This is a genomic window from Streptomyces sp. NPDC006510 (genome assembly GCF_040611955.1).
Lineage (GTDB): Bacteria > Actinomycetota > Actinomycetes > Streptomycetales > Streptomycetaceae > Streptomyces.
On record NZ_JBEXPH010000045.1, the window covers coordinates 1 to 49,246 of the forward strand.

Consider the following 49,246-nt stretch of genomic DNA (forward strand, 5'->3'; position numbering starts at 1 on the left):
CCGCCGCAGGCCCTCCAGCGGCGAGCGCGGTCGGGGAGTCTGCGTACCGGGCAGTTCCAGGAAGTACAGGATGGAGACCGACGCCGAGAAGAGCCCGGCCGCGACGTACGAGCCGAGGGCCGCCTGGTGGATGGAGAACCACTCCAGGCCCGAGCCCAGCAGGTTGCCGACGAGGGTGGCGATCAGCAGGACGGCCGCCGCGGCCGGGATCGCGGCGAAGTCGGTACGGATGGAGAGCCGGCGCAGTGCGTCGAGGTGGTCGGGCAGCGGGCGTACCGCGGCGCCCTCGGGGGGCGGGGCGGGCAGCAGCGCGGGGGCGGCGCCGTCCTTGGCGACCGTCCACAGGCGTTCGGCCGCGCCGACGACGAAGACGGTGATGAGGATCATCATGAGTGCCTTGTCGGGCATCCAGTCGATCCACAGCGGCGCGACGACCAGCAGCGCGAGCCGCAGCCCGTCCGTCCCGATCATCAGCCACCGCCGGTCCAGCGGTCCTCCGGGCGCGGTGAGCGTCGTCAACGGCCCGAGAAGTACGGCTCCGAAGAGCAGGGTGGCAAGGATCCGGGCACCGAACACCGCGGCCACGGCAAATGCCGCACCTCGGTACCCGGCTCCGAATGAGCCCTCAAGGACCGCCGCTTGCAGCGACATCAGCACCAGCACGAGAAGGGCGAGTGCATCGCCGGTACTGCCGACGAGCTGCGCGCTCCACAACCGCTTCAGCGGAGGAACACGCAACAGGGCTCGTACGGCGCGCTCGCGTGAGTCTGCGGCAAGTGTGTCGGAGGTGGGGCTCACGACCGTTGGCTGCTCGGCTCGCGTCATCCGCCCAGCCTATCCGGAGCGGTGGGGTCCCCGGGGGCCCCGTCCGAACATATGGGCGCCAGGCACCCCCGGCCCCTCCGGGAGAACCCCCGGCCCCCGGCACGCGAACGCCGGAGGGGCCGGGAAATCCAGCCCCTCCGGCGTACCGGACGCGTTACCGCTCAGTCCTCCACGGACGCCGCAGCCGTCTTCTTCGCCGCGGTCGCCTTCTTGGCGGTCGTCTTCTTCGCGGCCGTCGTCTTCTTCGCCGCGGTCTTCTTGGCCGCCGCCGTGGTCTTCTTGGCAGCGGTCTTCTTCGCGGTGGCCGCGGACTTCTTGGCCGGGGCCTTCTTGGCCGTCTTCTTCTTGGCGGGCCCCTTGGCACGCTTCTCGGCGAGCAGCTCGTAGCCGCGCTCCGGCGTGATGTCCTCGACGCTGTCGCCGGTCCGCAGCGTCGCGTTGGTCTCGCCGTCGGTGACGTACGGGCCGAAGCGGCCGTCCTTCACCACGACCGGAGCCCCGCTCACCGGGTCCGTGCCCAGTTCCTTCAGCGGCGGCTTGGCGGCGGCCCGGCCGCGCTGCTTGGGCTGGGCGTAGATCGCGAGGGCCTCTTCGAGCGTGATGTCGAAGAGCTGGTCCTCGGAAGTGAGCGAACGCGAGTCCGTGCCCTTCTTCAGGTACGGGCCGTAGCGGCCGTTCTGCGCGGTGATCTCGACACCCTCGGCGTCCTCACCGACGACCCGCGGCAGCGACATCAGCCTGAGCGCGTCGGCCAGCGTCACCGTGTCCAGGGACATGGACTTGAAGAGCGAGGCGGTCCGCGGCTTCACGGCGTTCTTGCCGGTCTTCGGGGTGCCCTCGGGCAGCACCTCGGTGACGTACGGGCCGTAGCGCCCGTCCTTGGCGATGATCTGGTGGCCGGTGACCGGGTCCGCGCCGAGCTCGAAGTCGCCGCTCGGCTTGGCCAGCAGCTCCTCCGCGTACTCCACGGACAGCTCGTCGGGCGCCAGATCCTCCGGCACGTCCGCGCGCTGGTGGCCCTCGGCGTCCTTCTCACCGCGCTCGATGTAGGGGCCGTAGCGGCCGACCCGGAGCTTGATGTCGTTGCCGACGGGGAAGGAGGAGATCTCCCGGGCGTCGATCGCACCGAGGTCGGTGACGAGATCCTTCAGACCGCCGAGGTGGTCGCCGTCGCCGTTGCCGGCGTCGGAGGCCGCACCCGCACCGGCCGTGTCGTCGCCCGCACCGAAGTAGAAGCGCTTGAGCCACGGCACGGACTGGGCCTCACCGCGCGCGATGCGGTCGAGGTCGTCCTCCATCTTCGCGGTGAAGTCGTAGTCGACGAGCCGGCCGAAGTGCTTCTCCAGCAGGTTGACCACGGCGAAGGAGAGGAACGACGGGACGAGAGCCGTGCCCTTCTTGAAGACGTAGCCGCGGTCCAGGATCGTGCCGATGATCGACGCGTACGTCGACGGGCGGCCGATCTCGCGCTCTTCGAGCTCCTTGACCAGCGAGGCCTCGGTGTAGCGGGCCGGCGGCTTGGTGGCGTGGCCGTCGACCGAGATCTCCTCGGCGGACAGCGCGTCGCCCTCGGCGACCTGCGGGAGGCGCCGCTCGCGGTCGTCGAGCTCGGCGTTCGGGTCGTCGGCGCCCTCGACGTACGCCTTCATGAAGCCGTGGAAGGTGATCGTCTTGCCGGACGCGGAGAACTCGGCGTCCCGGCCGTCGCTCGCCCGGCCACCGATCTTGACGGTGACGGAGTTGCCGACCGCGTCCTTCATCTGGGAGGCGACGGTCCGCTTCCAGATCAGCTCGTAGAGCCGGAACTGGTCGCCGCTCAGGCCGGTCTCGGCGGGGGTGCGGAAACGGTCGCCGGAGGGACGGATCGCCTCGTGCGCCTCCTGCGCGTTCTTGACCTTCCCGGCGTACGTGCGCGGCTTGTCCGGCAGGTAGTCGGCGCCGTACAGCTGCGTGACCTGCGCCCGGGCCGCGGAGACCGCAGTGTCCGAGAGGGTCGTGGAGTCGGTGCGCATATAGGTGATGAAGCCGTTCTCGTACAGCTTCTGCGCGACCTGCATGGTGGCCTTGGCCCCGAAGCCCAGCTTCCGGCTCGCCTCCTGCTGGAGGGTCGTCGTACGGAACGGGGCGTACGGGGAGCGGCGGTACGGCTTCGACTCGACGGACCGGACGGCGAACGTGGCGTCGGCGAGCGCGGCGGCCAGGGCGCGGGCGTTCGTCTCGTCCAGGTGCAGCACCTGGCCGGAGCCGGACTTCAGCTGCCCGTCCGGGCCGAAGTCGCGGCCCTGGGCGATACGGCGGCCGTCGAGGGCGCTGAGGCGGGCGGCGAGGGTCGACGGGTCGGAGGCGTCACCGGTACGGCCGGTGGCGAAGGTGCCGGTGAGGTCCCAGTACTCGGCGGAACGGAAGGCGATGCGCTCGCGCTCCCGCTCGACGACGAGCCGGGTCGCCACGGACTGGACACGGCCGGCCGACAGGCGCGGCATGACCTTCTTCCACAGGACCGGCGAGACCTCGTAGCCGTAGAGGCGGTCGAGGATACGGCGGGTCTCCTGGGCGTCGACCATGCGCTGGTTGAGCTCGCGCGGGTTGGCGACGGCGGCCCGGATCGCGTCCTTGGTGATCTCGTGGAAGACCATCCGATGGACCGGGACCTTGGGCTTCAGGACTTCCTGCAGGTGCCACGCGATGGCTTCGCCCTCGCGGTCCTCATCGGTGGCGAGGAAGAGTTCGTCGGACTCGGCGAGGAGCTGCTTGAGCTTCCTGACCTGTGCCTTCTTGTCCGCGTTGACGACGTAGACGGGCTGGAAGTCATGCTCGACGTCGACGCCGAGCCGACGGACCTCGCCGGTGTACTCGTCCGGAACCTCTGCGGCGCCGTTCGGCAGGTCGCGGATGTGCCCGACGCTCGCCTCGACGACGTATCCGGGGCCGAGGTAGCCCTTGATCGTCTTCGCCTTGGCAGGCGACTCGACGATGACGAGTCGGCGGCCGCCCTGTGCGGTCTCGCTGGTCGGGGACAACTTCGCTCTTCTCTCCGGTCGACGCTCGGTGGGCATCCGGGCAGCGCGATGACGCTGCCGACGGTGCTGTCGCTGCGGAGTGTGACGGTACAACCCGCCCCCGTGTCAAACGGCAAAAGCCCGCAACGGCCACTCGAACGGTAACCCGACTTCCGCCATTCCTGCCGCCCGGATCGTCCGGTACGCCGTGTGCGCGGTCACTGCCTGCGGGTTTCCGGGTGCTGTGGCGGCACTGCGGGCGCCGGCGGCGGGCCGCGTACGGTCCGGGCGTGTTCCCCGCCACTGCCTGCCGTGTCCCGCGGGTTCCCGGCCCGGCCGGTGGCCGGTGGATCAGATGCGGGTGAAGCACCACACACCGAGGACGAGAAAAAGTACGCCGAACACAGTGGCGAGAGCTGCGGAGACGACGGGGCTCACACCGTGCGCCACCGACGCGCGGTGCAGCACGCGCACCCCCGTCCACAGCAGCAGCGCGGTGCCGAACAGCGTGAACGCCGCTCCGGCGAAGACCGCAGGTCCGCTCTCCATGCCCGTGCGCCTCCCTGTCCGGGCCCGGCCGGGGCGGGTGCCGTCCGGCCAGGGGGAGACTGCCACCCCAGGGCGTCGCCGATGCGAACCCCGGGTGAATGGTCGGATTCATCCGCCTCCGCCCCGGTCGCCCCCCGCTGCCTCTGGCTCGGCCTCCCCGCCGCCTCGCGAACACGGGACGGACACCCCGGAGGACGCCGGTACGCACACCGCCCGGAGAGCCGTTCCGAACCCCATCCGGAATCCGCCCCCTCCGCAACGCTCCGGCGGCGGCAAGCCCGAAACCGCTGATCGCGGGGCCCTTGCTCACGTACGGCGGTGCGCGCCCGAACGGGAGCGGAGCCCGGGCGGACCGGCAGCGCCACCGGACCGGCCGGGCCGGGCCGGGGCGATCAGCCCGCCGAGGGAACCGGCTCCAGAAAGCCCTCCTCGACCAGCAGCCGGATCGCCTGCGGGGTCCGGTCGCGCAACAGCACCGGGTCCTCGTTCATCAACTGGGCGATCGCGTCCAGGATCCGGCCGGCGGGCAGCGTCCCGTCGCACACGCCCGCGAAGCCGGCACCGACGGCGTCGACCTTCGTCGCCCGCCGCATGCCCCGGTTCTGACGGAGCACCACATGCTCCGGGTCCTCCGCTCCCGGCAGGCCGACCTGCTCCTGCACGACCTCGGCGGCCAGGGTGAAGTGCCCGGCCAGGAGCGCCGCGTCGTCCTGCTCGCGGAGGTAGTCCTGACGGGCGAAGTGGGCTTCGACGGCCGGTCCGAGCGGCTGCTCCACCGCGTGCGGCCACTCCTCGATCACGACGGAGGGATTACCGGCGGCGGCCGCGGCGGACTTGCGCAGGGTGATCCAGCCGAAGCCGACGCCCTTGGTCTTGCGGGCCTCGAACTCGTCCAGCCAGGCGTCGTACCGCGCGGCGTACTCGGCGGGGTCCGTACGGTGGTCGCCGCTGTCGCGCAGCCACAGCTCCGCGTACTGCGTGACGTCCTGGACCTCGCGCTGCACGATCCAGGCGTCGCAGCCGTGCGGAACCCAGGAACTCAGCCGGCTCTGCCACTCCTCGCCCTCGACGTGCTGCCAGTTGGCGAGGAAGTGGGCGTATCCGCCCTCGTTCAGCCGGTCGCCCGTCTGCTGCACCAGGGTCCGGCACAGGTCGTCACCGCCCATGCCGCCGTCGCGGTAGGTGAGGCGGGCGCCGGGCGAGATGACGAACGGGGGATTGGAGACGATCAGGTCGTACGTCTCGGTGCCGACCGGTTCGTACAGAGAGCCCTGACGCAGCTCGGCCGGGGCGACTCCGGACAGCGCGAGCGTCAGCCGGGTGAAGTCCAGCGCACGCGGGTTGAGGTCGGTGGCCGTGACCCGGGTGGCGTGCTGCGAGGCGTGCAGCGCCTGGATGCCGGAGCCCGTACCGACATCGAGCGCGGAGGCGACGGGCGTACGGACGGTGATCCCGGCGAGCGTGGTGGACGCCCCGCCGACGCCCAGGACCACGCCCTCCTCACGCGAACCGATGCCGCCCGCGCCGCCGACCGCACAGCCCAGGTCGGAGACGATGTACCAGTCCTGCCCCTCGGGCCCGCTGTACGGCCGTACGTCGACCGTGGCCCGCACCTCGTCGCCGTCGTGGCTCACCCAGCCGTCCTCGACGCACTCGGCCAGCGGGAGCGCGGCGCGGGCCCGCTCGTACGGCACGGGGTGCTGGAGCAGGAAGAGCCGCACCAGCGTGTCGAGCGGGGAGTCGCCCCGGGTGGCGCGCAGCGCCGGGACCGTCTCGCTGCGGGCGAGCGCGGCGTAGGCGGGCGCGCCGAGCAGGTCGAGGAGCCCGTCGGCGGTGAAGGCGGCGGCGAGCAGGGCTTCGCGGAGCCGGGGCGAACGGTCGGGCACGGGGAGACTGGTCGTACTCACCCACCCATTGTGGCCGCTCCCACTGACAACGGCAGCGGCCCGGCGCCCATCGGGGCAGCCGGGCCGTCCGTAACGACGCACCATCCGGCGCGACCGGCCGCACGCGACAGCAACCGTTCGTGGCCGGTCACGCGTCACGGCACCGTTCACGGCCGGCCGCGCGTCACAACAACCGCGGTCGCCGCCCGGTCACGACTTCTTGCTGGGCGAGGCGGACGGCGCCGTGGACGCGGACGGCGCCGTGGAGCCCTTCGGCGGCACCGAGGCCGTCGGCTTCTGGCAGCCCTTCTGCTTCGCCATCGCGGTGCCGACCTCGCCGGACTGAAGCTTCTTCAACGCCTCGTCACCACTGGTGCTGATCTTGTTCAGCTCGTCCGCGATGCCCTTGAGCCCGTCGGCGAACTTCGCCTGGTCCTTCGTCTCCAGGGCGTCGACCTTCTTCTGCAGGTTCGCGTACGCCGCGGAGGAGGCGTTCAGCTCCTTCACGGCCTCCTTCTGCGTGGTCTCACCGCCGTCGACCGGCGGCGGGCCCGCGGAGTCGACCGCCGCACCCAGGGCCTTGTACGCCTGCGAGATCTGCTGGAAGGCGGCCGAGTCGGTCTTCTGGACATCGGCGGGCTTGCTGTTGTCCGCGGTCTGCTGCTGGATGGCGGCGTTGGCGTTCGCGATCTTCTGGAGCTGGGGCTGGACCTGGTCGCAGACCGTCTTGGCCCAGGCGTTCACCTTGTCGCTGTTGTCGTCGCTGCTGCAGCCCGACAGCGTAAGTACCAGTACCGCACCGCCGGACAGCGCGGCCGCAAGCTTCTTGTTCACCGGATCGGTCCCTTCCAAGGCTCTCGGCCCCGGAACTTACACGGCGAGCGCCCTCCATCCGGATGCCGGGCGTCCGATGAGTACTCTTTTGTAGCCATTTGCACCAAGGGAAATGAGGGAGATACAACTCACCCACACAGCCCTCGCCACTCGGGAACGCATGTACGGACAAGCGCCCGAACGGCGGACGGATCTGCGGCGGGCCGACGTCCGGGCCGAAATGCGACCGGGCGGACGACCCATCAGAATGTGTCGCCCGCCCGGCCACTGCTCGGGGATCGGCTAGGCTCCGCCGCCCCGGCCCGGCCGCTGTCTCACGAAACGGCCGCCTGGTCGGGCGACTTGGCCGGCCGGTCTCCTCCTCCGCCCCCGTCACCGGGGTCCTCTCCGTCGCCCACGGCGATTCCGCGCCGCTTGGAGACATAGACCGCGCCGACGATGACCGTGACGGCGAGCACCGCCACCACCGCCCGCACGCCGGCGCTCGCGTCCTGCCCGTAGCTGAACTGCACCACCGCCGGGGCGATGAGCAGGGCGACCAGGTTCATCACCTTGAGCAGGGGGTTGATCGCCGGCCCTGCCGTGTCCTTGAACGGGTCGCCGACCGTGTCACCGATGACGGTGGCGGCATGGGCCTCGCTGCCCTTGCCGCCGTGGTGACCGTCCTCGACGAGTTTCTTGGCGTTGTCCCACGCGCCACCGGAGTTGGCGAGGAAGACGGCCATCAGGGTGCCGGTCCCGATCGCGCCCGCGAGATACGAGCCGAGCGCGCCGACCCCGAGCGTGAAGCCGACGGCGATGGGCGCCAGCACGGCCAGCAGGCCCGGTGTGGCGAGCTCGCGCAGGGCGTCCTTGGTGCAGATGTCGACGACGCGCCCGTACTCCGGCTTCTCGCTGTGGTCCATGATCCCGGGATGCTCGCGGAACTGCCGCCGCACCTCGTAGACCACGGACCCGGCGGACCGCGACACCGCGTTGATCGCGAGACCGGAGAAGAGGAAGACGACCGCGGCACCGAGGATCAGGCCCACCAGGTTGTTGGGCTGCGAGATGTCCAGGCTGAGCGTCATCTCACCGGCCTTGGCCCCCACGTCGTCGACCGCCGTGGCGACCGCGTCGCGGTACGAACCGAAGAGCGCCGACGCCGCCAGGACGGCGGTGGCGATGGCGATGCCCTTGGTGATGGCCTTGGTGGTGTTTCCGACGGCGTCCAGGTCAGTGAGAACCTGCGCACCGGCGCCCGTGACATCACCGGACATCTCGGCGATGCCCTGCGCGTTGTCCGAGACCGGGCCGAAGGTGTCCATGGCGACGATGACACCGACGGTGGTGAGCAGCCCGGTCCCCGCCAGGGCCACCGCGAAGAGCGCCAGCGTGATCGACGTACCGCCGAGCAGGAACGCCCCGTAGACGCCCAGGCCGATCAGCAGCGCCGTGTAGACGGCGGACTCCAGGCCGATGGAGATACCGGCGAGTACAACGGTGGCCGGTCCGGTCAGCGAGGACTTGCCGATGTCCCTGACCGGGCGCCGGCCGGTCTCGGTGAAGTAGCCGGTCAGCTGCTGGATCAGGGCGGCCAGCACGATGCCGATGGCAACGGCGACCAGGGCGAAGATCCGCGGGTCGCCACCGTGCGAGGTGATGGCGCCGTCGGTCACACCGCCCAGATCCGCGTACGAGGACGGCAGGTAGACAAAGACGCCCACGGCCACCAGTACCAGTGAGATCACCGCGGAGATGAAGAATCCGCGGTTGATGGCGGTCATTCCGCTGCGGTCGGCGCGCCGCGGGGCGACCGCGAAGATCCCGATCATCGCGGTGACCACGCCGATCGCCGGGACGATCAGCGGGAAGGCCAGTCCGGCGTCGCCGAAGGCGGCCTCGCCGAGGATGAGCGCGGCGACGAGCGTCACGGCGTACGACTCGAAGAGGTCGGCCGCCATTCCGGCGCAGTCACCGACGTTGTCGCCCACGTTGTCCGCGATGGTGGCCGCGTTGCGCGGATCGTCCTCCGGGATGCCCTGCTCGACCTTGCCGACGAGGTCGGCGCCGACGTCCGCGGCCTTGGTGAAGATGCCGCCACCGACCCTCATGAACATGGCGATCAGCGCGGCACCGAGGCCGAAGCCCTCCAGCACCTTCGGGGCGTCGGCGGCGTAGACGAGCACCACACAGGACGCGCCGAGCAGGCCGAGACCCACGGTGATCATGCCGACCACGCCACCGGTACGAAAAGCGATCTTCATCGCCTTGTGCGAAACGGCGGTGAGATCTTTTTCCGGCTCGCCTTCCACGGGAGTCGCCTCACGCGCAGCAGCGGCCACACGGACATTGCTGCGTACGGCAAGCCGCATCCCGATGTATCCGGTGGTCGCCGAGAAAAGCGCACCCACCAGGAAGAACAACGAACGGCCCGCGCGCTGCGACCAGTTGTCGGCCGGTAGCAGCAGAAGCAGGAAGAAGACCACGACGGCAAAGATGCCGACGGTGCGCAACTGCCGGGCCAGATAGGCATTCGCGCCTTCCTGGACGGCGGCCGCGATCTCCTTCATGCGGTCGGTGCCCTCGCCGGCTGCCAGCACCTGGCGCACCAGCAGTCTGGCGACGACCAGGGCGGCGACGGCGACGACCGCGACAACGATCACGATGACGCGATTGTCATCGGTGAGAACCGCGGCCGCCAGAGAAGCGGATCGGCCGGAAGGTGCGGAAAATGCGGAATCTTGCGCCGGTCCTGCCAGTGGGGTGTTGAAGAACTCCGCCATACGTCCTCCTTGACGCTCAGCGCTCAAGACGTGGACGGATTGTAGGGAGCGGGAGCTGATCAAAACAGTGCGCCGTAAATGTAATTGACCTTCATCGGCCGATCGATAAATGATCGCACCCTCGGATCGAGCCGAATGCAGTAATGGGGCAGGCACATTTTCCGCAGATAATTGATCACACATAAATGAAAAAGGCCCTGCTCAGCAGGGCCCCAAAAGAAGGATCAAGAAATGGATTGCGGAAGAGGCTCGTCCGGACCGGGCCGGGCAAGCCATGCCGGACCGGGGCGGGTGGACCGCCCATGACACCTGTGGCGCCTCAGGGGAGCCTCGTCAGGGCAGTACGGCCACGGGCGTCTTCGGCCAGCTCATACGGATCACTCCGCCGTTGGCTCCCGATCTGACTTCCACATCATCGACAAGGCCGCTGATGACTGCGAGACCCATCTCGTCCTCGCCGTCTGCGTCGCTCTCGCGATCCGGCTCATCCAGCCCCGCGCCGGGCGTGGCGCCGCGTGTCGCGGAGGCTCCGGCGGGTCCGCCGAGAGCGGGGTCGGCCCCGGGGCCGGGCACCTCGTCGGCGACCTCGACGGAGAAGGACTTCTCCTCCTCGATCAGGGCCACGGCGACGGGAGCGGTGATGCCATGGCTGCGGTGCAGCCCGACTGCGCGGCTGCAGGCTTCACCGACGGCGAGTCTGACCTCGTCGAGCACGGCTTCATCGACCCCTGCCCGGCGCGCCACGGCGGCTGCCACGAGGCGGGCCGTCCTGACGTGTTCGGGCTGGGCGCTGAAGCGGAGTTCAACGGTGGCCATGCGATCCCCCTCAGACGTACGGGCGTGCATCCCAGAGGCCCGGGCGCGCTGCCCGGCGTCCCTGCTCTTCTTCCGACCTGCTCATCTTCCGGCCTACTTTTCTTCCGGATCCGACGTACAGCTGTCGACCGACGGACGGACAGACGTTCATCCGGCAGTCCGGCAGCCCGGCCACTCGCAAGCGACCGATCACCGAACGGCCTGGCCGACGGACTGCCCAACGACAGACCACCGGCCGGCCGCCGAACGGCTCGCGCCGACCGGCCGGCCCACTGACCAGCCGACCAGCCGGCTCGCTGATCGGTCGGCTCGACCGTTGGCCGACCGTATCCCGTCGAACGCCGACCGGCCCGATCCGGCCCGGCCGTCCGGTCGAGGCGCCGGTCACCCGGCTCCCCGATGTCCGATCGACCGTCCGGCCAACTGCCCGACCGGCCGATCGGTCTGCCTCACGGCAGTCGGCCGCCGGGCACACTCGCGTCGCACCGGCCGCCTGGCGGGCCACCGGTGCGCCGATCGCGGGCCGACCGTCAGTCGGTGGCCGCAACGGCCTCATCGACCGTGGTGTGAATCGGGAACACCTTGGTCAGACCCGTGATCCGGAAGATCTTGAGAATGCGCTCCTGGTTGCAGACCAGGCGCAGCGAGCCCTCATGGGCCCGGACACGCTTCAGGCCACCCACGAGCACGCCGAGTCCGGTGGAGTCGAGGAAGTCGACGCCTTCCATGTCGACAACCAGGTGGTAGCTGCCGTCATTCACCAACTCGACCAACTGCTCGCGCAGCTTGGGCGCGGTATACACATCAATCTCGCCACCGACCTCGACGACCGTACGGTCGCCACCAGGGCCGGACACATTGCGAGTCGACAAGGACAGGTCCACGGATCCTCCAGCACCTTGCTATCGAGCGGTCGCCCCTCGGTCTCCCCGGCGGAGCCAGGGAACGGATCGCCAGCCGCGATGGCATTCAATCACTTACCAGCAGCCATGCACGACGGCTTGGGGCCATTGTCCGTCACGCCAGTGACACACTCGGTGCCGATGGCCAAGAATCACCGCCCCAGTCGACCACCCGGGAACAGCGACACCAGTCACTCTCCCGCCATGGTCCTCGACCGGCTCGCCGCAGTGGCGGGCCGGTCCGCGCGCATCACTCATACGGAGCACTTGCCCCCGCGTGCGGGAACCCATGCCATCTGGCCCGATCGCATCCGGCCGGAAGTTGTCGCTGCGATCCGGCGGGCCGGAATCGAACATCCGTGGGTGCACCAGGCAGCCGCCGCCGAGCACGCCCTGGACGGCGAATCCGTGGTCATCGCCACCGGCACGGCGTCCGGCAAGTCGCTCGCCTACCTCGCCCCTGTCCTCAGCGCCCTGCTCGACGGCTCCGAGGCTCCGAACGGCCGGGGCGCCACCGCCCTGTATCTGGCCCCCACCAAGGCCCTGGCCGCCGATCAGAGGCGTACCGTGAAGCAGCTCGCGGCACCGCTCGGCAATGCCGTCAGGCCCGCGGTCTACGACGGCGACACCCCGGTCGAGGAACGCGAGTGGGTGCGTCAGTACGCCAACTACGTCCTGACCAACCCCGACATGCTGCACCGCGGGGTACTCCCGTCCCACCCCCGCTGGTCCTCCTTCCTGCGCGCCCTGCGCTTCGTCGTCATCGACGAGTGCCACACCTACCGCGGTGTCTTCGGCTCCCACGTCGCCCAGGTGGTGCGACGGCTCCGCCGTCTGTGCGCCCGTTACGGCGCCGATCCGGTCTTCCTCCTCGCCTCCGCCACCGCGGCGGAACCCTCCGTCGCGGCCGGCCGCCTCACCGGTCTCCCGGTCAAGGAGGTCGCCGACGACTCCTCGCCCCGCGGCGAGCTGGTCTTCGCACTGTGGGAGCCGCCCCTGACCGATCTGCACGGCGAGAAGGGCGCCCCTGTCCGACGTACCGCCACCGCCGAGACCGCCGACCTCCTCACCGATCTCACCGTCCAGGGCGTCCGCTCGGTCGCCTTCGTACGCTCCCGGCGCGGCGCCGAGCTGATCTCCGTCATCGCGAAGGAGCGCCTCGCCGAGGTGGACCGCTCCCTGCCGGCCCGGGTCGCCGCCTATCGCGGGGGATATCTCCCCGAGGAACGCCGCGCCCTGGAGCGCGCCCTGCACTCCGGGGAACTGCTCGGTCTGGCCGCCACCACCGCCCTCGAACTCGGCATCGACGTCTCCGGCCTGGATGCCGTCGTCATCGCCGGCTATCCCGGCACCAGGGCGTCGCTGTGGCAGCAGGCAGGCCGCGCCGGACGCTCCGGGCAGGGCGCCCTGGCCGTCCTGGTGGCCCGCGACGACCCGCTGGACACCTTCCTCGTCCACCATCCCGAGGCGCTGTTCCAGCAGCCCGTGGAGTCGACCGTCCTCGACCCGGACAATCCGTACGTCCTGGCCCCCCACCTGTGCGCCGCCGCCGCGGAGCTTCCCCTCACCGAGCCCGACCTGGAGCTCTTCGGTCCGGCAGTGGCCGAACTGCTGCCGCAGCTGGAAGCCGCGAAACTGCTGCGCAAGCGGGCATCGGGCTGGCACTGGACCCGCCGCGAGCGCGCCGCCGATCTCACCGACATCCGTGGCGAGGGCGGCCGCCCCGTCCAGATCGTCGAGGAGGGCACCGGCCGGCTGCTGGGCACCGTCGACGAATCGGCCGCGCACACCGCCGTCCACGAGGGCGCCGTCCACCTCCATCAGGGCCGCACGTACCTGGTCCGGAAGCTGGATCTGGAGGACTCGGTGGCCCTGGTCGAGGAGGCCGTCCCGCCGTACTCGACCACCGCACGCGACACCACCTCCATCGCCGTCCTGGAGACCGACACCGAGATCCCGTGGGGCGACGGGCGGCTCTGCTACGGCTCCGTGGAGGTCACCAGCCAGGTCGTCTCCTTCCTGCGTCGGAGGCTGATCACCGGCGAGGTCCTCGGCGAGACCAAACTGGACCTGCCACCCCGCACTCTGCGCACCCGCGCCGTCTGGTGGACGGTCACCGAGGACCAGCTCGACGCCGCCCGTATCAACCCGGAGATCCTGGGCGGCGCCCTGCACGCCGCGGAGCACGCGTCGATCGGGATGCTGCCGCTCTTCGCCACCTGCGACCGGTGGGACATCGGTGGCGTGTCCGTGCCCCTGCACCCGGACACCCTGCTGCCCACCGTCTTCGTGTACGACGGCCATCCGGGCGGTGCCGGATTCGCCGAGCGGGCCTTCCACACCGCCAGCACGTGGCTGACCGCGACCCGCCAGGCGATCGCGTCCTGTGAATGCGAGGCGGGCTGCCCGTCCTGCGTCCAGTCCCCCAAGTGCGGCAACGGCAACGAACCACTGCACAAACGCGGTGCCCTGCGCCTCCTCACCGAACTCCTGCGATGCGCACCCCCGGCCCCCGGGCAACCGAGCCCTGCGAAACCGTCGGATCCGGAGCGGGAGTCCGAGGCGGAGGCACCGGCTCCGGAGAGCCGGGAGCAGCCGCCGGAGGACCGGCCCTGGACCTGACCGCCGGTTCGTACGGCCCGAAACTCACCCGGGCCGTCACATCGGCGATCTCCCCGCGCACCGCGCACCGGACCACCACGGCTCCCTGCGCCGCTGCCACCTTCTCGGCGGCCCCGCATGCCGCCCCAGGGCCTTGCAGGGCCCGGTCGGCCGCGGCCAGGGCCGCCAGGTCCGCCGCACCGCCCGCCCGGTGCCGAACGGTCACCACCTGCCCGAGGGCCAGCACGACCGCGAACACCGCGCACAACGTGGCCGTGGTCATCGCCACCCACACCGTGGCCAGGCCCCTGTCCCCGTCCGCCGAGCCCACGCGTCCGCGTGCCGGGCGCAGCCATGCACGGGCGGCTGTACGCAGCCCTGCGAGGGCGGCCGTGCGCCCCCTCTCGCCCGTCCCGTTCATCGCGTCGCCCCGACCGTGTCCTCGGCCAGTGCCGCCGCCTCCGCGTGAAGCGTCAGGGCCAGCGGGCCCGGCCCCGACATCGGCGCCGCCACCCGTACCCGCCACAGCTCCCCGGTCCGTTCCATCGCGATTTCGGCCCCGCCGGGTGCCGCCGAACGGGTGACCTCCAGCACCTGCGCCTCCGGCTCGGAACGGGCCGCCGCCCTCGCCCCGGCCCTCGCCGCGTCCACGCACCGGATCTGGGCGGAGGCGGCCATCAGCGCCCAGACCAGCGCCAGGCCGAACACCACCAGCACCGGAATCGCCATGGCCGCTTCCGCCGTCACCGCACCCCGATCCCTGCGGGCTCCGGCTCCCCCGCCCTCGATACGGGAACGGCCTCCGCCGCACGCCCCGGAACCGCTCTCAGAACTTCGCATCGAGCGCGTCCTTCAGCAGTGACTGCAGTGCGGACATGACCGGCTGGCTGGTGACCACCTTGTAGAGCACCGCCGCGAACGCACAGGCCGCGATCGTCCCCACCGCATATTCGGATGTCGTCATTCCGTTGTCCGACCGGACTCGGCGTGCCATGCCGCGCACCCAGTCCCTGATTCGCCGCGCCATTCCAACCCCCATGGAATTCTTAATTCATATTGAATGGATATTTACTTCTACTTTTCCGTCATCCGGTGTGCAGCAGTCCGGTCGCCAGACCGATCACCACCGGCGCCACCCCGACCGACAGGAAAGCGGGCAGAAAGCAGAGCCCTACGGGAGCGCTGATCCGCACGCCTGCCCGCTGGGCGCGCGCCACCGCCGCACTCGCACGTTCGGCCCGCATCGCCTCGGCCAGCCGTGCCACCGGCTCCGCCGCCGGCGCTCCGGTCGACCCCGCCCGGTCCAGGCAGCGGGCCAGCGCGCTTGCACCCGGTATCTCCCCGAACCGCCCCCAGGCCGCCGCAGGTTCACCACCGAGACGGATCTCCGCGGCCACCCGCGCCAGGCACATGCCGACCGGCCCGCCCAGCGACTCCCCCACCGCCTCCGCCGCCTCCCGGGGCCCGGCCCCGGCGGAGATGCAGGCTGCCAACAGGTCGGCTGCCAGCGGGAGCTGGCGTGCGGCCTCCGCCATCTCCGCGAGCCCGGCCCCCGGTTCGGGGCTGGGTCGGGCCCGCTGCCACCGCCAGGCGCCGTACGCCCCCAGCAGCCCTGCCACGCCCCCTGAGAGGCCGCCGACCAGCACCCAGCCCGCCGCCACAGCGCCCAGTGGCGCGATCCACTCCTTCGTCCGGGCACCAAGTCCCGTATGCCCGCGCCTGCGCTCGCGCCGACGCTCTGGCCGACCGATCGCCAGCAGTGCCGCGCCCCGCCGGCGCACCGTCCGCCTCTGCCGAAACCCCGCCAGAGCAAGGGCCGGGCAGGCGATCGCACTCAGCACCGCGCACACCACCGCCATCAGGTGGACGGCTTCGCCGGTGACCCCGCTCATGCCGCCTCCCCCGCCCGTACGATCCGGGCGGCCCAGTAGAGCCCGGCCGCCTCCAGCAGCCCGCCCGTCGCCAGACAGACCAGCCCGGCCGGGGTATGCAGCAGCACCCTCAACGGATCGGCCCCGAGCGCCGCCCCCAGTCCCAGCCCCAGCACCGGGAGCAACGCCAGCACGGCCACCGTCGACCAGGCCCCCGCCAGTTGGGCACGTAACTCCTCCCGTCTGCGCTGCTCGGCCCGCAACGCGCCCTCCAGGCGGTCCAGACCCGCCGCGAGCCCGGCCCCACCGTCGGCCGCCACCCGCCAGCAGGCCGCCACCCCGGCCAGCCCGTCCAGACCCGGCTCCCGTGCCGCCTGCCCGAGCGCCCCCGGCACATCGCCACCGAATCGCGCCGCAGCCGACACACCGGCCTCAGCAGCCCCCAACACCCCGGTGCCGCGGACGGCGACGAGCAACGCCTGCCCCGGTTCGTGTCCGGCCCGCAACTCACCTACGACCGCGGCGCACAGCGCCACCACCCCGGCCGCCCGGCGTTCCCGCTCCTTGCCCAGGGCCCGTCTCCGCAGCCACCGCCGCACCAGCGGCACCGCCACCGCCCCGGCCAGCAGCGGGAGCACGGACTCCCCCAGCACGGCGACGACCAGCGCCACCGGGAGGCAGAGCCACTCCCGCCGCTCCCTCAACCCCGCCCGCAGCCACGTCCCGGCCCACTCCCAGCGTGCTCGCAACGGCGGCTGCCGAACCGCCTCGTCGACGAACAGCACCCGAGCCCTCCGTCGCCCATGGTCCTGCGCCACCACCAGCCAGACCGCCACCCCGACGCACAGGGCCACCGCACAGCCCGCGCTCGCCGACAGCCCCGTCGGCACACCCCCGGTCACAGCGCACCCCCGACCAGCAACCGCAGCTGCTCCCAGCCCCGCTCCCGCACGAATCCATCGGCACCCCAGCGCAGCGCGGGCACGGTCACCACCAGCCCCGTCGCGTCCCGCTCCAGCACCTGCACCTCGGCGATCCGGCGCAGTCCGGCCCGGTCCCGCACAAGATGAACCACCACCGACAGCGCGGCCGCCAACTGGCTGTGGAGCGCTGTCCGATCCAGCCCCGCCGCCGTCCCAAGGGCCTCAAGACGGGCCGGTACGTGCTCGGCCGCATTGGCGTGAACCGTCCCGCAGCCGCCTTCGTGGCCGGTGTTCAAAGCGGCCAGGAGTTCGGTGACCTCGGCGCCCCGTACCTCTCCGACCACCAGCCGGTCGGGCCGCATCCGCAGCGCCTGCCGCACCAGGTCCCGGAGAGTCACCCGGCCCGCCCCCTCCTGGTTGGCGGGGCGCGACTCCAGGCGCACCACATGCGGATGGTCCGGCCGCAACTCCGCCGAGTCCTCGGCAAGTACGATCCGCTCCCGCTCCCCGACCACACCCAGCAGGCTCGACAGCAGGGTCGTCTTCCCGGCGCCCGTCCCCCCACTGATCAGATACGAGACCCGGGCCTCCACCAAGGCCCGCAGCACCCGGTCACCGCCCGGCGGCACCGTCCCCGCCGCAACCAGCTCCGTCAGCGAGAAGGCCCTGGGCCGCACCACCCGGAGCGACAGGCACGTCGAGCCGACGGACACCGGCGGCAGCACGGCATGCATACGGGTGCCGTCCGGCAGCCTCGCGTCCACCCAGGGGCGGGCGTCGTCCAGCCGGCGCCCCGCCACGGCGGCCAGCCGCTGTGCCAGCCTGCGCACCGCGGCGGCGTCCGTGAAGGTCACCCCGGTGAGTTCTAGACCGCCACCCCGGTCCACCCACACCCGGTCCGGCGCGGAGACCAGCACATCCGTCACCACCGGATCGGCGAGCAGCGGCTCCAGCACTCCGGTCCCGACCAGCTCGCCACGCAACTCATCGGCCGCACCGAGCACTTCGGCGTCCCCGAGCAGCCGTCCCTGGGCCCGCAGCGCGGCCGCGACCCCGGCGGGCGTCGGCGCCGTGCCGCTCTGCGCGAGCCGCTGCCGTACGGCATCGAGCAGCATCTCCGTCATGACTCGCCTCCACCGGCGCGTCCCCCCGCGCCCTCCGATGCGAGCGCCCGTTCCCAGAACGCCGCGCAGAACCTGGCCAGCGGACCGCGCGCACTGCCGCCCGGCGGCGCACCGCCGTCCTGGGCAGCCAGCAGCCCGGCGTCGAGCGGGAGTTCACCGGCGAGCGGCAACCCCAGCGCCTGCGCCACCCACCGCTCGTCGAGGCCCGCCGCGTACGGCCCGCGAGAGACCACCCGCAGGTCGCCCAGGATCATCCCGGCCATCGACGCCACACGCTTCGCCGCCGCTACCGCGCGAAGCTCCCCCGGAACCACCAACAGCCCGAGGTCCAGCTGCGCGAGCGCCTCGGCCACCGATTCGTCGACCCGGCGCGGCAGATCGACGACCACCACCCCGCCGAGCCTGCGTGCCGCGGCCAGCACGGCCTGTATGGCCTGTGGCGGGATGACCACCCAGTCGTCGCGGCCCCAACTGAGCACCCGCAGCCCATGCAGCGCCGGCAGTGATTCCTCCAGTGCGCCCCCGCCGACTCGCCCCTTGGAATGGGCGAAATCCGGCCATCGCATCCCCTCGGCCCGTTCGCCACCGAGCAGCACGTCGATGCCACCGCCGAGCGGGTCGCCGTCGATCAGCATGGTCCGCCGGCCGGCCCTGGCCGCGGTCACCGCGAGAGCACAGGCCAGTGTGGACGCACCCGAGCCGCCCCGTCCGCCGATCACCCCCACGGTGAGCGCCGGCCGGCCCACGCCTTCTGCCGCATTGGCGATCTGGTCGACGAGCCAGCTCTCCGAATCGGGCAGCCTCAGCACGTACTCGGCCCCGATCTCCACAGCGCGGCGCCAGACATCCGGGGCGTCCTGATCCCGGCCAACGAGCATCACGCCCCGCCTGCGCACCGCCCCTCGGCACCGCTGGGCGGCATCGTCGCCCACGAGAACCATCGGAGCCTGTTCCCAGCTGCCTCTGTTTTCGGGCAGTGAGTGATGAACTTCCGGATCCGCTCCGGCTGCCGCACACAGCCGCAGCAGATCGTCGAGCAGTTCCACATCCTCGGTCACGATCAGCGGTCCGCCCCGCCGTGCTCCGGCGGCCGACAGAGGATCCCGTGCGATGGACTCGGCCACGATCTCCGCCCCCTCTCACTGCAGCTTCATCGCGGTTCGCGGTGATCTCGGAGCGTTCCGGGATCGGCGATTCCACAACCCGCGGACTTCGCGGTGGAATCACCGTGCAGCGCTTCGGAAAATCGTGTGGATCTTGCTCGAAAACTGTGGACAACTCCACCGTTGTGAATATCTCTGTCGCTCATACCGGCGACTTCCGGAGCGCAGCACTTCCGCTACGCACCGTGACGAGTCATGATGGTGGAGGACAGCACGAGAAGCGGGCCGTCGCGGCCGAAATGGAGGCAGAATGCTTGATTCCGAACGGCAGAAACGCGTCCGGACATGCGACGACCCCCGCCGGGGGGGAGAGCGGGGGTCGTCCCCACGGCCGACTCGGGGGGGGAGGAGCCGGACCGGGTTAGCACGGTCGCGAACGATCCGTGACTTCCATGGTGTACCCGAGAGCCTTCTCAGGCAAACCCACGCGCCGGAGTTTACGCCGAATGATGTCCCCCTATGCTCTGCCTTGTGGAAAACCGCTTCTTGCCGCGCACAGCCGCCTTCTTTGACCTGGACAAGACGGTCATTGCGAAGTCTTCGACGCTGACCTTCAGCAAGTCCTTCTACCAAGGCGGACTGATCAACCGCCGCGCTGTACTGCGCACTGCGTACGCACAGTTCGTGTTCCTTGCCGGGGGTGCAGATCACGACCAGATGGAGCGGATGCGGGAATATCTCTCCGCACTCTGCAAGGGCTGGAACGTCCAGCAAGTGAAGGAAATCGTCGCCGAGACCCTGCACGATCTGATCGACCCCATCATCTACGACGAAGCAGCGACGCTCATCGAGGAGCACCACACCGCCGGACGCGATGTGGTGATCGTTTCGACCTCGGGCGCCGAGGTCGTCGAGCCGATCGGCGAGCTGCTCGGTGCCGACCGGGTCGTCGCCACCCGAATGGTCGTCGGCGACGACGGCTGCTTCACCGGAGAAGTCGAGTACTACGCATACGGACCGACAAAGGCCGAGGCGATCAGGGCCCTCGCGGTGTCGGAGGGATACGACCTCTCGCGCTGCTACGCCTACAGCGACTCCGCCACGGATGTACCGATGCTGGAGTCGGTCGGCCATCCGCACGCGGTCAATCCGGATCGCGCGCTGCGGCGCGAGGCGACCCTCCGCGAGTGGCCGATTCTCGTCTTCGACCGGCCGGTCCGTCTCAAGCAGCGACTGCCCGCGTTCTCGCTGCCGCCACGGCCGGCACTGGTCGCGGTGGCAGCGGTGGGCGCAGCCGCCGTCACGGCAGGACTGGTCTGGTACACCTCCCGCCGCCGCGCCGCCACGGCCTCCGTCTGACGCACCCCTGGACGGCGGCCAGGCATACGTCGCCCCGGTCAGCGCGAATTATCCAACTCGCCCGTAATTGAACCTAAAAGTAAAGAAGTGGGGCCAGCACTACCGCTCACCCCGGCTCTGGAGTACAAATGACTCAACGGCCCGCGAGACCAAGGACATCCGAGAGGATTACCTGTAACGCAGATACGGCCCCACGGACCGAGCATGAAAGCCGAGCACCCACGCGACGTCGACCCGTCGATTACGGGCCAGCCGCACCAGGGAAACGGGCAAAGCATCCCGACCTGATGGGCATATTTCGAGGACGCATGGTAACTGGGTAGACATGCCAGCGGCGGTACCGAGGACGGTACCGCCGCAACCCTTTTGTCGGGTAGTGAAGTCGACTCGGTGAAGAAAATTCGCTGAAGTTACCGCGATGAAGTTACTTCGGTGGATTTATCGCGCCGCGCACCGCAACTCACACTGTGCCGCACACCGCGACTCACAGGCCCGGCCCGGGATCCAGCCGTTCCACTGATACGTGTTACGCGGCACCGCGCTGCAGCGCCTCGCACACCGCCGTCGACTCCCTGACGCCCAGTTCCACGGAGCGTCCGCAGTGCGCGATCCAGGCCGCCATCCCCTCCGGCGTTCCCGAGAGATAGCCCTCAAACGCCCCGATGTAAGCCGCCCGCCCCTGCTCGGCATGGCCCACCTCGGCGGGACAGATCGACTTGGGGTCGAGCCCGCTCCCGATCAGCACGATCCGCTCGGCGGTCCGCGCGACGAGGCCGTTGTACGAGCCGAAGGGGCGCAGGGCCAGCAGTTCACCGTGCACGACCGCCGCCGTCACCAGCGCAGGTGCCGAAGTGCCGGAGAGAATCAGCCCGGAGAGCCCCTCCAACCGCCCGGCCACTTCGTCGGCGTCCGGCAGTGGCGCCTCGACCAGCGGCTCGTCCACAGGCTCGCCGGCCAGTCTCGGCCGGCCGACGGCATCGTCGGGTGCCGCCCCGCCGGCCGCGACCAGATGCAGCCGGGCCAGCACCCGTAGCGGCGACTGCCGCCAGATGGAGAGCAGTTGACCCGCTTCGGCGGTCAGCCTCAGGGCCGCTCCGATCACATGCGCCTCACCGTCACCGCTGAAGTCGGTGCGTCGGCGCACCTCCTCCAGGTTCCAGTCGGCACCGGACAGCGCCGCCGAGCCACGGGCGCCGCGCAGCGCCGCTTCCGCGGTGACCTCATTGCTGCGGCGCCGCATGACGCGGTGACCGTAGACCCGGTCGACGGCCTTGCGTACGGAGTCCACCGCGTCGGCGACCCCCGGCAGGGCGCCCAGGGCGGCGAGCGGATCAGAGGCAGTCGTACTCATAGGTAACGAGGCTACGCGCACCCTGCGCCGATACCGCCCGGGAGTGGCCTTCTTCACGAAGTGCGACAGCAGACCGCGATCACACCGCTACCCTAGGTGAACATGAAGATCGCTTTCGTAGGGAAGGGCGGCAGCGGCAAGACGACGCTGTCCTCGCTCTTCATCCGCCACCTCGCCGCCAATGAAGCCCATGTCGTCGCGGTGGACGCCGACATCAACCAGCACCTCGGGGCCGCGCTCGGCCTCGATGACCAGGAGGCCGCCGCGCTGCCCGCCATGGGGGCGCACCTGCCTCTGATCAAGGAGTATCTGCGCGGCAGCAATCCCCGCATCTCCTCCAGCGAGACGATGATCAAGACGACTCCGCCCGGCGAGGGCTCACGGCTGCTGCGGGTCCGCGAGGACAACCCGATCTATGACGCGTGTGCCCGTGCGGTCCGGCTCGACGACGGGGACATCCGGCTGATGGCCACCGGGCCGTTCACCGAGTCGGATCTGGGCGTGGCCTGCTACCACTCCAAGGTCGGAGCGGTCGAGCTCTGCCTCAACCATCTCGTCGACGGCCCCGACGACTATGTCGTCGTCGACATGACCGCGGGTTCGGACTCCTTCGCTTCGGGGATGTTCACCCGCTTCGACATGACGTTCCTGGTCGCGGAACCGACTCGTAAGGGCGTCTCTGTCTATCGCCAGTACAAGGAGTACGCGCGGGACTTCGGGGTCGCGTTGATGGTCATCGGCAACAAGGTGCAGGGCGAGGACGATCTGGAGTTCCTGCGCGCCGAGGTGGGCGACGACCTGCTGGTCAGCGTCGGGCACTCCGACTGGGTACGGGCGATGGAAAAGGGCCGCCCCGCTCGCTTCGAGCTGCTGGAGGCGGACAACCGGATGGCTCTGCAGGCGCTGCAGAATGCCGCCGAGGACTCGTACGAGCAGCGGGACTGGAAGCGCTACACGCGGCAGATGGTCCATTTCCATCTGAGGAACGCGGAGAGCTGGGGCAACGAGAAGACGGGCGCCGATCTGGCTGCCCAGGTCGACCCCGCCTTCGTTCTCGACGAGCGATACGCGCAGGACGGCGCCGCTCAGCCCGCCTGAGTCCGCCTCGGCACCCCCGCCGGACGGGTTCGCTCCTCCCGACGAGAGCCGGTACATCCTTGAGCGCCGGACGGGATCGGTTCTCCGACCCGTCCGGCGCTTGACGCGCAGCGCTACTGCCCGCCCGTCCTGCTCATGACGCGTCGGCCACGGCCGAAGGCCGCGCAGCTCAGCGGCCGCGCTCGCCGGTTCCCCCTTTGTGTTTTTTCGCGATCCTGCAAGAGGGCCGCTGACCTCCGGGCCCGGCATGACTGTGTCCCCCTGTCATCGGGCCTCGACGCCGAGCGCAGATTTCGAGTCCAGCTGCACAGATGCACGACATCGAGATGCCCAGATGTCCAGCTGCTGAGCTGCCGAGCCGTCCAGCGGTCGAGCTAGCGACCGGCCTTGTCCGCGCCGGGCCCCGCGTGAGCCTTGTCGGCCCCCGCTGCCCGGCCGGATCCGGCGGTCGCCGCTCCGTCGAGGAACGCGGTCCATCCCTTCTCAGGCGCCTGGCCGACATCAAGCGTGCCGAGTTTCGCCAGCGTCGCGGGGTCCTGCGCGTCCAGCCAGTCGGCCAGCTGCCGGAAGGACACGCAGCGGACACCCTCCTTGGTACAGACCGACGCGATGGTCTCCTCGACAGCGCGCATGTACGTGCCGCCGTTCCAGGACTCGAAGTGGTTGCCGATGATCAGCGGGGCGCGGTTTCCGTCGTACGAGCGGTCGAAGGCCTGGAGCAGGCCGTCGCGCATCTGATTGCCCCAGTACTCGTGCATGTTCGGGTCGCCCTGCGTCGTCGTACCGGACTGGTTGAACATGAAGTTGTAGTCCATCGAGAGGGTCTCGAACTCGCGGCCCGGCACGGGGACGAGCTGCATCGAGAGGTCCCAGATGCCGTCCTTCTTCTTCGGCCAGACCTGGTTGTTGACCCCGCTGGAGTCGTAGCGGAAGCCCATCGTCCGTGCTGCGGCCAGCAGGTTCTTCTGCCCCTCCAGGCAGGGGGTGCGGCCGCCGATGAGCTCCTTGTCGTAGTCGAAGGGCAGCGGCTTCTCCCCATCGAGGCCGGGGGCGTTGGTCTTCCAGCTCTTCACGAAGGACTTGGCCTGGCTGATCTCGCTCTTCCACTGGTCGACGGACCAGGTTCCGACGCCGCCCTCGGGACCGCAGAAGTGGCCGTTGAAGTGGGTACCGATCTCATCACCGTCCTCCCAGGCCGCGCGCACCTGGGTGATGGTGTTCCGGATTCCCTCGGTGTCGTTGAAACCGATGTCGGAGCTGCCGACGTTGTGCTTCGGCGGGTCGTAGAGCTCTCGCTTGTCCTCCGGCAGCATGTACACGCCGCTGAGGAAGTACGTCATGTTCGCGTGGTACTTCTTGCCCACCTCACGGAAGTGCGAGAACAGCTTCTGGCTGTCCTCGCCTGCGCCGTCCCACGAGAACACCACGAACTGCGGCGGCTTCTGACCGGACGCCAGCCGCTTCGCCACAGGCTGCTTCGGCTGACTGCCGGTGAATGCGGTGGAACCGTCACCGATGAGCCGGACGACGCTCTCGGGCGCGGCCACGGCTTCGGGGGCCTTCTTCTTCGCTCCGGCGGCCTTCTTCGCCGCCCCCGGGCCGGCGGCTCCCCTACCGGTATCGGAATCGGAACCGGAGGAGCACCCGGCCACTCCCGCAGTCAGCGCGACGGCCACGACGCCCAGGGCGACCCGCCCGACGGCGGCCCTCTTCGCAGTGGCCCTCTTCGTAACGGCTCTCTTCGCGACAACTGTCGTCGTGGCGGCCATCATCCGCCCACCCTCTTCCTCGCAGGTAATTTGCGTCGAAGTGCCGACACGGCGCGGTCAAGTTCGCACACCGTTCGGTTTGGATCAGCACGACAGGCCGAATGAAAAGATGACTACTCACCTCAATGAGTGATGGAGTGGCCCATTTGATCTCAACTATGGACACAGATCTTTACTCTCCATTACGATCTGTTTACTGAGAGTTGAGAAATCCCGCCGCTGCACGCCGTGACCCACGGCCGCGTCCCCCACATTCCGCGACCGCGCTGCCCGGAGGAGACGGGAACATGCCTGCTTGCGCCCCCACTCGTCACAACCGCACATCCCGTAGTTCGCGCCCACCACGCGCTTCGGGAATCAAGCGACCACACAGCCCGCCGCCACGCGGTGGACGATTCCGCATCGCGGGCGCCGATCTGTCCGCATCGATCACGGTGTTCCTGCTGGCCGTCCCCATGTCGCTCGGCCTCGCCGTCGCCATGGACGCCCCGCTGGAAGCCGGCCTCGTCTCCGCCGCGATCGGCGGCATCGTCGCCGGGCTGCTCGGCGGCACTCCCCTCCAGGTCAGCGGCCCGTCCGCCGGACTGACCGTGGTCACAGCCGAGTTGATCCAGATCTACGGCTGGCGCACCACCTGCGCGATCACCATCGGGGCCGGGCTTCTGCAGATCCTGCTCGGCTCACTGCGCGCGGCGCGCAGCGCCCTCGCCGTCAGCCCCGCCATCGTCCACGGCACCCTCGCCGGAATCGGCGTGGCCATCGCGCTCGCCCAGCTGCACATCGTGCTCGGCGGTTCGCCGCAGAGTTCAGCCGTCGCCAACGCCCTTGCGCTCCCCCACCAGTTGAGCCGGGTGAGCCCGGCCGCCCCGGTCATCGGCGTGCTGACCATCACCGTCCTGGTCCTGTGGCCTCGTATTCCCGGCCGTCTCGGCAGCGCCGTACGACGGGTCCCGGCCGCCCTCGTCGCGGTGGTGACCGCAACGGCGGTGGCCGCACTCGTCGCACCCGGGATCGCCCGGGTCGATCTTCCGTCCTGGCGCTCGCACGCCCTGCCGGAGTTGCCGCACGGCCCCGTACTCGCCCTGGCCACCGCCGTGTTCACGGTAATGCTGGTGGCCAGCCTGGAGTCGCTGCTCGCCGCGGTGGCTGTGGACAAGCTGTCGGCCGACCGCGCCACCGAGCAGACGGCCGCCCGGTCCGGGGCCGGCTCGATGCCGACACCCGCATCGGCCGCGCCTGCCCTCTCGCCTTCGCCCTCACCCTCGGCATCAGCTCCGGCCGCTTCCCCCACCCCGCCCGCCAGGCGCTCCGATCTCGACCGTGAGCTACGCGCCCAGGGCATCGCCAACGCACTGTCCGGGCTGGTGGGCGGGCTGGCCGTGTCCGGCGGCGCGGTGCGCAGTTCGGCGAACGTACGCGCCGGGGCGACGGGACGTGCCTCCACCGTGCTGCACGGCGTCTGGGTGCTGCTCGCCACCGGGCTGCTGGTCACCGTGCTGGAGTGGATCCCGTTGGCCGCGCTCGCCGCGCTGGTGATGATGGTCGGTATCCAGATGGTGAGCTTCGCCCACATCCGCAACGTTCATAAGCACCGCGAATTCCTGGTGTACGGGGCGACGATCACCGGCGTGGTCCTCTTCGGCGTACTCAAGGGCGTGGCTATCGGCATCGCGGTGGCGGTGGCGGTCGCCCTGCACCGGCTCGCCCGGACCAGGATCACGGTCACCGATCAGGGCGGACAGCATCTGGTCGTCGTACGTGGACAGTTGACGTTCCTCGCGGTGCCCCGGCTCAGTCGTACGCTCGGCCAGCTGCCCCAGGGCGGAGATGCCGTCGTCGAACTGGACGGCTTCTTCATGGACCATGCGGCGTACGAGGCGATCCAGGGCTGGAGCATCGCCCAGACCGCCCACGGCGGCAGGGTCGAGTTCACCGGCAGGTCCGGCGGCCGGATCGCCGAGCCCACCTCGGCGGCGCACTCCTGTTGCCGCCCCTGGACACCGTGGCGCAACCATCACTGCCACGACGGGCCCGACCGTACGCCCGAACCCGGTCACGGCCTCGACGGCCCCTCCATCGGCACCCGCCCCGGCACGCCCCACAACGCCCCCGCCCTCGCCCCTGCCCCAGGCCCGGCCCCCGCAGCCCCCCGCAGGACCGGCGGCAATCGGCTGATCAGCGGCCTGAGTTCGTTCCAGCGCAACACCGCTCCGCTGGTGCGCGATGAGCTGGCTCGTCTGGCCGTCGAGGGGCAGCGCCCGTCCCAGCTCTTCATCACCTGCGCGGACTCCCGGCTGGTCACCAGCATGATCACCGCGAGCGGCCCGGGTGACCTGTTCACCGTGCGGAACATCGGCAATCTGGTGCCCTTGCCGAATGCCGAGTCGGGTGACGACTCGGTGGGTGCAGCGATCGAGTACGCGGTGGATGTGCTGAAGGTGGAGTCCATCACCGTCTGCGGGCACTCCGGCTGCGGAGCGATGCAGGCGCTGCTCGGCGGCAAACCGGACCCGGAGACTCCGCCCACGTCCCTGTGGCGGTGGTTGAGACATGGGCTGCCGAGCCTGGAGCGAATGGCATCCCGGCACCACGCCTGGGCCCGGATCTCCGGACGGCTGCCGACCGATGCGCTGGAGCAGCTCTGCCTCACCAATGTGGTCCAGCAATTGGAGCATCTGCGGGCACACGAATCGGTGGCGCGGCGGCTCGCCGAAGGCACGCTCCGGCTGCACGGCATGTACTTCCACGTGGGCGAGGCACAGGCCTATCTGCTGACCGAGGGTGCGAGCAGTGGGCTGGAGCTCGACGAGGTCTTCGACCGCGTGGGACCCGGCGAACCCTCCGGGCCCAGCGCCCACCCCGAGCCCAGCGACCCCTCCGGCTCCGACGACCACTCCGGTCCCGGCAATGCCACCACCGCGGGCGACCCCGCCCGTCCCGGCGATCCCTCCGGTCCAGGCGAATTGGAACGCACCAGCGCCTGAACCACATTCGCTCCAGGGCCGTGAGACCTTGTGGTCCTGCCTCCGCATCGCACTGCGCCGCACCGCACTGAACCGCGCCGCGCCGCGCCGCATGTGGATGCGGGACCGTGTCTCCATACACGAGACACAGGTCTAAACCAATTTCGGGCAGGCACTTGTCACCCGGCCTTTGGCCTGATGAGCTATGCCCCGGGACACAACGGACACCCTGGGAATGGGAGATGTCGTGAGCAACGAAAGCCTGGCCAATCTGCTCAAGGAGGAGCGGCGGTTCGCACCGCCTGCCGATCTGGCCGCCAATGCCAACGTCAAAGCGGAGGCGTACGAGCAGGCCGAGGCGGACCGGCTGGGCTTCTGGGCCGAGCAGGCCCGTCGCCTGACCTGGGCCACGGAGCCGACCGAGACGCTCGACTGGAGCAACCCGCCCTTCGCGAAGTGGTTCGCGGACGGCAAGCTCAACGTCGCGTACAACTGCGTGGACCGCCACGTCGAGGCCGGCAACGGCGACCGCGTCGCCATCCACTTCGAGGGCGAGCCCGGCGACAGCCGCTCCATCACCTACGCACAGCTCAAGGACGAGGTCTCCCGGGCCGCCAACGCGCTCACCGAGCTCGGCGTCGGCAAGGGCGACCGGGTCGCCGTCTATCTGCCCATGATCCCCGAGGCCGCCATCGCGATGCTGGCCTGCGCCCGCATCGGCGCCGCCCACTCGGTGGTCTTCGGCGGCTTCTCCGCCGACGCCATCGCCGCCCGTATCCAGGATGCGGACGCCAAGGTCGTCATCACCGCCGACGGTGGCTACCGCCGCGGCAAGCCGTCCGCGCTCAAGCCCGCCGTGGACGACGCCGTCTCCCGTATCGACAGCGTCGAGCACGTCCTCGTGGTGCAGCGCACCGGCCAGGACACCGCGTGGACCGAGGGCCGCGACATCTGGTGGCACGAGATCACCGGCCGGCAGTCCGCCGAGCACACCCCCGAGGCCTTCGAGGCGGAGCAGCCGCTCTTCATCCTCTACACCTCCGGCACGACGGGTAAGCCGAAGGGCATCCTGCACACCTCCGGCGGCTACCTGACGCAGACGGCGTACACCCACAACGCGGTCTTCGACCTCAAGCCGGAGACCGATGTCTTCTGGTGCACCGCCGACATCGGCTGGGTGACCGGCCACTCGTACATCGTCTACGGCCCGCTGGCCAACGGCGCGACCCAGGTCATGTACGAGGGCACGCCGGACTCCCCGCACCAGGGGCGTTTCTGGGAGATCGTGCAGAAGTACGGCGTCACGATCCTCTACACCGCGCCGACCGCGATCCGTACGTTCATGAAGTGGGGTGACGACATCCCCGCCAAGTTCGACCTGAGCAGTCTCCGGATCCTCGGTTCGGTCGGTGAGCCGATCAACCCCGAGGCGTGGATGTGGTACCGCAAGCACATCGGCGCCGACAAGTGCCCGATCGTGGACACCTGGTGGCAGACCGAGACCGGCGCGATGATGATCGCGCCGCTGCCGGGCGTGACGGAGACCAAGCCGGGAAGCGCCCAGCGCGCCCTGCCCGGTATCTCGGCCACGGTCGTCGACGACGAGGCCAACGAGGTTCCGAACGGCGGGGGCGGCTACCTCGTCCTCACCGAGCCGTGGCCGTCGATGCTCCGCACCATCTGGGGCGACGACCAGCGCTTCATCGACACCTACTGGTCGCGCTTCGAGGGCAAGTACTTCGCGGGCGACGGCGCCAAGAAGGACGAGGACGGCGACATCTGGCTGCTCGGCCGGGTCGACGACGTGATGCTCGTGTCCGGGCACAACATCTCGACCACCGAGGTCGAGTCGGCGCTCGTGTCGCACCCCTCGGTCGCCGAGGCGGCCGTGGTCGGTGCCGCCGACGAGACGACCGGCCAGTCCATCGTCGCGTTCGTGATACTGCGCGGTACGGCCGACGCCTCCGACGAGCTGGTCGCGGAGCTGCGCAACCACGTCGGCGCCACGCTCGGCCCGATCGCCAAGCCGAAGCGGGTCCTGCCGGTCGCCGAGCTGCCGAAGACCCGCTCCGGCAAGATCATGCGGCGCCTGCTGCGCGATGTCGCCGAGAACCGCGAGCTGGGGGACGTCACGACGCTGACCGACTCCTCGGTCATGTCTCTCATCCAGACCCAGCTGCCGTCGTCCTCCTCCGAGGACTGACCACAGCCTCCGAGGACTGACCACAGGCTCTGAGACCGACCACGATCTCCGAGGACTGACCACAGCGAGCAGCAGTACGTCCCCGAGGGGCATCCGGCAACGCGCCGGGTGCCCCTCGGACATTTAAGGTGAAGATCACCGGATACAGCCCCGCACGCCCCGGGTACAGTGGCAGTTGCGTCAACAAGGCAATAAGAAATCTCCACAGGGTGTGCCGGGAAGTCTGGTCGGCAAGTGCATCAGCCATGCCATCGCTGCCGTACCGACCCGGAGGTCTCCACTCGTGGCCGCGCCCACCCCCGCACCCCCGTCTCCCTCCCGTCGCACCTTCCTCGGACGGCTGTCCCTCCCCGAGCGGAACTACCTCGCCGAAGCCCTGCGCACCGAGACCGTCGGCGGCGTCATCCTGCTGGTCGCCGCGATAGCCGCCCTGCTGTGGGCGAACACCTTCGGTTCCAGTTACGCGTCCGTCAGCGGCTTCCACTTCGGGCCGGAGTCGCTGGGCCTCAACCTCTCCGTGGCGCACTGGGCGGCGGACGGGCTGCTCGCGATCTTCTTCTTCGTCGCGGGCGTCGAGCTCAAGCGGGAACTGGTCGCGGGCGAACTGCGCGACCCCAAGGCGGCCGCCCTCCCGGTCGTCGCCGCACTGTGCGGAATGGCGGTTCCGGCTGTTGTCTACACCCTGGTGAACGTGGTCGGCGGAGGTTCGACGGGCGGCTGGGCCGTCCCCACCGCCACCGATATCGCCTTCGCGCTCGCCGTCCTCGCGGTCATCGGCACCTCGCTGCCGAACGCGCTGCGCGCCTTCCTGCTGACCCTCGCCGTCGTCGACGACCTCTTCGCAATCCTGATCATCGCGGTCTTCTTCACCGAGCAGATCGACTTCATGGCGCTCACCGGCGCCTTCATCGGCCTGGCCGTCTTCTATCTGCTGCTGCGCAGGAATGTGCGCGGCTGGTACATCTACGTACCGCTCGCCCTGGTCATCTGGGGCCTGATGTACAACAGCGGCATCCACGCCACGATCGCCGGTGTCGCCATGGGCCTGATGCTCCGCTGCACCCGGCGCGAAGGCGAGACCCACCCCCCCGGCGAGCACATCGAGCACCTGATCCGCCCGCTGTCGGCCGGGGTCGCCGTACCGCTGTTCGCCCTCTTCTCGGCCGGTGTCTCCCTCTCCGGCGGCGCACTGGCGGACGTCTTCACCCGGCCCGAGACGCTCGGTGTCGTCCTGGGTCTCGTGGTCGGGAAGACCGTGGGCATCTTCGGCGGTACGTGGCTGGCCAGCCGCTTCACCAAGGCGGAGCTGAACAAGGACCTGGCCTGGGCGGATGTCTTCGCGGTCGCCTCGCTCGCCGGCATCGGCTTCACCGTCTCGCTGCTCATCGGTGAGCTGGCCTTCGTCGGCGACGAGGACATGATCAACGAGATCAAGGCCGCCGTGCTGATCGGTTCGCTGACGGCCGCCGTACTCTCCGGTGTACTGCTCAAACTCCGGGTACGCAGATACCGGGCGCTGCACGAGGCGGAGGAGCTCGACGAGGACGAGGACGGGGTGCCCGACATCTACGAGCAGGACGACCCGGAGTACCACCTGCGGATGGCCGCGCTCCACGAGAGGAAGGCGGCCGAGCACCGCCGTCTTGCCCAACTGGCGGGGGCAGCGCGCAGCGAGCCGGACAGTCCGGCATGATCTGACACCAGATGTGTTGAGCAGCAGAACAGGAGAGGGAGTCAGGGATGAGCGACCCCGGCAACAACGCGGGCAGCGCCGACCGCAGTCTCGGGCAGCTGGTCGCCGCGGCGACAGCCGAGATGTCCGCACTGGTGCACGACGAGATCGCCCTGGCCAAGGCCGAGGTACGACAGGACGTCAGGCGCGGCGTCATCGGAAGCGTGGCGTTCATCGTCGCGGGCGTGCTGATCCTGTTCGCGGTGCCGGTACTGACCTTCGCGGCGGCGTACGGGATCCACAACCTGGGGCTCGGGCTCGCCTGGTCGTTCCTGATCGTGGGTGGCGCCTTCATCGTGCTGGCGCTGCTGCTTGCGCTGTTCGCCGTGGCCAAGCTCAAGAAGCTGAAGCCGCCGGAGAAGTCCATCGCTTCGGCCAAGCAGACGGCGGCCGTACTGCAGGGCGTCAAGCCGCACCCGAGGCCCGCCGTCACGGCGGGGACGAGCCGTCCGGCCGTCTCGGGCAGCACGCTGGCGGGCAAGGCCATGGAGAAGGCTCCGGTCCAGGACAAGGCCTCCTCTGTGGCACGCTCGTCCACATGACGGTCCCCGATTCCAGCGCATTCGGCCCAGTAGACCCTGAAGGCCCCGCAGGTCCGGAAGGTCGGGCACGCCCGGAAGGTCAGGCAGACCCGGAAGGCCAGGCCGCCCCCGCGGGCCGGGGCGGCCGGGGCGGCCGGGCAGGCAAGGCAGGCCGGACGGGCCCGGACAACGCCCCAGGCTCTCCACGCCCCTCGGGCCCTGCAAGCTCCCCCAGCTCTACCGGCTCTACCGCCTCGCCCAGCTCGCCCGGCTCACCCACCCCGCCCGGCCCAACCAACCGGATCGGCCCGACGGGCCCGGTCGGATCCGGCGGGCCCGTGCGGATCGACGGGCCGTGGACCCACCGGGACGTGGCGGCCAACGGCGCCCGCTTCCACATCGCCGAGCTCGGCGAGGGGCCGCTGGTGCTGCTGCTGCACGGCTTCCCGCAGTTCTGGTGGACCTGGCGCCACCAGCTCACCGCGCTGGCCGACGCCGGTTTCCGGGCCGTCGCGATGGATCTGCGCGGGGTAGGCGGCAGCGACCGTACGCCCCGGGGTTACGACCCCGCCAACCTGGCGCTCGACATCACCGGCGTGATCCGCTCACTCGGCGAACCGGACGCGGCCCTGGTCGGCCATGACATGGGCGGCTACCTCGCCTGGACGGCCGCGGTGATGCGTCCGAAGCTGGTGCGCCGCCTCGTGGTCTCCTCGATGCCGCATCCGCGCCGCTGGCGCTCCTCGATGCTCTCCGACTTCGCGCAGTCCCGGGCCGGCTCGTACATCTGGGGTTTCCAGCGCCCGTGGGTGCCGGAACGTCAGCTCGTCGCGGACGACGCGGCGTTGGTCGGCCGGCTGATCCATGACTGGGCGGGCCCCCGGACCCCGGACTTCCCCGACGACGCGGCGGTGGACGTCTACCGGCGCGCGATGTGCATCCCGTCGACGGCGCACTGCTCGATCGAGCCGTACCGCTGGATGGTGCGTTCCCTCGCCCGTCCGGACGGAATCCAGTTCAACCGGCGGATGAAACTGCCGGTGCGGGTACCGACGCTGCATCTGCACGGTTCACTCGATCCGGCGATCCGCACGCGAAGCGCGGCGGGGTCCGGCGAGTACGTCGAAGCGCCGTACCGTTGGCGACTTTTCGACGGTCTGGGGCACTTCCCCCACGAGGAGGATCCGGCCGGGTTCTCGGCCGAACTCATCAACTGGCTCAAGGATCCCGAGCCCGACCGGTAGCCGTACGGGCACACTTGTCCGACGAACAGCCAATTGCCCGGCGCATAGGCCAATTGGCTGACGGATGGGCGGTTACCGACCATGAGGCACGGGCAGACGTCCCGGTATGGGCTGGACGCACGACTTCGGTGACACAGCACGCAACCGCCGCTCGACCGCCACGGCGGTTCCGAGCACTCATGAGAGGGGCGGCCCGCAGGGCCGGGTGCACGATATGCATGTTCTGCACGATCCCCGGCTCGGTATTTCGCGCATTCTGCGCCGTCGGGCCCGCTGGGTCTCGGCACGGCTGCGCCATCCACGCGGATGATGTCCGCCCCGGTCGGCCGGTGAAAGCTCACCGGCCGGGCGGGACTTCACCGCGACTTCCCCGGCCTCGACGGGCCGTGCCCGGGTCCTGCCGGTCAGGCGCTCAGAGCGCGCACGCCTGGCTGTCGACCTGCTGGTTGGCGGAGCTGCCTCGCTTGATGTTCTGGCGGATCTCGTCGGCCGTCAGCGCGTAGCCGGTGTCGGGGTCGTCGAGCGACTTGGCGAACACGACGCCGTACACCTCGCCTCCGGGAGTCAGCAGCGGTCCGCCGGAGTTGCCCTGACGGACCGTCGCGTAGAGCGAGTACACATCGCGGTGGACGGTGCCCCGGCGGTAGATGTCCGGGCCGCTGGCGTCGATACGGCCCCGTACACGCGCTGCCCGTACGTCGTACGAGCCGTTCTCCGGGAAGCCCGCGACGATGGCGCTGTTCCCCGTCCGGGCGTCCTGGTCGGTGTCGGCGAACCGCAGCGGCTTCGCGTCGAGGTCCGGTACGTCGAGCACGGCGATGTCGCGCCGCCAGTCGTACAGGACGACCTTCGCGTCGTACAGCCGGCCCTGGCCGCCGATCTGGACGGTCGGCTCGTCGACGCCGCCGACGACATGCGCGTTGGTCATCACCCGGCGGTCGGAGAAGACGAAGCCGGTGCCTTCGAGGACCTTGCCGCAGCCCGGGGCCGTGCCGACGACCTTGACGATGGACTTCTTGGCGCGGGCCGCGACGGGGCTGCCCACCAGCGTCGGGTCCGGGGCCTGGACCTCCGTGATCGGCTCGTTGGCGAACGGGCTGAAGACCTGCGGGAAGCCGTTCTGCGCGAGGACCGAGGAGAAGTCCGTGAACAAGGTGGAGGCCTGCGCGGGCATCACCCGGGAGATGCCGAGCAGGACCGAGGAACTGCGGACCTCCTTGCCCAGCGTCGGCAGGGTGGTGCCGGCCAGCGCGGAGCCGATCAGCCAGGCGACCAGCAGCATCGCGACGACATTGACCAGGGCGCCGCCGGTGGCGTCGAGGGCGCGCGCGGGCGACCACGTGATGTACCGGCGGAGCTTGTTGCCGAGGTGGGTGGTGAATGCCTGGCCCACCGAGGCGCAGACGATCACGATGACGACGGCGACGACGGCTGCCGTCGACGAGACCTCGGAGCCGTTCGTCAGCTGGTCCCACAGGACCGGCAGCAGATAGACGGCGACGAGACCGCCGCCCAGGAATCCGATCACCGACAGGATGCCGACGACGAACCCCTGTCGGTAGCCGATCACCGCGAACCACACGGCGCCGGCCAGCAGCAGGATGTCCAGCACGTTCACCGTCTATAGCCTCGCAGATTCGTCACCGGGCCCGTTCCTTCGGCTGGGTCCGGGCGGGGCCGGACAGCGCAGCACGGGAGTCAGCCTGTCATGCGCGCCAGTCGAGCGGCACCTGCTTGGCCCTGTCCCAGGGGCGCTCCCAGCCCGCGAAGTGCAGAATCCGGTCGATCACTCCGGCTGTGAAACCCCAGACCAGGGCGGATTCGACCAGAAATGCCGGGCCCCGGTGGCCGCTCGGATGGACCGCGGTGGCGCGGTTGGCCGGATCCGTGAGATCCGCCACGGGAACGGTGAAGACCCGGGCCGTCTCACCCGGATCGACGACGCCGACCGGACTCGGCGAGCGCCACCACCCGAGGACCGGCGTCACGACGAAGCCGCTCACGGGGATGTAGAGCCGGGGCAGCACGCCAAAAAGCTGGACCCCGCGCGGATCGAGGCCGGTCTCTTCCTGGGCCTCCCGCAGAGCGGCCCTGAGCGGCCCTGTCGTCGCCTGGTCGCCGTCCTCCGGGTCCAGGGAGCCGCCGGGAAAGGAGGGCTGCCCGGCGTGGGAACGCAGGCTTCCGGATCGCTCCATGAGGAGCAGCTCGGGACCGCGCTCGCCCTCGCCGAAGAGCACGAGTACGGCGGACTGCCGCCCGGCACCGCTCTCCGGCGGCAGAAAGCGGCTGAGCTGGTCGGGCTCGATGGTCTGTGCGGCACGGGCCACGGGGTCGAGCCAGGCGGGCAGCCCCTCGGTCGTGACGGTGATCGCACCGTCCTCACCGGCGCCTGCCGCGGCGGTGGCCGCCGCGACCGCCGCCGCGGGACTGACCGCTGCGGGGTTTCCCGGTGCGGGCGCGGCTGCCGTGTCTGTGCTCTGTTCGTGCGTCTTCATAGGCACCCCTCGTCTCACAACGCCTGTCGTCACGCATATCGTTCCGGACGCCCCTGCCATTCCGGCCGTTTCCGGTCGCCCGGGGCGCCCAGGAGCCGACGCGGTGCGTCAGCCTGCCCCGAGGGGCGGCGCGGGCTTGCCGGGGTAGTCCGGAGGCGGGCTCAGCCGCTGGCCCGGCTGCCCGCCCATCTCGTACTTCAGCAGCTTCCTGGCCTTCTCCGGATCCGTCTCGCCCTCGCCGTACGAGGGACAGAGCGGGGCGATCGGGCAGGCGCCGCAGGCGGGCTTACGGGCATGGCAGATGCGGCGGCCGTGGAAGACGACCCGGTGCGAGAGCATCGTCCACTCGCTCTTGGGGAAGATCGCGGCGATCTCGGCCTCGACCTTCTCCGGATCCTCCTGCTCCGTCCACTTCCAGCGGCGGACCAGACGGCCGAAATGGGTGTCGACGGTAATTCCCGGGACGCCGAAAGCATTGCCCAGCACGACATTGGCGGTCTTGCGGCCGACCCCCGGAAGCTTGACGAGATCGGCGAGCCGGCCCGGTACCTCGCCGCCGTATTCGTCCCTGAGCGCCACCGAGAGGCCTATCAGTGACTTGGTCTTGGCCCGGAAGAAACCGGTCGGCCGGATGAGCTCCTCCATCTCCTCCGGGACGGCCGCGGCCATGTCCTCGGGGGTGGGATAGGCGGCGAAGAGCGCGGGGGTGGTCTGGTTGACCCTCAGATCGGTGGTCTGGGCGGAGAGGACCGTGGCGACCAGGAGCTCGAAGGGGTTCCTGAAGTCCAGCTCGGGATGGGCATACGGATAGAGCTCGGCGAGCTCGCGGTTGATCCGGCGGGCGCGGCGCACCATCGCCAGACGCGATTCCGGCTTCCGCCCGGCTCCGGCGGCTCCGACTGCTCCCGCCGCCGCCGCTGCTCCCGCCGCCGCCGCTGCTCCCGCCGCCGCTGCGGGCTTCGCCTCCGCCGTCGCCCTCACGGCCGGCTTCCGCGCCGACTTCCCCGCAGGACGCTTCACCGACTCCCCCGCAGGGCGTTTTGTCGCTTTTTCCGGGTGAATCGCACCCTGTTCGCCCACAGCGGAATCACGGCCTTCCGACACCCCATCAGCCCCCTTGGCCTGCGCTCTCACCGGCGATTTGGACACCCGGCCAGCCTAGAGCCACGCACTGACATCTGCCCCTGTCACCGTGCATCCGCCCCCAATCGGGCCCCTGCCGCACGATTAGGCACGCCCGTGCGTCAAACTGGTTTGTGATTGATCGCACTGTTTTACCGTCCGGCATGATGGGGACCACGGTTCCCTGAACAGGCCGACAAGGAGAGAACTCGTGGACGACGTTCTGCGGCGCGCCCCGCTTTTCGCGGCGCTCGATGATGAGCAGGCCGCGGAGCTCCGCGCCTCGATGAGTGAGGTGACCCTCGCACGCGGCGACGCGCTCTTCCACGAGGGCGACCCGGGCGACCGCCTCTACGTGGTCACCGAGGGCAAGGTGAAGCTCCACCGCACCTCCCCCGACGGGCGCGAGAACATGCTGGCGGTCCTCGGCCCCGGCGAGCTGATCGGTGAGCTGTCGCTCTTCGACCCGGGCCCCCGCACCGCCACCGCGACCGCGCTGACCGAGGTCAAGCTCCTCGGCCTCGGCCACGGCGACCTGCAGCCCTGGCTGAACGCCCGCCCCGAGGTGGCCACGGCCCTGCTGCGCGCCGTCGCCCGCCGCCTGCGCAAGACCAACGACCAGATGTCCGACCTGGTCTTCTCCGACGTACCGGGCCGTGTCGCCCGCGCCCTCCTCGACCTGTCGCGCCGCTTCGGCGTCCAGTCGGAGGAAGGCATCCACGTCGTCCACGACCTGACCCAGGAAGAGCTGGCCCAGCTGGTCGGCGCCTCCCGCGAGACGGTCAACAAGGCACTCGCCGACTTCGCCGGACGCGGCTGGCTGCGCCTGGAGGCGCGCGCCGTGATCCTGCTGGACGTGGAACGCCTGGCGAAGCGGTCCCGCTAGCCGGACCCGCTCTCCGTACGACGTGAAGGCCCCGCCGCCCGGCGGGGCCTTCCACGTGTGTCAGGGCCGCCTACGACCGCGTCGCATCCGCGCCTCAGATCAGCCCGTGCTCGCCCAGGTACTCCAGCTGAGCCAGCACCGAGAGTTCCGCGGCGGGCCACAGGGACCGGTCCACGTCCGCGTACACCCGCGCCACCACCTCCGACGCCGTCCGGTGCCCGGCCTCGACCGCCGTCTCCACCTGGGCCAGCCGGTGCGCACGGTGCGCCAGGTAGAACTCGACCGCGCCCTGTGCGTCGTCCAGCACCGGACCGTGCCCCGGCAGCACCGTGTGCACACCGTCGTCGACGGTCAGCGAACGCAGTCTCCGCAGCGAGTCGAGGTAGTCGCCGAGCCGCCCGTCCGGATGCGCGACGACCGTGGTACCACGCCCGAGAATCGTGTCCCCCGTCAGCACCGCCCGGTCGGCGGGCAGATGGAAGGAGAGCGAGTCCGCGGTGTGCCCGGGGGTCGGCACGACCCGGAGTTCCAGGCCACCGGTGGTGATCACATCGCCCGCGGTCAGCCCCTCGTCGCCCAGCCGCAGCGCCGGGTCCAGGGCACGCACCTTCGTACCGGTCAGCTCGGCGAACCGCGCCGCGCCCTCCGCGTGGTCGGGGTGCCCGTGGGTGAGGAGGGTGAGCGCGATCCGGCGGCCGGCCCGCTCGGCGGTGTCGATGACGGCCCGCAGATGTATGTCGTCCAGCGGGCCCGGGTCGATGACGACCGCGAGATCGGAGTCGGGCTCGGCGACGATCCAGGTGTTGGTGCCGTCCAGTGTCATCGGCGAGGCGTTGGGGGCGAGGACGTTGACCGCACGGGCCGTGGCGGGGCCCGACAGGACCGTGCCGCGTGGCTGTCCGGGCAGCGCTGCCGCATTGCTCATACGGATTCACCACCCGCGCCACCTGAACCCGAACCGGGACCGGAACCGGAACGCGCACCTGATCCCACACCGGCGCCCGCACCGGATCCGTCACCGGCCGGCCCGCTCGGGATGTGCTTGGTGAACTCGTCGTGCCCCGGCCAGCTCAGCACCAACTCGTCGCCCTCCAGCCTCGCCTGCGCCAGCACCGGCGTGAGGTCCTGGGAATCCGCCGCCTTCAGGGCCTCGGCGGCCGTCCCGTACGGCCTCAGCGCCCGCAGCGTCGATACGGTCGGCGGCATCATCAGCAGCTCGCCCCGGTCGTATCCGTCGGCCGCCTCGCCGGGCCCGATCCACACCGTGCGGTCGGCCTCCGTGGAGGCGTTGCGGGTGCGCTGGCCCTCGGGGAGCGCGGCGACGAAGAACCAGGTGTCGTAGCGGCGGGGCTCGAACTCGGGGGTGATCCAGCGCGCCCAGGCACCCAGCAGATCCGAGCGCAGCACCAGACCGCGCCGGTCCAGGAACTCGGCGAAGGACAGCTCCCGGGCGACCAGCGCCTCCCGGTCGGCCTCCCAGTCGGCCCCGGTGGTGTCGCTGACCACCGTGCCGGCGCTCGGGCCCGCGAGGAGGACGCCCGCCTCCTCGTACGTCTCACGGACCGCAGCGCAGACGATGGCCTGGGCCTCGGCCGGCGTCCCGACCCCGAGCCGCTCGGCCCAGGTCTCCAGCGCGGGTCCGGCCCAGCCGACGAGCCGGTCGTCGTCGCGAGGGTCGACCCCGCCACCCGGATAGGCGTACGCCCCACCGGCAAAAGCCATGGAGGCCCGGCGGCGCAGCATGTGGACGGCGGGACCGCCCTCGGTGTCAGCGGCGGAATCCCGGAGCAGCATCACGGTGGCGGCCCGCTTCGGGGTCGCGGCGCTCAGCTCACCCGCGGCGAGTGCCCGGATCCGGTCGGGCCATTCCGGTGGGTACCACTGACCATTGGACATGGCCGGAGGCTATCCGGAACCGCGCCGATGTTCGAGAGGTGCATCGATCCGTACCTGTCCCGTACACGGATGATCCCGCCCGGTCGCCACGACCGGACGGGATCAGAAAACGCGATGAACGGCAACGAACGGCAACGAGCACCGATGAACGACGCCCGACGACACTCAGCACCGATCAACGGCGATCAACGGGATCGGACATCGGCGAGCGACCGGCGTACGGCTCAGGCCCCGGCCAGCTCGACCTGGATCTCGACCTCCACCGGTGCGTCCAGCGGCAGCACCGCGACGCCCACCGCGCTGCGCGCGTGCACGCCCTTGTCGCCGAGCACCGCGCCCAGCAGCTCGCTGGCGCCGTTGATCACGGCGGGCTGTCCGGTGAAGTCGGACGCCGAGGCGACGAAGCCCACGACCTTCACCACACGTGCGATCCGGTCCAGGTCGCCCGCGACGGACTTCACGGCGGCCAGCGCGTTGAGCGCGCAGGTCTTCGCCAGCTCCTTGGCCTCGTCGGGCGTGACCTCCGCACCGACCTTGCCGGTGACCGCGAGCTTGCCGTCCACCATGGGCAACTGGCCGGAGGTGTACACGTACACCCCCGACTGCACGGCCGGCTGGTACGAGGCCAGCGGCGGCACGACGTCCGGCAGCGTCAGCCCGAGTTCGGCGAGCTTCGCTTCGACTGCGCCCGCCATTACGCCTTCTCCCGCTTCAGGTAGGCCACGAGCTGCTCGGGGTTGTTCGGGCCGGGAACGACCTGGACCAGCTCCCAGCCGTCCTCGCCCCAGGTGTCCAGAATCTGCTTGGTCGCGTGCACGAGAAGGGGCACGGTCGCGTATTCCCACTTGGTCATGGCCCGACTGTAATGCCTGGCACGCACAGCCTCGTGCGTAGCCTGCGGTGCGACTGGTTAGGCTCGAATACGTGAGCAGGTTCCAGGTCGTCAGCGGCAAGGGCGGTACCGGTAAGACCACGGTCGCCGCCGCCCTCGCGCTCGCCCTCGCGACCGAGGGCAAGCGCACCCTCCTCGTCGAGGTCGAGGGCAGGCAGGGCATCGCCCAGCTCTTCGAGACGGAGTCCCTTCCGTACGAGGAGCGCAAGATCGCCGTCGCGCCGGGCGGCGGCGAGGTGTACGCCCTCGCGATCGACGCCGAGCGTGCCCTTCTCGACTACCTCCAGATGTTCTACAAGCTGGGCAGCGCGGGCCGGGCGCTCAAGAAGCTCGGCGCGATCGACTTCGCCACCACGATCGCGCCCGGTGTGCGGGACGTGCTGCTGACCGGCAAGGCCTGCGAAGCCGTACGCCGCAAGGACAAGCAGAACCAGTACGTCTACGACTACGTGATCATGGATGCCCCGCCCACCGGACGCATCACCCGCTTCCTCAATGTGAACGACGAGGTGGCGGGGCTGGCCAGGATCGGCCCGATACACAATCAGGCACAGGCCGTGATGCGGGTGCTGAAGTCGCCCGAGACCTCCGTCCATCTGGTGACGCTGCTGGAGGAGATGCCGGTCCAGGAGACCGCGGACGGCATCGCCGAGCTGCGGACCGCCGAACTGCCGGTGGGCCGGGTCATCGTGAACATGGTGCGGCCCCATCTGCTGGACGAGGACACGCTGCGCACCGCCGCGGGCGGCCGCCGCAAGGAGATCGCCAAGGCGCTGACCCGCGCGGGCGTGACCGGCTCCGCCGGGCTCGTACGCCCGCTGGTCGAGCAGGCGGCCGAGCATGCCCAGCGGGTCGAGCTGGAGCGTGAACAGCGCGCCGTGCTCGCCGGCCTGGAACTTCCGGGGTATGAACTCCCGCTGATCGGCGAGGGAATGGACCCGGCCGGTCTCTACGACCTGGCGACCGAGCTCCGCAAGCAGGGTGTGGGCGAAGGGGCGGGACAAGGGGTGGGTACATGACACAGCGCACGGACGCGGACACAGCCACGACCACAACGACGGACACGACAACCTCCCCCGCGCCCGCTCCCGCACTGGACACCGACGCGCTGCTCGACGATCCGGGCATCCGGATCGTCGTGTGCTGCGGTTCCGGCGGGGTGGGCAAGACCACGACCGCGGCGGCCCTGGGCGTACGGGCGGCCGAACGCGGCCGCAAGGTCGTCGTCCTCACCATCGACCCGGCCCGCAGACTCGCCCAGTCCATGGGCATCGATTCGCTGGACAACGTCCCGCGTCAGGTGCCGGGCATCGAGGGCGGGGGCACCGGTGAACTGCACGCCATGATGCTCGACATGAAGCGGACCTTCGACGAGATCGTCGAGGCGCACGCGGACGCCGAGCGGGCCCGCGCGATCCTGGAGAACCCCTTCTACCAGTCCCTGTCGGCCGGTTTCGCGGGCACGCAGGAGTACATGGCGATGGAGAAGCTCGGTCAACTGCGCGCGCGCAACGAGTGGGACCTGATCATCGTCGACACCCCTCCGTCGCGCTCCGCGCTGGACTTCCTGGACGCGCCGAAGCGGCTCGGCTCGTTCCTGGACGGAAAGTTCATCAAGCTGCTGATGGCCCCGGCGAAGATGGGCGGCCGGGCCGGGATGAAGTTCCTGAACGTCGGGATGTCGATGATGACCGGCACCCTCGGCAAACTGCTCGGCGGTCAGTTCCTGCGCGACGTACAGACCTTCGTCGCGGCGATGGACACGATGTTCGGCGGCTTCCGCACCCGGGCCGACGCCACGTACAAACTGCTGCAGGCACCCGGCACGGCGTTCCTCGTCGTCGCGACACCGGAGCGGGACGCGCTGCGCGAGGCGGCGTACTTCGTGGAACGGCTCGCCGCGGAGGAGATGCCGCTGGCCGGCCTGGTGCTCAACCGGGTCCACGGCAGCGATGCCGCCCGGCTCTCCGCCGAGCACGCCCTGGCCGCCGCAGAAAATCTTGACGGGGTCGGCATTGTGGATCAGACGGCCGGGAAGGCTGGACTTCGTAGCCTGGCCGGCGGATCGGCCACCTCTCCCGAAGCCGTCGACACGCCCGTTGCCACATCCGTCGACATGTCCGGTGCCGCACCGGACACCGCCCCCGACCCCCTGCCCGGCAAATCCGAGCACGAGGACACCGAAGACCACGAGCCGACCGCTTCCGTCGAGGAGCTGACCGCAGGTCTGCTGCGGCTGCATGCCGAACGGATGCAGGTGGTCGCGCGCGAACAGCACACACGCGACCGCTTCACCGCGCTGCACCCCGAGGTCGCCTTGACCCAAGTGGCCGCGCTGCCCGGTGACGTACACGACCTTGAGGGACTTCGGGCCATCGGGGACCGGCTCGCGACCGGTTCTGCCCCGGCCGGAGCTGCGTAGCCGCCCGTCGCCCCTATCCCACCGCGGCGTACCTCTCGTGCAGTTCGTCGTCGTCCAGTCCGATCGCCACGGGCAGGATGCCCGTCGACTGCTCGTACTCGCTGCGCGCGGTCTCCAGCAGCCGGCGCCAGGACGTGACGGTGGGCCGCCTGCGCAGCAGTGCGCGGCGCTCCCGCTCGGTCATTCCGCCCCACACGCCGAATTCGACGCGATTGTCCAGCGCATCGGCCAGGCACTCGGTCCGCACCGGGCATCCGGTGCACACCGCCTTGGCCCTGTTCTGCGCTGCCCCTTGTACGAACAGTTCATCCGGATCGGTAGTGCGGCAGGCTGCCTGCGCACTCCAGTCGGTTACCCAGCCCATCACGGCGCCGTCCTCTCCCGAATCGAGGCTCCCCCACGGCGGCAGCGGCATATTCACCGCTGCCAGTTGAGGACGTTACGGAAGGTGGCGACAGCACAACACCCCCTTCGGGCCCAATCTTGAATGGCCCGAACGGACTATGCGTATGCGGCAGATCACCCAGGGGAGTGAGGCGAGGGCATACGCGACTATCCCGTCAGAATTGGGACAGTTCACCTGGATCACAACGGACGTTCAATGACACACGAGGCGAATTCGGGAGCGCCTGAGCTCGTGGCCGGGTCTTGCACGGGGGGTTGATACGGAACCGGACTGCTGTGACAGTTGAGAGCAGCTTAGGCCAAGGCATATACGTGTGTCCGGCGAATGAGAACGTAGGCTGCCCCCATGCCAAAGAAGCGCTCGGGCGGGGGTCTCTCGACGACCCAGCAGGCCGCCAAGTTCCTCGGTGTCGCCGCACTCTCCGGAGTCGTGCTCGCGGGCATCGCGCTGCCGGCCGCCGGAGCACTGGGCCTCGCCACCAAGGGGACGGTCGAGGGATTCGACGAGATCCCGGCCAATCTGAAGACTCCGCCGCTGAGCCAACGCACCACGATCCTGGACAGCAAGGGCGGAATGATCGCCTCGGTGTACTCGCGCGACCGCACGGTGGTCCCGCTGAAGAACATCTCGCCGTACATGCAGAAGGCCATCGTCGCGATCGAGGACGCCCGCTTCTACGAGCACGGGGCCATCGACCTCAAGGGCATCCTGCGCGCGCTGAACCGCAATGTGCAGACGGGCGGGACCACCGAGGGTGCGTCGACCCTCACCCAGCAGTACGTGAAGAACGTCTTCGTCGAGGAGGCGGGCGACGACCCGGACAAGGTCGCGCAGGCCACCCAGCAGACGATCGGCCGCAAGGTCCAGGAGCTGAAGTACGCGATCCAGGTCGAGGAGGAGCTCGGCAAGAAGAGGATCCTGGAGAACTACCTCAACATCACCTTCTTCGGGCAGCAGGCCTACGGCATCGAGGCCGCCTCCCAGCGCTACTTCTCCAAGTCTGCCAAGGACCTGACGCTGGAGGAGTCCGCGCTGCTGGCCGGTGTCGTGCAATCGCCGAGCCGCTACGACCCGGTCAACGACACGGCCGAGGCCACCAAGCGCCGCAACATGGTGCTCCAGCGCATGGCGGACGTCGGGGACATCTCGAAGGCCCAGGCCGAGAAGGCGAAGGCGACCCCGATCAAGCTGAAGGTCAAGAAGCCGCAGAACGGCTGCATCACGGCCGTCAGCGGCGCCGGCTTCTTCTGCGACTACGTGCGCCACGTCTTCCTCACCGACCCGGTCTTCGGCAAGACCAAGGAGGACCGGGCCAAGATCTGGAACCGGGGCGGCCTGACGATCCGGACGACGCTCGACCCGCAGTCCCAGCAGTCGGTGCAGGCCTCGATCAAGAACCACGTCTACAAGTCGGACAAGGTCGCAACGGCCGTGACGCTGGTCCAGCCGGGCACCGGCAAGATCATGGGAATGGGCCAGTCCAAGCCGTACGGCTTCGGAACCAACGAGACCCAGTACAACTACTCGGTCAACAAGGCCATGGGCGGCTCCAACTACGGCTTCCCGACCGGTTCGACCTTCAAGCCGTTCCTCGCCGCCGCGGCCATAGAGGGGGGCAAGCCGGCCACGCAGGTCTATCCGTCCCCGTACGAGATGGACTACCCGGACTCGGTGCGGTCCTGCGGGAAGCCGTGGGTCAACGACGGTGTGCCGAAGTATCACCTGGAGAACGAGAGCGAGTCCGAGAAGGGCCCGTACGCGCTGAAGGAAGCGATGGAGAAGTCGGTCAACACCTACTTCGTCCAGATGCTCCAGGACATCGGCATGTGCCCGGTCTCGCAGATGACCGACAAGCTCGGCGTGGTGCAGGGCGACGGCTCCAAGCTCCCGCAGAACCCGTCGACCCTGACCCTCGGCTCCAACGGTCTGTCGCCGCTGACGATGGCGAGCGCGTACGCCGCCTTCGCCAACCGCGGTACGTACTGCACGCCGATCGCCATCGAGTCGGTCAACAAGGCCGACGGCAGCTCGCTCCCCGTGCCCAAGACGTCCTGCTCGCAGGCGATGTCGCAGACGACGGCCGACACCATCAACACGCTGCTGCGCGGCGTGGTCGACTCCGGTACCGGTCAGGAGGCCGGCCTGCAGAGCCGCGACAACGCGGGCAAGACCGGTACGACCGACGCCCGTAAGAACGCCTGGTTCGTCGGGTACACGCCGAACATGTCCGGCGCGGTCTGGGTCGGCAGCCCGTCCCAGAGCGTCGAGATGGAGCGCGTCACGATCGGTGGCGTCTACCAGGACAAGGTGTACGGCGGACAGGTCCCCGGACCGATCTGGCGTGACGCAATGACCGGCGCCCTCAACGGAGTGACCGCCCCCGCCTTCAACACCGTCAACATCCCGGACCCGCCGAAGAACGACGACCAGGACGGGGGCCCGGACCGCGACCGGGAAGAGGGAAGGCCCGGCGCCGGAGGCAAGAAGCCCGGCGGCAAGAACCCGTTCCCCGGCATCACCGTCCCGCCGGACCTGACCGGCGGGAATACCGGCGGCCACCGCGGTCAGACCGGCGGCACGCAGGGCCCCTGAGCCGGACGGCTCGACCCACGCACACATGAAGGTGGGGCTCCACGGATCGATCCCGATCCCGTGGAGCCCCACCTTCATGTGCTTCTGCGGACGCGTATATCTCTGTGGGCGCGGGCTCAGCCCGCGAGGAACTTCTTCACCGAGGCGGCCACCCGGCCACCGTCCGCGCGCCCCGCCACCTTCGGGTTCACGATCTTCATGACGGCACCCATCGCGCGCGGCCCCTCGGCCCCGGCGGCCCTGGCCTCCTCGACGGCGGACGCCACGATCGCGCCCAGCTCGTCGTCGCTCAGCTGCTTCGGCAGGTACGCGTCGAGGATCTCGCCCTCCGCCTTCTCACGCTCGGCCTGCTCGGTCCGGCCGCCCTGGGCGAAGGCTTCGGCCGCCTCGCGGCGCTTCTTCGCCTCCTTGGCGATCACCTTCTGCACCTCGTCGTCGGAGAGCTCGCGGGCCGTCTTGCCGCTGACCTCCTCCTTCGTGATGGCGGTGAGCGTCAGCCGGAGCGTGGACGAGATCAGCTCGTCACGCGCCTTCATGGCCGTGGTGAGGTCTTCCTTGAGCTTGGACTTGAGCGTGGTCATGTGCTGATTGTGGCAGGTACGGGGCGACCGGCGCCCGCAGGTTTTCTGCAGGCCGCACGGTGTCTGCGACGATGGACGCATGCGCGCACGCTACGGAGTACCCCTGAAAGTCACGGCAGTCGGCGCGGCGATCGGCGCAGCCGGTCTCGCCTACGCCGCCGGATTCGAGGCCCGCTCGTTCCGCCTGCGACGGGTCACCATTCCCGTACTCCCGCACGGGGCACGCCCGTTGCGCGTACTCCAGGTCTCCGACGTCCACATGGTGAGCGGCCAGCGCAAGAAGCGCGCCTGGCTCCAGTCACTGGCCGGCCTGCGCCCGGACTTCGTCGTGAACACCGGCGACAACCTCTCCGACCCGGAGGCCGTGCCCGAGCTGCTCGACGCCCTCGGTCCGCTGATGGAGTTCCCGGGGGTGTACGTCTTCGGCTCCAACGACTACTACGGCCCCAAGCTCCGCAACCCCGCCCGCTACCTCTTCGAAAAGGCCCAGGGCAAGCACGGCCTCAACGGGAACGCGCCCGCGGTCGGCGTCGTCCACAACCCGTGGGAACCGATGCGCGACGCCTTCGACGAGGCGGGCTGGCTGGGCCTGTCCAACACCCGCGGCCGCCTCAAGATCGACGGCTTGGAGATCGCCTTCACCGGCCTGGACGACCCGCACATCAAGCGCGACCGCTATGCGGAGGTGTCGGGCGGCCCCGAGACCGGCGCCGACCTCTCGATCGGCGTGGTCCACGCCCCCTACCTGCGCTCCCTGGACGCCTTCACCATGGACGGCTACCCCCTGATCCTGGCCGGCCACACCCACGGCGGCCAGCTCTGCATCCCCTTCTACGGAGCCCTGGTCACCAACTGCGACCTGGACACGGACCGGGTCAAGGGCCTCTCCACCCACTCCGTCGACGACCACCGCGCCTACCTCCACGTCTCCGCGGGCTGCGGCACCAACCGCTACACCCCGGTCCGCTTCGCCTGCCCGCCGGAGGCGACCCTGCTGACCCTGACGGCCCAGGACTGAGGCCCCCGGTCCCGGGCCCGGCCCCTTCCCCGGTCAGCGGCGCAGAAACCGGATTTCGTCTGCGGGCGCGGGTGGGCTAGAGTAATCGATGTCGCCAGGACACCGGCGGCGATCGGGGTGTAGCGCAGCTTGGCAGCGCGCTTCGTTCGGGACGAAGAGGTCGTGGGTTCAAATCCCGCCACCCCGACAGCTGAAATACCAGGTCAGGGGCCTGATTCACTTAGTGGATCAGGCCCCTGAGTGGTTTGTGCGGGCATCTTGGGAGCCATTTGGGAGCCGAGTGCGGGAGGCGGCTCCCAAACGGCTCCCCGAGGGGACTGGAGGCCAACCGTGGATCGGGGCTACCCCGGGGCCGTACCAGTGTCCTTCGCTCGGCGCGCTCGGCTCTTGCTGTCCGACGGGGAGAGCCGCAGCCCCTTCCCCAGCCAGTTCGGAGAGCGGAATCGGCGCGGTCGGCCGACAACCATGAAGAGACGATCCAAATAGGGAAGAGCCCTACCTGACCCTGTGGTGACCGCTGGCAGGGTCCGCTGCCGCCTTGTCTAAGGGGGGCTGCGGCTCAGCTGCCAGCGCGTCGATACTCCACGGGCCTCTCACTCACCTTCACGATCGCCCCGGCATCAGCAAGATCTCGAAGCACCTGGCGTGCCCGTTTCTTCCCGATCGCCACGTCAGCGGGACGGTATCCCGCTCCGAACAGGGCCGCCAAGGCGCGTTCGGCATCCCATGCCCCGTGGAGGGCCTGGATGGCCTCGCTAAGGATCTCGGCGTGTGTCTGGGCGCTGCTCACATGTCCTCCGCGGCTGCCTGCAAACTCGCCCTACCGTAATCGCCAGTTGGGCGCGCAGGTTGGGCATATGTCGCATTCGCTCGCCGACGGGCCGGAAGAGCGGCGCTCACGATCGGTGCCGGGAGACGAGGTGTGCCTGCGTTCCGGCGCGAACGGCGCCTACCTCCCTTGTGGCGTTGCTATCGTCAGCGCCATTGAGCGAGCCCGATTCCTTCCCGGATCGGCCCGTTGGCATCCGCTCGGCTGGTGCCCGCATACAGGTCGGCGCTCTCCTGGCGAGCCTGACCATCCACGAGAGGACTTCAGTGAGCGGCCAGCTCCCACCGATGCCTGAACAGCTTCCCCAGCGACCCAAGGGCGTCAGGAACCCGTGGAAAGCGGCCACGTTCTGCCTGGCCGGCGCGCTCATGGTGACCGCTACAGCACTCGTCTATACCGCTACGGGAGGCCAAGGGGAGGCTCCCGACGCCTCAGCCGATCCGTCACCCTCGATCTGGCAGGACGACCGCCCCAGCGCTGACACCGCACCCGTCGAGACCACATCCCCCACCCCAAGTCGACCGGCCGACCTCAAGATCGGGGACGAGGCCCGCAACGGCGGCGCCGTCATTAACCTCGCGCTTTCGCGAGTGTGAGTGTCCGAGGCTTGATCAAATAAGCGAGGAGTGCCTCTGACCTGGGACGATGGGACTTGTCTAGGGTCCATGT

39 protein-coding genes, 1 tRNA gene and 2 pseudogenes are annotated in these 49,246 nt (G+C 69.9%); 15 read left to right on the forward strand and 27 right to left on the reverse strand.

Annotated elements, in window-relative coordinates:
* From ABZY11_RS16340 to ABZY11_RS16375, 8 genes and pseudogenes are all read right to left on the reverse strand, one after another.
* Nucleotides 1-825 (reverse strand): annotated as a pseudogene (locus ABZY11_RS16340) (dTMP kinase); the annotation flags it as partial.
* 161 nt (nucleotides 826-986) lie between these two features.
* A complete protein-coding gene (gene topA / locus ABZY11_RS16345; protein ID WP_356479774.1) occupies nucleotides 987-3,845 on the reverse strand; it encodes a type I DNA topoisomerase in 2,859 nt (952 codons plus the stop codon).
* A gap of 330 nt (nucleotides 3,846-4,175) precedes the next feature.
* Complete coding sequence (locus tag ABZY11_RS16350) at nucleotides 4,176-4,373, reverse strand: hypothetical protein (RefSeq protein WP_356479775.1); 198 nt, start codon at nucleotides 4,371-4,373, stop codon at nucleotides 4,176-4,178.
* 392 nt (nucleotides 4,374-4,765) lie between these two features.
* The gene (locus ABZY11_RS16355; protein WP_356479776.1) at nucleotides 4,766-6,280 is read right to left on the reverse strand and encodes a class I SAM-dependent methyltransferase; all 1,515 of its coding nucleotides are present in this window, start codon (nucleotides 6,278-6,280) and stop codon (nucleotides 4,766-4,768) included.
* A gap of 189 nt (nucleotides 6,281-6,469) precedes the next feature.
* Nucleotides 6,470-7,093, reverse strand: a complete 624-nt coding sequence (locus tag ABZY11_RS16360; protein ID WP_356479777.1) for a small secreted protein — start codon at nucleotides 7,091-7,093, stop codon at nucleotides 6,470-6,472.
* Nucleotides 7,094-7,407: 314 nt separating this feature from the next.
* Nucleotides 7,408-9,858, reverse strand: a complete 2,451-nt coding sequence (locus ABZY11_RS16365; RefSeq protein WP_356479778.1) for a sodium-translocating pyrophosphatase — start codon at nucleotides 9,856-9,858, stop codon at nucleotides 7,408-7,410.
* Nucleotides 9,859-10,191: 333 nt separating this feature from the next.
* Nucleotides 10,192-10,674: an ATP-binding protein gene (locus ABZY11_RS16370; RefSeq protein ID WP_356479779.1), complete on the reverse strand. Its 483-nt coding sequence runs from the start codon at nucleotides 10,672-10,674 to the stop codon at nucleotides 10,192-10,194.
* A 530-nt stretch (nucleotides 10,675-11,204) separates the two neighbouring features.
* A complete protein-coding gene (locus ABZY11_RS16375) occupies nucleotides 11,205-11,558 on the reverse strand; it encodes an STAS domain-containing protein (protein WP_003967428.1) in 354 nt (117 codons plus the stop codon).
* Nucleotides 11,559-11,636: 78 nt separating this feature from the next.
* Here ABZY11_RS16375 and ABZY11_RS16380 point away from each other — a divergent pair, with 78 nt between their 5' ends.
* Nucleotides 11,637-14,198, forward strand: coding sequence for a DEAD/DEAH box helicase (locus ABZY11_RS16380; protein ID WP_356479780.1), 2,562 nt, complete (start codon nucleotides 11,637-11,639; stop codon nucleotides 14,196-14,198).
* On the opposite strand, the pseudogene ABZY11_RS16385 reads toward ABZY11_RS16380, so the two are convergent.
* The 7 genes and pseudogenes from ABZY11_RS16385 to ssd form a co-directional block, all read right to left on the reverse strand.
* Nucleotides 14,176-14,460 (reverse strand): annotated as a pseudogene (locus ABZY11_RS16385) (Rv3654c family TadE-like protein); the annotation flags it as partial. The gene ABZY11_RS16380 and the pseudogene ABZY11_RS16385 sit on opposite strands and share 23 nt — an antisense overlap.
* Before the next feature lie 134 nt (nucleotides 14,461-14,594).
* Complete coding sequence (locus tag ABZY11_RS16390) at nucleotides 14,595-15,017, reverse strand: TadE family type IV pilus minor pilin (protein WP_356479781.1); 423 nt, start codon at nucleotides 15,015-15,017, stop codon at nucleotides 14,595-14,597.
* A complete protein-coding gene (locus ABZY11_RS16395; RefSeq protein WP_356479782.1) occupies nucleotides 15,004-15,216 on the reverse strand; it encodes a DUF4244 domain-containing protein in 213 nt (70 codons plus the stop codon). Before ABZY11_RS16395 ends, ABZY11_RS16390 begins: the two co-directional genes overlap by 14 nt.
* A gap of 46 nt (nucleotides 15,217-15,262) precedes the next feature.
* Nucleotides 15,263-16,069 (reverse strand): type II secretion system F family protein, encoded by an 807-nt coding sequence (locus ABZY11_RS16400; protein WP_356479783.1) that lies wholly within the window; start codon nucleotides 16,067-16,069, stop codon nucleotides 15,263-15,265.
* The gene (locus tag ABZY11_RS16405; protein WP_356479784.1) at nucleotides 16,066-16,950 is read right to left on the reverse strand and encodes a type II secretion system F family protein; all 885 of its coding nucleotides are present in this window, start codon (nucleotides 16,948-16,950) and stop codon (nucleotides 16,066-16,068) included. Before ABZY11_RS16405 ends, ABZY11_RS16400 begins: the two co-directional genes overlap by 4 nt.
* Entirely contained in the window at nucleotides 16,947-18,095 is a 1,149-nt protein-coding gene (locus tag ABZY11_RS16410) for a TadA family conjugal transfer-associated ATPase (protein ID WP_356479785.1), read from the reverse strand. The genes ABZY11_RS16405 and ABZY11_RS16410 overlap by 4 nt, the downstream gene beginning before the upstream one ends.
* On the reverse strand, nucleotides 18,092-19,153 hold the full coding sequence (ssd, locus tag ABZY11_RS16415) for a septum site-determining protein Ssd (protein WP_356479806.1): 1,062 nt from the start codon (nucleotides 19,151-19,153) through the stop codon (nucleotides 18,092-18,094). The genes ABZY11_RS16410 and ssd overlap by 4 nt, the downstream gene beginning before the upstream one ends.
* 564 nt (nucleotides 19,154-19,717) lie before the next feature.
* Between ssd and ABZY11_RS16420 the strand changes: the two genes are divergently transcribed.
* Nucleotides 19,718-20,557 carry an HAD-IB family hydrolase gene (locus tag ABZY11_RS16420; protein ID WP_356479786.1) on the forward strand — a complete coding sequence of 280 codons (840 nt, stop codon included), beginning with the start codon at nucleotides 19,718-19,720 and terminating at the stop codon, nucleotides 20,555-20,557.
* Between the two features lie 526 nt (nucleotides 20,558-21,083).
* Here ABZY11_RS16420 and ABZY11_RS16425 read toward each other — a convergent pair.
* Entirely contained in the window at nucleotides 21,084-21,908 is an 825-nt protein-coding gene (locus ABZY11_RS16425; RefSeq protein ID WP_356479787.1) for an oxidoreductase, read from the reverse strand.
* 102 nt (nucleotides 21,909-22,010) lie between these two features.
* Between ABZY11_RS16425 and ABZY11_RS16430 the strand changes: the two genes are divergently transcribed.
* Entirely contained in the window at nucleotides 22,011-23,006 is a 996-nt protein-coding gene (locus ABZY11_RS16430) for an ATP-binding protein (RefSeq protein ID WP_356479788.1), read from the forward strand.
* Nucleotides 23,007-23,380: 374 nt separating this feature from the next.
* Here the strand turns inward: ABZY11_RS16430 and ABZY11_RS16435 are convergent, their stop codons facing one another.
* On the reverse strand, nucleotides 23,381-24,778 hold the full coding sequence (locus ABZY11_RS16435) for a hypothetical protein (RefSeq protein ID WP_356479789.1): 1,398 nt from the start codon (nucleotides 24,776-24,778) through the stop codon (nucleotides 23,381-23,383).
* A 284-nt stretch (nucleotides 24,779-25,062) separates the two neighbouring features.
* Between ABZY11_RS16435 and ABZY11_RS16440 the strand changes: the two genes are divergently transcribed.
* From ABZY11_RS16440 to ABZY11_RS16465, 6 genes are all read left to right on the forward strand, one after another.
* The gene (locus ABZY11_RS16440) at nucleotides 25,063-27,759 is read left to right on the forward strand and encodes a SulP family inorganic anion transporter (RefSeq protein ID WP_356479790.1); all 2,697 of its coding nucleotides are present in this window, start codon (nucleotides 25,063-25,065) and stop codon (nucleotides 27,757-27,759) included.
* 184 nt (nucleotides 27,760-27,943) lie between these two features.
* On the forward strand, nucleotides 27,944-29,941 hold the full coding sequence (acs, locus tag ABZY11_RS16445) for an acetate--CoA ligase (RefSeq protein WP_356479791.1): 1,998 nt from the start codon (nucleotides 27,944-27,946) through the stop codon (nucleotides 29,939-29,941).
* A gap of 283 nt (nucleotides 29,942-30,224) precedes the next feature.
* The gene (nhaA, locus tag ABZY11_RS16450) at nucleotides 30,225-31,634 is read left to right on the forward strand and encodes a Na+/H+ antiporter NhaA (RefSeq protein ID WP_356479792.1); all 1,410 of its coding nucleotides are present in this window, start codon (nucleotides 30,225-30,227) and stop codon (nucleotides 31,632-31,634) included.
* Between the two features lie 47 nt (nucleotides 31,635-31,681).
* Nucleotides 31,682-32,215 carry a phage holin family protein gene (locus tag ABZY11_RS16455; protein ID WP_356479793.1) on the forward strand — a complete coding sequence of 178 codons (534 nt, stop codon included), beginning with the start codon at nucleotides 31,682-31,684 and terminating at the stop codon, nucleotides 32,213-32,215.
* A gap of 281 nt (nucleotides 32,216-32,496) precedes the next feature.
* A complete protein-coding gene (locus tag ABZY11_RS16460; RefSeq protein ID WP_356479807.1) occupies nucleotides 32,497-33,438 on the forward strand; it encodes an alpha/beta hydrolase in 942 nt (313 codons plus the stop codon).
* A gap of 106 nt (nucleotides 33,439-33,544) precedes the next feature.
* The gene (locus tag ABZY11_RS16465) at nucleotides 33,545-33,748 is read left to right on the forward strand and encodes a hypothetical protein (RefSeq protein ID WP_356479794.1); all 204 of its coding nucleotides are present in this window, start codon (nucleotides 33,545-33,547) and stop codon (nucleotides 33,746-33,748) included.
* Between the two features lie 102 nt (nucleotides 33,749-33,850).
* Here ABZY11_RS16465 and ABZY11_RS16470 read toward each other — a convergent pair whose 3' ends face one another.
* The 3 genes from ABZY11_RS16470 to nth form a co-directional block, all read right to left on the reverse strand.
* Complete coding sequence (locus ABZY11_RS16470) at nucleotides 33,851-35,056, reverse strand: MarP family serine protease (RefSeq protein ID WP_356479795.1); 1,206 nt, start codon at nucleotides 35,054-35,056, stop codon at nucleotides 33,851-33,853.
* A gap of 88 nt (nucleotides 35,057-35,144) precedes the next feature.
* On the reverse strand, nucleotides 35,145-35,933 hold the full coding sequence (locus ABZY11_RS16475) for a CoA pyrophosphatase (RefSeq protein ID WP_356479796.1): 789 nt from the start codon (nucleotides 35,931-35,933) through the stop codon (nucleotides 35,145-35,147).
* 108 nt (nucleotides 35,934-36,041) lie between these two features.
* Nucleotides 36,042-36,995 (reverse strand): endonuclease III, encoded by a 954-nt coding sequence (nth, locus tag ABZY11_RS16480; RefSeq protein WP_356479808.1) that lies wholly within the window; start codon nucleotides 36,993-36,995, stop codon nucleotides 36,042-36,044.
* Between the two features lie 271 nt (nucleotides 36,996-37,266).
* On the opposite strand from nth, the gene ABZY11_RS16485 reads away from it, so the two are divergent.
* A complete protein-coding gene (locus ABZY11_RS16485; protein WP_014046869.1) occupies nucleotides 37,267-37,941 on the forward strand; it encodes a Crp/Fnr family transcriptional regulator in 675 nt (224 codons plus the stop codon).
* A 94-nt stretch (nucleotides 37,942-38,035) separates the two neighbouring features.
* Here the strand turns inward: ABZY11_RS16485 and ABZY11_RS16490 are convergent, their stop codons facing one another.
* The 4 genes from ABZY11_RS16490 to ABZY11_RS16505 all read right to left on the reverse strand — a co-directional run bounded on the left by ABZY11_RS16490 (nucleotide 38,036) and on the right by ABZY11_RS16505 (nucleotide 40,690).
* The gene (locus ABZY11_RS16490) at nucleotides 38,036-38,866 is read right to left on the reverse strand and encodes an MBL fold metallo-hydrolase (RefSeq protein ID WP_356479797.1); all 831 of its coding nucleotides are present in this window, start codon (nucleotides 38,864-38,866) and stop codon (nucleotides 38,036-38,038) included.
* Nucleotides 38,863-39,837 carry an NUDIX hydrolase gene (locus tag ABZY11_RS16495; protein ID WP_356479798.1) on the reverse strand — a complete coding sequence of 325 codons (975 nt, stop codon included), beginning with the start codon at nucleotides 39,835-39,837 and terminating at the stop codon, nucleotides 38,863-38,865. Before ABZY11_RS16495 ends, ABZY11_RS16490 begins: the two co-directional genes overlap by 4 nt.
* Before the next feature lie 224 nt (nucleotides 39,838-40,061).
* Nucleotides 40,062-40,532, reverse strand: a complete 471-nt coding sequence (locus ABZY11_RS16500) for a RidA family protein (RefSeq protein ID WP_356479799.1) — start codon at nucleotides 40,530-40,532, stop codon at nucleotides 40,062-40,064.
* Nucleotides 40,532-40,690 (reverse strand): DUF4177 domain-containing protein, encoded by a 159-nt coding sequence (locus tag ABZY11_RS16505; RefSeq protein ID WP_003967454.1) that lies wholly within the window; start codon nucleotides 40,688-40,690, stop codon nucleotides 40,532-40,534. The genes ABZY11_RS16500 and ABZY11_RS16505 overlap by 1 nt, the downstream gene beginning before the upstream one ends.
* A gap of 71 nt (nucleotides 40,691-40,761) precedes the next feature.
* On the opposite strand from ABZY11_RS16505, the gene ABZY11_RS16510 reads away from it, so the two are divergent.
* Both ABZY11_RS16510 and ABZY11_RS16515 read left to right on the forward strand, forming a co-directional pair.
* Nucleotides 40,762-41,748: an ArsA-related P-loop ATPase gene (locus ABZY11_RS16510; RefSeq protein ID WP_356479800.1), complete on the forward strand. Its 987-nt coding sequence runs from the start codon at nucleotides 40,762-40,764 to the stop codon at nucleotides 41,746-41,748.
* On the forward strand, nucleotides 41,745-43,151 hold the full coding sequence (locus tag ABZY11_RS16515; protein ID WP_356479801.1) for an ArsA family ATPase: 1,407 nt from the start codon (nucleotides 41,745-41,747) through the stop codon (nucleotides 43,149-43,151). The genes ABZY11_RS16510 and ABZY11_RS16515 overlap by 4 nt, the downstream gene beginning before the upstream one ends.
* Nucleotides 43,152-43,164: 13 nt before the next feature.
* Here ABZY11_RS16515 and ABZY11_RS16520 read toward each other — a convergent pair whose 3' ends face one another.
* Nucleotides 43,165-43,515, reverse strand: coding sequence for a WhiB family transcriptional regulator (locus ABZY11_RS16520; protein ID WP_176740522.1), 351 nt, complete (start codon nucleotides 43,513-43,515; stop codon nucleotides 43,165-43,167).
* Nucleotides 43,516-43,902: 387 nt separating this feature from the next.
* Between ABZY11_RS16520 and ABZY11_RS16525 the strand changes: the two genes are divergently transcribed.
* The gene (locus tag ABZY11_RS16525; RefSeq protein WP_356479802.1) at nucleotides 43,903-46,149 is read left to right on the forward strand and encodes a transglycosylase domain-containing protein; all 2,247 of its coding nucleotides are present in this window, start codon (nucleotides 43,903-43,905) and stop codon (nucleotides 46,147-46,149) included.
* Between the two features lie 116 nt (nucleotides 46,150-46,265).
* On the opposite strand, the gene ABZY11_RS16530 is transcribed toward ABZY11_RS16525, so the two are convergent.
* Nucleotides 46,266-46,730 carry a GatB/YqeY domain-containing protein gene (locus ABZY11_RS16530; protein ID WP_356479803.1) on the reverse strand — a complete coding sequence of 155 codons (465 nt, stop codon included), beginning with the start codon at nucleotides 46,728-46,730 and terminating at the stop codon, nucleotides 46,266-46,268.
* Between the two features lie 79 nt (nucleotides 46,731-46,809).
* Between ABZY11_RS16530 and ABZY11_RS16535 the strand changes: the two genes are divergently transcribed.
* Both ABZY11_RS16535 and ABZY11_RS16540 read left to right on the forward strand, forming a co-directional pair.
* Nucleotides 46,810-47,748: a metallophosphoesterase gene (locus ABZY11_RS16535; protein ID WP_356479804.1), complete on the forward strand. Its 939-nt coding sequence runs from the start codon at nucleotides 46,810-46,812 to the stop codon at nucleotides 47,746-47,748.
* A 113-nt stretch (nucleotides 47,749-47,861) separates the two neighbouring features.
* Nucleotides 47,862-47,935: transfer RNA gene (locus ABZY11_RS16540), tRNA-Pro, on the forward strand.
* A gap of 372 nt (nucleotides 47,936-48,307) precedes the next feature.
* On the opposite strand, the gene ABZY11_RS16545 is transcribed toward ABZY11_RS16540, so the two are convergent.
* Complete coding sequence (locus tag ABZY11_RS16545) at nucleotides 48,308-48,538, reverse strand: hypothetical protein (RefSeq protein WP_356479805.1); 231 nt, start codon at nucleotides 48,536-48,538, stop codon at nucleotides 48,308-48,310.
* Nucleotides 48,539-49,246 lie beyond the last annotated feature (708 nt).

What these genes read in the sequence shown, in the direction of transcription:
- ABZY11_RS16390 (WP_356479781.1), bottom strand. Translation starts at nt 15,017, where the DNA reads ATGCGAAGTTCTGAGAGCGGTTCCGGGGCGTGCGGCGGAGGCCGTTCC.
- ABZY11_RS16520 (WP_176740522.1), bottom strand. Translation starts at nt 43,515, where the DNA reads ATGGGCTGGGTAACCGACTGGAGTGCGCAGGCAGCCTGCCGCACTACC.
- ABZY11_RS16525 (WP_356479802.1), top strand. Translation starts at nt 43,903, where the DNA reads ATGCCAAAGAAGCGCTCGGGCGGGGGTCTCTCGACGACCCAGCAGGCC.
- ABZY11_RS16515 (WP_356479801.1), top strand. Translation starts at nt 41,745, where the DNA reads ATGACACAGCGCACGGACGCGGACACAGCCACGACCACAACGACGGAC.
- ABZY11_RS16500 (WP_356479799.1), bottom strand. Translation starts at nt 40,532, where the DNA reads ATGGCGGGCGCAGTCGAAGCGAAGCTCGCCGAACTCGGGCTGACGCTG.
- ABZY11_RS16530 (WP_356479803.1), bottom strand. Translation starts at nt 46,730, where the DNA reads ATGACCACGCTCAAGTCCAAGCTCAAGGAAGACCTCACCACGGCCATG.
- ABZY11_RS16490 (WP_356479797.1), bottom strand. Translation starts at nt 38,866, where the DNA reads ATGAGCAATGCGGCAGCGCTGCCCGGACAGCCACGCGGCACGGTCCTG.
- ABZY11_RS16395 (WP_356479782.1), bottom strand. Translation starts at nt 15,216, where the DNA reads ATGGGGGTTGGAATGGCGCGGCGAATCAGGGACTGGGTGCGCGGCATG.
- ABZY11_RS16410 (WP_356479785.1), bottom strand. Translation starts at nt 18,095, where the DNA reads ATGACGGAGATGCTGCTCGATGCCGTACGGCAGCGGCTCGCGCAGAGC.
- ABZY11_RS16430 (WP_356479788.1), top strand. Translation starts at nt 22,011, where the DNA reads ATGAAGATCGCTTTCGTAGGGAAGGGCGGCAGCGGCAAGACGACGCTG.
- ABZY11_RS16440 (WP_356479790.1), top strand. Translation starts at nt 25,063, where the DNA reads ATGCCTGCTTGCGCCCCCACTCGTCACAACCGCACATCCCGTAGTTCG.
- ABZY11_RS16370 (WP_356479779.1), bottom strand. Translation starts at nt 10,674, where the DNA reads ATGGCCACCGTTGAACTCCGCTTCAGCGCCCAGCCCGAACACGTCAGG.
- ABZY11_RS16455 (WP_356479793.1), top strand. Translation starts at nt 31,682, where the DNA reads ATGAGCGACCCCGGCAACAACGCGGGCAGCGCCGACCGCAGTCTCGGG.
- ABZY11_RS16465 (WP_356479794.1), top strand. Translation starts at nt 33,545, where the DNA reads ATGGGCTGGACGCACGACTTCGGTGACACAGCACGCAACCGCCGCTCG.
- ABZY11_RS16380 (WP_356479780.1), top strand. Translation starts at nt 11,637, where the DNA reads ATGGCATTCAATCACTTACCAGCAGCCATGCACGACGGCTTGGGGCCA.
- acs (WP_356479791.1), top strand. Translation starts at nt 27,944, where the DNA reads ATGCCCCGGGACACAACGGACACCCTGGGAATGGGAGATGTCGTGAGC.
- ABZY11_RS16475 (WP_356479796.1), bottom strand. Translation starts at nt 35,933, where the DNA reads ATGAAGACGCACGAACAGAGCACAGACACGGCAGCCGCGCCCGCACCG.
- ABZY11_RS16505 (WP_003967454.1), bottom strand. Translation starts at nt 40,690, where the DNA reads ATGACCAAGTGGGAATACGCGACCGTGCCCCTTCTCGTGCACGCGACC.
- ABZY11_RS16435 (WP_356479789.1), bottom strand. Translation starts at nt 24,778, where the DNA reads ATGATGGCCGCCACGACGACAGTTGTCGCGAAGAGAGCCGTTACGAAG.
- ABZY11_RS16400 (WP_356479783.1), bottom strand. Translation starts at nt 16,069, where the DNA reads ATGAGCGGGGTCACCGGCGAAGCCGTCCACCTGATGGCGGTGGTGTGC.
- ABZY11_RS16535 (WP_356479804.1), top strand. Translation starts at nt 46,810, where the DNA reads ATGCGCGCACGCTACGGAGTACCCCTGAAAGTCACGGCAGTCGGCGCG.
- ABZY11_RS16365 (WP_356479778.1), bottom strand. Translation starts at nt 9,858, where the DNA reads ATGGCGGAGTTCTTCAACACCCCACTGGCAGGACCGGCGCAAGATTCC.
- ABZY11_RS16425 (WP_356479787.1), bottom strand. Translation starts at nt 21,908, where the DNA reads ATGAGTACGACTGCCTCTGATCCGCTCGCCGCCCTGGGCGCCCTGCCG.
- ABZY11_RS16350 (WP_356479775.1), bottom strand. Translation starts at nt 4,373, where the DNA reads ATGGAGAGCGGACCTGCGGTCTTCGCCGGAGCGGCGTTCACGCTGTTC.
- ABZY11_RS16420 (WP_356479786.1), top strand. Translation starts at nt 19,718, where the DNA reads ATGCTCTGCCTTGTGGAAAACCGCTTCTTGCCGCGCACAGCCGCCTTC.
- ABZY11_RS16495 (WP_356479798.1), bottom strand. Translation starts at nt 39,837, where the DNA reads ATGTCCAATGGTCAGTGGTACCCACCGGAATGGCCCGACCGGATCCGG.